The 52,541-nt window shown below is 63.6% G+C and carries 50 protein-coding genes, 1 tRNA gene and 1 pseudogene; 24 read left to right on the top strand and 28 right to left on the bottom strand.

The genetic code is table 11. From position 1 onward, the window contains the following. Positions 1-537: 537 nt before the first annotated feature. Complete coding sequence (locus AC1DZU_RS32170) at positions 538-2,505, top strand: M23 family metallopeptidase (RefSeq protein WP_477291026.1); 1,968 nt, start codon at positions 538-540, stop codon at positions 2,503-2,505. 11 nt (positions 2,506-2,516) lie between these two features. On the opposite strand, the gene AC1DZU_RS32165 is transcribed toward AC1DZU_RS32170, so the two are convergent. Further along, positions 2,517-4,076 carry an MFS transporter gene (locus AC1DZU_RS32165; RefSeq protein WP_477291024.1) on the bottom strand — a complete coding sequence of 520 codons (1,560 nt, stop codon included), beginning with the start codon at positions 4,074-4,076 and terminating at the stop codon, positions 2,517-2,519. A 163-nt stretch (positions 4,077-4,239) separates the two neighbouring features. On the opposite strand from AC1DZU_RS32165, the gene AC1DZU_RS32160 reads away from it, so the two are divergent. Continuing rightward, positions 4,240-4,872 (top strand): TMEM175 family protein, encoded by a 633-nt coding sequence (locus AC1DZU_RS32160; RefSeq protein ID WP_477291022.1) that lies wholly within the window; start codon positions 4,240-4,242, stop codon positions 4,870-4,872. A 25-nt stretch (positions 4,873-4,897) separates the two neighbouring features. Here the strand turns inward: AC1DZU_RS32160 and AC1DZU_RS32155 are convergent, their stop codons facing one another. The 8 genes from AC1DZU_RS32155 to AC1DZU_RS32120 form a co-directional block, all read right to left on the bottom strand. Further along, complete coding sequence (locus AC1DZU_RS32155) at positions 4,898-6,373, bottom strand: L,D-transpeptidase family protein (RefSeq protein WP_477291033.1); 1,476 nt, start codon at positions 6,371-6,373, stop codon at positions 4,898-4,900. A 151-nt stretch (positions 6,374-6,524) separates the two neighbouring features. Continuing rightward, entirely contained in the window at positions 6,525-6,890 is a 366-nt protein-coding gene (locus AC1DZU_RS32150) for an MmcQ/YjbR family DNA-binding protein (protein WP_477291020.1), read from the bottom strand. 59 nt (positions 6,891-6,949) lie between these two features. Further along, entirely contained in the window at positions 6,950-9,556 is a 2,607-nt protein-coding gene (gene clpB, locus AC1DZU_RS32145; protein ID WP_477291018.1) for an ATP-dependent chaperone ClpB, read from the bottom strand. Between the two features lie 221 nt (positions 9,557-9,777). Next, positions 9,778-10,743 carry a DUF4167 domain-containing protein gene (locus tag AC1DZU_RS32140; RefSeq protein ID WP_477291016.1) on the bottom strand — a complete coding sequence of 322 codons (966 nt, stop codon included), beginning with the start codon at positions 10,741-10,743 and terminating at the stop codon, positions 9,778-9,780. A 303-nt stretch (positions 10,744-11,046) separates the two neighbouring features. Beyond that, positions 11,047-11,925: a peptide chain release factor N(5)-glutamine methyltransferase gene (prmC, locus tag AC1DZU_RS32135; protein WP_477291014.1), complete on the bottom strand. Its 879-nt coding sequence runs from the start codon at positions 11,923-11,925 to the stop codon at positions 11,047-11,049. After that, positions 11,918-12,997, bottom strand: a complete 1,080-nt coding sequence (prfA, locus tag AC1DZU_RS32130) for a peptide chain release factor 1 (RefSeq protein WP_477291012.1) — start codon at positions 12,995-12,997, stop codon at positions 11,918-11,920. The genes prmC and prfA overlap by 8 nt, the downstream gene beginning before the upstream one ends. A gap of 10 nt (positions 12,998-13,007) precedes the next feature. Next, complete coding sequence (ptsP, locus tag AC1DZU_RS32125) at positions 13,008-15,278, bottom strand: phosphoenolpyruvate--protein phosphotransferase (protein WP_477291031.1); 2,271 nt, start codon at positions 15,276-15,278, stop codon at positions 13,008-13,010. An 83-nt stretch (positions 15,279-15,361) separates the two neighbouring features. Further along, positions 15,362-16,615, bottom strand: a complete 1,254-nt coding sequence (locus AC1DZU_RS32120; RefSeq protein ID WP_095084820.1) for an aspartate kinase — start codon at positions 16,613-16,615, stop codon at positions 15,362-15,364. 232 nt (positions 16,616-16,847) lie between these two features. On the opposite strand from AC1DZU_RS32120, the gene AC1DZU_RS32115 reads away from it, so the two are divergent. Together AC1DZU_RS32115 and AC1DZU_RS32110 are read left to right on the top strand one after the other, a co-directional pair. Next, the gene (locus AC1DZU_RS32115) at positions 16,848-18,716 is read left to right on the top strand and encodes a CHASE3 domain-containing protein (protein WP_477291010.1); all 1,869 of its coding nucleotides are present in this window, start codon (positions 16,848-16,850) and stop codon (positions 18,714-18,716) included. 108 nt (positions 18,717-18,824) lie between these two features. Further along, the gene (locus AC1DZU_RS32110) at positions 18,825-19,121 is read left to right on the top strand and encodes an antibiotic biosynthesis monooxygenase family protein (protein ID WP_095084822.1); all 297 of its coding nucleotides are present in this window, start codon (positions 18,825-18,827) and stop codon (positions 19,119-19,121) included. Here AC1DZU_RS32110 and AC1DZU_RS32105 read toward each other — a convergent pair. After that, positions 19,118-21,349, bottom strand: coding sequence for a diguanylate cyclase (locus AC1DZU_RS32105; protein WP_477291008.1), 2,232 nt, complete (start codon positions 21,347-21,349; stop codon positions 19,118-19,120). The genes AC1DZU_RS32110 and AC1DZU_RS32105 overlap by 4 nt on opposite strands. A gap of 145 nt (positions 21,350-21,494) precedes the next feature. After that, positions 21,495-22,064 (bottom strand): putative glycolipid-binding domain-containing protein, encoded by a 570-nt coding sequence (locus AC1DZU_RS32100; RefSeq protein ID WP_477291006.1) that lies wholly within the window; start codon positions 22,062-22,064, stop codon positions 21,495-21,497. A 184-nt stretch (positions 22,065-22,248) separates the two neighbouring features. On the opposite strand from AC1DZU_RS32100, the gene ubiG reads away from it, so the two are divergent. Continuing rightward, positions 22,249-22,998, top strand: a complete 750-nt coding sequence (gene ubiG / locus AC1DZU_RS32095) for a bifunctional 2-polyprenyl-6-hydroxyphenol methylase/3-demethylubiquinol 3-O-methyltransferase UbiG (RefSeq protein ID WP_184876309.1) — start codon at positions 22,249-22,251, stop codon at positions 22,996-22,998. Between the two features lie 171 nt (positions 22,999-23,169). Here the strand turns inward: ubiG and AC1DZU_RS32090 are convergent, their stop codons facing one another. Further along, positions 23,170-23,685: a flavin reductase family protein gene (locus tag AC1DZU_RS32090; protein ID WP_095085012.1), complete on the bottom strand. Its 516-nt coding sequence runs from the start codon at positions 23,683-23,685 to the stop codon at positions 23,170-23,172. A gap of 154 nt (positions 23,686-23,839) precedes the next feature. Next, positions 23,840-24,730 carry a DMT family transporter gene (locus AC1DZU_RS32085; protein ID WP_477291029.1) on the bottom strand — a complete coding sequence of 297 codons (891 nt, stop codon included), beginning with the start codon at positions 24,728-24,730 and terminating at the stop codon, positions 23,840-23,842. A gap of 97 nt (positions 24,731-24,827) precedes the next feature. Here AC1DZU_RS32085 and AC1DZU_RS32080 point away from each other — a divergent pair, with 97 nt between their 5' ends. Then, positions 24,828-25,313: a MarR family winged helix-turn-helix transcriptional regulator gene (locus AC1DZU_RS32080; protein ID WP_477291003.1), complete on the top strand. Its 486-nt coding sequence runs from the start codon at positions 24,828-24,830 to the stop codon at positions 25,311-25,313. A gap of 4 nt (positions 25,314-25,317) precedes the next feature. Here the strand turns inward: AC1DZU_RS32080 and AC1DZU_RS32075 are convergent, their stop codons facing one another. From AC1DZU_RS32075 to AC1DZU_RS32060, 4 genes are read right to left on the bottom strand one after another with little or no spacing between them, the layout of a single operon-like run. Continuing rightward, positions 25,318-25,743: a DUF1178 family protein gene (locus tag AC1DZU_RS32075; RefSeq protein WP_477291001.1), complete on the bottom strand. Its 426-nt coding sequence runs from the start codon at positions 25,741-25,743 to the stop codon at positions 25,318-25,320. Next, entirely contained in the window at positions 25,740-26,606 is an 867-nt protein-coding gene (locus AC1DZU_RS32070; RefSeq protein ID WP_477290999.1) for a carbon-nitrogen hydrolase family protein, read from the bottom strand. The genes AC1DZU_RS32075 and AC1DZU_RS32070 overlap by 4 nt, the downstream gene beginning before the upstream one ends. 11 nt (positions 26,607-26,617) lie before the next feature. Beyond that, entirely contained in the window at positions 26,618-26,887 is a 270-nt protein-coding gene (grxC, locus tag AC1DZU_RS32065; RefSeq protein WP_095084828.1) for a glutaredoxin 3, read from the bottom strand. Positions 26,888-26,914: 27 nt separating this feature from the next. Beyond that, positions 26,915-27,715, bottom strand: coding sequence for a ComF family protein (locus AC1DZU_RS32060; RefSeq protein WP_477290997.1), 801 nt, complete (start codon positions 27,713-27,715; stop codon positions 26,915-26,917). A gap of 64 nt (positions 27,716-27,779) precedes the next feature. Between AC1DZU_RS32060 and AC1DZU_RS32055 the strand changes: the two genes are divergently transcribed. Further along, positions 27,780-28,652 (top strand): methyltransferase domain-containing protein, encoded by an 873-nt coding sequence (locus AC1DZU_RS32055; protein WP_477290995.1) that lies wholly within the window; start codon positions 27,780-27,782, stop codon positions 28,650-28,652. A 27-nt stretch (positions 28,653-28,679) separates the two neighbouring features. Here the strand turns inward: AC1DZU_RS32055 and AC1DZU_RS32050 are convergent, their stop codons facing one another. From AC1DZU_RS32050 to argJ, 5 genes are all read right to left on the bottom strand, one after another. After that, on the bottom strand, positions 28,680-28,859 hold the full coding sequence (locus AC1DZU_RS32050; protein ID WP_477290993.1) for a Flp family type IVb pilin: 180 nt from the start codon (positions 28,857-28,859) through the stop codon (positions 28,680-28,682). Positions 28,860-28,968: 109 nt separating this feature from the next. Beyond that, the gene (locus AC1DZU_RS32045; protein WP_477290991.1) at positions 28,969-29,286 is read right to left on the bottom strand and encodes a hypothetical protein; all 318 of its coding nucleotides are present in this window, start codon (positions 29,284-29,286) and stop codon (positions 28,969-28,971) included. 128 nt (positions 29,287-29,414) lie between these two features. Next, positions 29,415-29,837, bottom strand: coding sequence for an 8-oxo-dGTP diphosphatase MutT (mutT, locus tag AC1DZU_RS32040; RefSeq protein WP_477290989.1), 423 nt, complete (start codon positions 29,835-29,837; stop codon positions 29,415-29,417). 8 nt (positions 29,838-29,845) lie between these two features. After that, positions 29,846-30,598: a GNAT family N-acetyltransferase gene (locus AC1DZU_RS32035; protein WP_184876291.1), complete on the bottom strand. Its 753-nt coding sequence runs from the start codon at positions 30,596-30,598 to the stop codon at positions 29,846-29,848. 29 nt (positions 30,599-30,627) lie between these two features. Then, on the bottom strand, positions 30,628-31,869 hold the full coding sequence (gene argJ / locus AC1DZU_RS32030) for a bifunctional glutamate N-acetyltransferase/amino-acid acetyltransferase ArgJ (protein ID WP_477290987.1): 1,242 nt from the start codon (positions 31,867-31,869) through the stop codon (positions 30,628-30,630). Between the two features lie 165 nt (positions 31,870-32,034). Here argJ and AC1DZU_RS32025 point away from each other — a divergent pair, with 165 nt between their 5' ends. Both AC1DZU_RS32025 and AC1DZU_RS32020 read left to right on the top strand, forming a co-directional pair. Next, positions 32,035-33,264 (top strand): caspase family protein, encoded by a 1,230-nt coding sequence (locus AC1DZU_RS32025; RefSeq protein ID WP_477290985.1) that lies wholly within the window; start codon positions 32,035-32,037, stop codon positions 33,262-33,264. Between the two features lie 332 nt (positions 33,265-33,596). Next, positions 33,597-34,196: a TetR/AcrR family transcriptional regulator gene (locus AC1DZU_RS32020; protein ID WP_477290983.1), complete on the top strand. Its 600-nt coding sequence runs from the start codon at positions 33,597-33,599 to the stop codon at positions 34,194-34,196. A gap of 91 nt (positions 34,197-34,287) precedes the next feature. On the opposite strand, the gene AC1DZU_RS32015 is transcribed toward AC1DZU_RS32020, so the two are convergent. After that, complete coding sequence (locus tag AC1DZU_RS32015) at positions 34,288-35,208, bottom strand: peptidylprolyl isomerase (RefSeq protein WP_477290981.1); 921 nt, start codon at positions 35,206-35,208, stop codon at positions 34,288-34,290. Between the two features lie 262 nt (positions 35,209-35,470). On the opposite strand from AC1DZU_RS32015, the gene secA reads away from it, so the two are divergent. From secA to AC1DZU_RS31995, 4 genes are all read left to right on the top strand, one after another. After that, the gene (gene secA / locus AC1DZU_RS32010; RefSeq protein ID WP_477290979.1) at positions 35,471-38,203 is read left to right on the top strand and encodes a preprotein translocase subunit SecA; all 2,733 of its coding nucleotides are present in this window, start codon (positions 35,471-35,473) and stop codon (positions 38,201-38,203) included. Between the two features lie 124 nt (positions 38,204-38,327). Further along, positions 38,328-39,728, top strand: coding sequence for an oligosaccharide flippase family protein (locus AC1DZU_RS32005; protein ID WP_477290977.1), 1,401 nt, complete (start codon positions 38,328-38,330; stop codon positions 39,726-39,728). Continuing rightward, positions 39,728-41,008 carry a GNAT family N-acetyltransferase gene (locus AC1DZU_RS32000; protein WP_477290975.1) on the top strand — a complete coding sequence of 427 codons (1,281 nt, stop codon included), beginning with the start codon at positions 39,728-39,730 and terminating at the stop codon, positions 41,006-41,008. The genes AC1DZU_RS32005 and AC1DZU_RS32000 overlap by 1 nt, the downstream gene beginning before the upstream one ends. A 494-nt stretch (positions 41,009-41,502) precedes the next feature. Then, positions 41,503-41,781: a KOW domain-containing RNA-binding protein gene (locus AC1DZU_RS31995; protein WP_245331098.1), complete on the top strand. Its 279-nt coding sequence runs from the start codon at positions 41,503-41,505 to the stop codon at positions 41,779-41,781. A 216-nt stretch (positions 41,782-41,997) separates the two neighbouring features. Here the strand turns inward: AC1DZU_RS31995 and AC1DZU_RS31990 are convergent, their stop codons facing one another. After that, positions 41,998-42,234, bottom strand: a complete 237-nt coding sequence (locus tag AC1DZU_RS31990) for a hypothetical protein (protein WP_477290973.1) — start codon at positions 42,232-42,234, stop codon at positions 41,998-42,000. Between the two features lie 386 nt (positions 42,235-42,620). On the opposite strand from AC1DZU_RS31990, the gene AC1DZU_RS31985 reads away from it, so the two are divergent. Then, a complete protein-coding gene (locus AC1DZU_RS31985) occupies positions 42,621-42,827 on the top strand; it encodes a hypothetical protein (RefSeq protein WP_143748743.1) in 207 nt (68 codons plus the stop codon). 348 nt (positions 42,828-43,175) lie between these two features. Here the strand turns inward: AC1DZU_RS31985 and AC1DZU_RS31980 are convergent. Continuing rightward, positions 43,176-43,260 (bottom strand) — tRNA-Leu (locus AC1DZU_RS31980). Between the two features lie 294 nt (positions 43,261-43,554). Between AC1DZU_RS31980 and AC1DZU_RS31975 the strand changes: the two genes are divergently transcribed. Both AC1DZU_RS31975 and AC1DZU_RS31970 read left to right on the top strand, forming a co-directional pair. Next, on the top strand, positions 43,555-44,139 hold the full coding sequence (locus AC1DZU_RS31975) for a YqaA family protein (RefSeq protein WP_477290970.1): 585 nt from the start codon (positions 43,555-43,557) through the stop codon (positions 44,137-44,139). Positions 44,140-44,221: 82 nt separating this feature from the next. Then, positions 44,222-44,740 (top strand): disulfide bond formation protein B, encoded by a 519-nt coding sequence (locus AC1DZU_RS31970; protein ID WP_477290968.1) that lies wholly within the window; start codon positions 44,222-44,224, stop codon positions 44,738-44,740. Positions 44,741-45,092: 352 nt separating this feature from the next. On the opposite strand, the gene AC1DZU_RS31965 is transcribed toward AC1DZU_RS31970, so the two are convergent. Next, positions 45,093-45,650, bottom strand: coding sequence for an HNH endonuclease (locus AC1DZU_RS31965; RefSeq protein WP_006328497.1), 558 nt, complete (start codon positions 45,648-45,650; stop codon positions 45,093-45,095). Positions 45,651-45,777: 127 nt separating this feature from the next. Then, positions 45,778-46,419: a DNA-3-methyladenine glycosylase family protein gene (locus tag AC1DZU_RS31960; RefSeq protein ID WP_477290966.1), complete on the bottom strand. Its 642-nt coding sequence runs from the start codon at positions 46,417-46,419 to the stop codon at positions 45,778-45,780. A gap of 72 nt (positions 46,420-46,491) precedes the next feature. On the opposite strand from AC1DZU_RS31960, the gene gluQRS reads away from it, so the two are divergent. From gluQRS to AC1DZU_RS31945, 3 genes are all read left to right on the top strand, one after another. Next, positions 46,492-47,367, top strand: coding sequence for a tRNA glutamyl-Q(34) synthetase GluQRS (gluQRS, locus tag AC1DZU_RS31955; RefSeq protein WP_477290964.1), 876 nt, complete (start codon positions 46,492-46,494; stop codon positions 47,365-47,367). Positions 47,368-47,507: 140 nt separating this feature from the next. Beyond that, positions 47,508-47,726, top strand: a complete 219-nt coding sequence (locus AC1DZU_RS31950) for a hypothetical protein (protein WP_477290962.1) — start codon at positions 47,508-47,510, stop codon at positions 47,724-47,726. Positions 47,727-47,881: 155 nt separating this feature from the next. Further along, positions 47,882-48,796, top strand: coding sequence for a DMT family transporter (locus tag AC1DZU_RS31945; protein WP_477290960.1), 915 nt, complete (start codon positions 47,882-47,884; stop codon positions 48,794-48,796). Here AC1DZU_RS31945 and AC1DZU_RS31940 read toward each other — a convergent pair. Then, positions 48,766-49,617, bottom strand: a complete 852-nt coding sequence (locus AC1DZU_RS31940; protein WP_184876259.1) for a YihY/virulence factor BrkB family protein — start codon at positions 49,615-49,617, stop codon at positions 48,766-48,768. The two genes, AC1DZU_RS31945 and AC1DZU_RS31940, sit on opposite strands and share 31 nt — an antisense overlap. A 58-nt stretch (positions 49,618-49,675) precedes the next feature. Between AC1DZU_RS31940 and AC1DZU_RS31935 the strand changes: the two genes are divergently transcribed. From AC1DZU_RS31935 to AC1DZU_RS31915, 5 genes and pseudogenes are all read left to right on the top strand, one after another. Continuing rightward, positions 49,676-50,542, top strand: a complete 867-nt coding sequence (locus AC1DZU_RS31935) for an SDR family oxidoreductase (RefSeq protein ID WP_477290958.1) — start codon at positions 49,676-49,678, stop codon at positions 50,540-50,542. A 23-nt stretch (positions 50,543-50,565) separates the two neighbouring features. Continuing rightward, on the top strand, positions 50,566-50,757 hold the full coding sequence (locus AC1DZU_RS31930; RefSeq protein ID WP_477290956.1) for a twin transmembrane helix small protein: 192 nt from the start codon (positions 50,566-50,568) through the stop codon (positions 50,755-50,757). Positions 50,758-50,776: 19 nt separating this feature from the next. Continuing rightward, positions 50,777-51,358: a cob(I)yrinic acid a,c-diamide adenosyltransferase gene (locus AC1DZU_RS31925; protein ID WP_477290954.1), complete on the top strand. Its 582-nt coding sequence runs from the start codon at positions 50,777-50,779 to the stop codon at positions 51,356-51,358. A gap of 33 nt (positions 51,359-51,391) precedes the next feature. Then, the gene (locus AC1DZU_RS31920) at positions 51,392-52,192 is read left to right on the top strand and encodes a rhomboid family intramembrane serine protease (RefSeq protein WP_477290952.1); all 801 of its coding nucleotides are present in this window, start codon (positions 51,392-51,394) and stop codon (positions 52,190-52,192) included. A gap of 180 nt (positions 52,193-52,372) precedes the next feature. Then, positions 52,373-52,541, top strand: a pseudogene (locus AC1DZU_RS31915) (electron transfer flavoprotein subunit beta/FixA family protein); the annotation flags it as partial.

Genomic DNA, 52,541 nt, shown 5'->3' with positions numbered 1-52,541 from the left:
GGCTCCGGGGCCGTCCGAGTGTCGCTTACGCGGCTCTCTTGAATCTCACAACGGGCAGGCTTAGAAGCAAACTTCTTCGTCGCCAGCGGCGTGCCGCCCTCGTTGGTGAGGCGTATATAGTCGCCACCATCAACAAGTGTCAACAGCCATCTCAAAGTTTTTGAACTTTTTGCGACAGAAATCTCGGACCCGGTCTGTTGATAGCCGGCTGCCCTTGGGGAACAGCGACAACGCCGGGTGGCGACCACGAAGGAGCCCTATTGCCGCCGCATTGCCGTTCGACACCAAAGCCAACGAAAGCGGCACCGCGCCGACGGCGCAGCGCCTCTTTCAAAAGCCTCATACAGGGGTGCGCGATGAGCCTTGCAGAGAAGGTGAACCGCCCCTCTTTATAGAGCGCTCTATACAAGAGAAGTGCGCGAGGGGAATTCGGCCGGGGCGCAGGCTTCGTTGACTTCACCGGCCATGACAGGCAAATGTCACGGCCATAACAAAAGCGACAAGCCGTTCCGCCCGGGGAAGAAGCAGCCTTTCTGGATGCCAGACACGGAAGATGTCATAGCCGAACTCGGCAACGAGCCGCCGCTTATCGCGGACGGCCGCAGCGGCCCGCCCGACCGGCGCGAGGTTTCCGCACGCTGGCTATCAGGCACCTTCCTCACCGGCGTGACATCGAGCGTGCTGATGGGCGTGGCACTGTTCGCTGCCCTTGACGGACGTCAGCAGTTGGCGACGCCACCCGAGATTGCGGAACTGATCAATCTTGCCGGCAATGGCGATTCCGGCGAGGTGGCCAAGACGACAAGGCTGGTGGCGCCGCGTCAGATCGCCAAGGCCAAGGACCGCCGTCGGATGGAAGTGTCGATGGTGACCAAGGTCGGCGACCGTGACGTCATCCACACCATGCCTTTCGTGCAGATCAAGATGGCGCTTGCCGCCGGCCACACCACCAGCCGCCCCTACCCGCCTTTCGACCCGATGCAGGTGTTCGGCAACGACGGCGACGACAGTGCTGCGCAGCCGGCGACAGCCTCGGCCGCTTCCGGCCAGATCTACGGCGCCAAGGTCGAAAGCGAGATGAGCCTGAAGACCGTCGATTTCCCGATCGAGACGGCTGCCTTCGACGAAAAGAGCGACCTCTCTGCCGACGAGGTGGAAAAGGTGGTGCGCGAAGCCGGCACCGACCTCAGCGATGGGGCCGTCCAGGTCGCTTCACTGCACTATGTCGACCCGCAGCGATTCGGCGACGCCTTTGCCGAGAGCATGGCCGGCTCCTATGACGTCAAGATCGTGCCGGAGAACGTCTCGGTGGCGCCACGCGCCGCCGCCGACGATCAGGCGCCGGCTTTCGCCGAGGAAATCATTCCCTTCACCAAGGATCTCGACATTACCGAGGCCTTTGCAGATTCGGGCTATACGGGAGAAGACGCCACCGGCATGGCCGAAGCGATCGCCAAGCTGTTGAACGCGACGGCGCTCAAGGCCGGAACCGTGCTGCGTGTCGGTCTCGAGGTGCATGGCGACGCCGCCAAGGTCGTGCGCACCAGCGTCTACGACCGAACGCAGCACATCGTCACCATCGCGCTCGACGATCGCGGCCAGTATGTGCCGGCGCAGGAGCCGGATCCGAACCCCGAATTGCTGACGGCGTTCGACGACTCACCGCCCGTGGTGGTGCGCGGAAATTTGCCGAACATCTATGACGGCATCTACCGCGCCGCTTATTCCTATGGCATGTCGAAAAAGATGACCCAGCAACTGGTCAAGCTGCTGGCATCCGGCGTCGACTTCCAGTCGCGACTCAATCCGGCGGATCGCCTCGAAGTCTTGTTCTCGCAGCCGGACGGCGACGACCAAGCGTCCGACGAGTCCGAACTGCTTTATGTCTCATCGACCTTCGGCGGGCAAACGCGCAACTTCTACCGGTTTCAGATGCAGGACGGTAGCGCGGACTATTTCGACGAGGACGGCAGCAGCGCCGAGCAGTTCCTACTGCGCAACCCACTGCCAAACGGGAGATTTACCTCCGGGTTTGGTGCGCGCAGGCATCCTATCCTCGGCTATGTCCGCATGCACACAGGTACGGACTGGGCCGCCCCGATCGGATCGCCGATCATCGCCGCCGGCAATGGCGTCGTCGAGAAGGCGGGCTGGGCCGGCGGCTATGGCAAACAGATCATCATTCGTCATGCCAATGGCTACGAGACGTCCTACAATCACCAGAGCGCCTTTGCCAAAGGCATCGAAGAAGGCGTGCGCGTTCGCCAGGGCCAGGTCATTGGTTATCTCGGCCAGACCGGCCTCTCCACCGGTCCGCATCTCCATTACGAGCTGATCGTCAACGGCACCAAAGTCGATTCGATGCGTGTCCGGCTGCCGGTCGGCAAAGTGCTGAAGGGCGATGATCTCGTCGCCTTCAAGCGCGAACGCGAGCGCATCGACGACCTGCTGAAGCAGGAAGACAGTGATTCGCTGAAGGTTGCGAGCGCCAAGATCGACGGCTGATTCGCTGATTTTCAGCCTTTCGGATTTTCCACACGCCACGGCCATGGCAGCCGCTGACCGGAAATGGTCGTCCACGCGATCACTGCCGAAAGCAGGCAGAGCAGTGCCGTCACCGAAGAGACGGCGGAAAACGCCGCGTCGCCGGCGGCGAGCCTTGCCGCGTCGACTGCCGGCGCCAGCCCAATCGTCGCCGGTTCGCCAAAGCCTGGCACTCCGGGCGTCGCATTCCCATCGAGTGCTTTCGCGTAGACCCAAGCCGCAAGCGAGCCCATCGCTGCCACCGCGATCAGGCCGCCGATGCGCGAGACGGCATTGTTTATCCCGGAGGCAGCACCGGTATCCTTGTCTTCCACGGCCGTCATGATCGCGGTTGACAGTGGCGACACGACCAGCGCCATACCGAGCCCCATCAGCCCCATCAGCGGAAATGTTCCCGTCCAGAAATTGTGGATGCCAGCATGGGCGAGCAAGGCAAGTCCGGCAAAGGCGAAAGCCACGACAAGGCTGCCGAAGGCGATCGGAAGGCGCGGCCCGATCCGGTCGGACAACTGGCCGACGGGCCTCGACAAAAGTGCCATCGATGCCGACAGCGGCAGGAAGATGAAGCCGACCTCGGCCGTGCTCAGTCCCCAGCCGGCGATCAGCAGCATCGGCAGATAGAAGAGATTGGCCGACAGCGCGAAATAGAGGAAGAACGTCGCGGCATTGGCGCCGGCGAAAGCACCGACGCGAAACAGCGACAGATCGATCATCGGCTCGCGCTGCTTAAGTTCGAAGGCGATGAAGACAGCCAGCAGCACGGAACCGGCCGCAATGCTCGGCCCCGACAGATGGCCCTCGCCGCTAGCGCTCATCGAGGTCAGCCCATAGGCGAGCGCGCCGAAGGCCAATGTCGCGAGCGCGGCACCGCCGAGATCCAGGCTGCGTTTTTCCGTCGGCGCATCGGCCGGGATCTTGGCCAGCAGTAGATAGATAGAGATCAGGCCGAGCGGCAGGTTGACCGCGAAGATCGCCCGCCAGATGCCGTCACCGAATGCCGACAGCACGAAACCACCGAGCACCGGGCCAAGTGCCGTGGTCAGCGCCGAAGCCGCGGCCCAGATGCCTATGGCGCGGCCGCGCTCTTTTTTCGGATAGGCCTTGGCGATGATGGCCAGGCTGCCCGGCACCATGATCGCCGCACCAATGCCCTGCAGCGCGCGAAATGCGATCAGCACCACCGCATTCGGCGCCAGCGCACAGGCAAGCGAGGCGACAATGAACAGCGCAATGCCTGCCACGAAGGCGCGGCGCAGACCGAATCGATCGCCGGCGGCACCCCCGGCAAGGATCAGTGCCGAGAGCGTCAACGCATAGGCATTGGAAATCCACTGCGCCTGCGCCAGGCTGGCGCCAAGGTTGACGCGGATCGCCGGCATGGCGATGGCCAGGATCGAACCGTCGATGAAACCGAGCGCCGAGGCCAGGATCGCCGCAATCAGCACGAATCGCCGTTGCGACGGCGGACAGAACGTGCCGTTCGTCACCGGACTGGTCAGAGGAACGGCGGCGGCTTCGCTTGGTGAATGCATGGAACCTTGCTTAGACCGCAGGCGTGTTGGCAACAACCGGCCAGTGGCTTGCTGTCCTTGAAACCAGCCACATGGCCAGGATCGCACCTGCGTGGGTGCACACGGCGGCAGCCATGCTAGGTTCTGGCTAGCTTTCTGGAAAGTTGCAGGCGGGGAGAAGTCGATGAAGCGGCCACTTGAAGCATCGGCGGAGGGACGCGGCCGTATCGTCGGCATCACCGACGGCGTGTTCGCCATCGCACTCACCCTGATCGTCCTCGAAATCAGGGTGCCGGCGCACGAGGCGATCCATTCGGAGCGCGATCTGCTTGCCGCGATCGCGGCACTGGCGCCGCGCTTCCTGACCTATGCCTTGAGCTTCCTGACGCTGACCATCTTCTGGTTCGGTCAGCAGGCGCAGCATGGGCTGATCGCAAAATCCGACCGGCGGCTTGCAACGCTGAACCTCTGCTTTCTCGCCTTCATTGCCCTGCTGCCTTTCTCGACCGATCTTTTGGCCGACTTCCTCGAGTTCAGAACCGCGATGCTGGTCTACTGGCTCAACCTGCTGATGCTCGGCGTCACGCTGTTCGCCAGCTGGCGTTATGCCGAGAAAAACGGCCTCCTGGCGGAGGGTGTCGATGCGGAAGCCAAACGCACAGTCTATCTGCGCATCGTCAAGGCGCAGATCCTGTGGGCGATCGGCGCGGCACTGTGCCTGATCACGCCGTTGCTCAGCGTCGGATTTATCCTGGTGGTCCAGCTGGTCTATGCGATAACCCCGGGCGCGAAGTGGGTGCGCAGGATCATCGGCTGAGCGTTTCAGAAGCGCTGCTTCAGCTTCAGTCGACGAACTCCACCGTCACGCCCGGCGAGACCAGCTTGGCCAGTTCCCGCGCATCCCAGTTGGTCAGGCGCACGCAGCCATGGCTTTCTGTCTTGCCGATCTTCGACGGATCCGGCGTGCCGTGGATACCGTAGGTCGGCTTGTCCAGAGCGATCCACACCGAGCCGACCGGACCGTTCGGACCTGGCGGAATCGTCAGGACCTTGTCGTTTTGGCCCTGCTTGAAATTGATGCTGGGGTTGTAGGTGTAGTTCGGATCGAGGGCGACGCGCGATACAGCGTGTATGCCGGACGGTGACGGCGTATCCGCCGAGCCGATGGTTGCGGGATAGGCCGCCACCAGCTTGCCGCCCGCATCATAGGCGAAGACTTCTTTCCTGCCCTTGTCGGCGACGATACGGGCAACCGGCGTCGAGACCAGTTTGCCGAAATTGGCGACCTTGATGGTCGTGCCGGGACGATTGAAGTTGGCGTCCGGGTTGAGCGCCTTGAGGTAGTTCTCGTCCATGTGGAAGCGCTCCGCGAGCGCCTCGGTCACCGACGTATAGCCCATGCGGTCGAGCTGCGCCTTCTGGCTGTAGTCTTCCGGGATCGAGGCGACATAGGGACCGGCCGCATCCTCCGGTGTAATGGTGTAATTGGCGAAGGCATCGCCGCCGGACTGCGCAAGAGCTGCCTGGATGCCGACCGCATCGGTCGATCGCAGATTGCTGCCGGTGATCTGGTTGTAGGCGGCGAGCGCCTTGTCGACATTCGAACCGAAACGCCCATCGATGACGCCAGGCGAAGCACCACCCCGGTCGAGCAGCACCTGCAGCGCCGCGACATCCTGACGTGCTCCCAGCGAAAGCGCCGGTTCGACCGTCGTCTTGCCGCCAGCGGTTGGCGGCAGTCCCGCCTGGTCGGAGGGAGACGCCGGCTGGGCAGGGTCTATCGAGGCCTCGTTCAGCGGCTGGCGTTTGATGGTGCCCGGCTCTCCCGACTGCGGCGCATCGGGATAATTGTTGTCGTAGCTGCCATCGTTCTGCGGTGGCGGCGGATAGGCTTCCACGGAATTGTCGCTGTCAGGATCGTATTCGTCCGCCGGCGGCGGGATGACCCGACCTTCTTCTTCCAGCTGTTTGCGGCGGAACCGCGCCATGTCTTGCGGATCATCGAGATAGTAGCGGTCATTGTCATCGGGGACGCGGCCAAGCTCGCGCAGCCGTGTCTCGCGGCGCAGCGCGCGCCGGTCGAGCCGCGTCTGCGGCGGCTGGATAGCGATGACCTTGCCGGTATCGGCATCGACGATGACGCGGTTGCCCCTGGCGTCGTAATAGATGTCGAGATTGCCGTCCTGGGCGACGAGGATGCCACCATCGTCGGCAGCGCGGGCAATCCGTGGTGCGCTGTCCTGCGTCGGCGCGCCGAGCGCGCCAGAAGACAAAAGCCCGCCGGCAAGTACCGAAAGGGTGAAGATCGTGCGCAGCATGGTGGCCAAACTCTCCGGTCCGTAATTGCCGCCGCCCGGCAGTGTCCCTGTACGGCGAACCCCTTCGCCAGCAAACCAGTTCACCACCATATGGTTCCAATATGAACCGGGCATGAAGATGGCGGTTTCCCGGCGCCTCGATGAATATCAGCTAGCTTGCGGCAAGTCCCAGCTCCCTGCGCGCCTGCTTCGTCAGCTTCAGGGCAACAAGGCGATGGCTCTCGCGCAGATAGTCCTTCAGCGCGTCATCATCCATGCTCTGGCTTGTCTGACGCTGGATCCATTTCATGCCGCGCGAAGCAAGATAGGGTGCCGGACGCAAGCCCGGCTGCTCCTTGAGCACGTCATAGGCGATGTCGGAACATTTGAAGGTGACGAAGAGCTGCTGGCCCCGGTCCCGGCCGCCGATCGCAAAGACCTTGGCCCCGACCTTCCAGACATGAGCGCCGCCCCATTGGACGACGTGGTTTGTCGAAGGCAGCGAAGCGCAGAAGCTGTTGTAGTCGTCCAGCGTCATCCGCGCCCCGCTTTGTATGAAAAAAGGCCGCGCGTCCATGCTGGACGCGCGGCGTTGGATCAGGCTGCCGCCTCGGCCGCCACAATCGTCGGCTTCGAGCGGAAGTTCAGCCGGTCGGAACCAGCGGTCACCTTGACGGTCGAGCCGTCGAGGATGTCGCCGAGCAGGATCTTCTCCGCCAGCGGGTCCTGCAGTTCCTTCTGCATCACCCGCTTCAGCGGCCGCGCGCCGTAGGCCGGGTCGTAACCCTTGGCCGCCAGCCAGTCGATCGCCTCCTGGTCGAGCGAAAGAGTGATCTTGCGATCGGTCAGCAGGCTCTCCAGCCGCTTGAGCTGTATCTCGACGATGCGGCCCATATCCTGCCGGCGCAGCCGGTGGAACAGGATCACCTCGTCGACGCGGTTGAGGAACTCCGGCCGGAACGAGGCCTTGACCACATTCATCACCTCGTCGCGGACCTGATCGACATCCTGGTCCTCGCCGAGATTGACGAGATACTCCGCGCCAAGGTTCGACGTCATGATGATCAGAGTGTTGCGGAAGTCGACGGTGCGGCCCTGGCCGTCGGTCAGGCGGCCGTCATCGAGCACCTGCAACAGCACGTTGAACACGTCCGGATGCGCCTTCTCGATCTCGTCGAACAGCACGACCTGATAGGGCCTGCGCCGCACCGCTTCGGTCAGGGCACCGCCCTCCTCATAACCGACATAGCCGGGAGGTGCACCGATCAGCCGGGCGACCGAGTGCTTCTCCATGAACTCCGACATGTCGATGCGCACCATGGCGCTCTCGTCGTCGAACAGGAAACTGGCAAGCGCCTTGGTCAGTTCGGTCTTGCCGACGCCCGTCGGCCCGAGGAACATGAACGAGCCGATCGGCCGGTTCGGATCCTGCAGGCCCGCGCGGGCGCGCCGCACCGCCTTGGAAACGGCTTGCACTGCCTCGCCCTGGCCGACGACGCGCTTGCCGATCTCGTCTTCCATGCGCAACAGCTTGTCGCGCTCGCCCTGCAGCATCTTGTCGACCGGAATGCCGGTCCAGCGCGAGACGATATGGGCGACGTGGTCGGAGGTGACCACCTCTTCGACCATGCCGACCTTGCCGTCCTGGGCTTCGGCTTCCTTCAGCTTCTTTTCCAGTTCCGGGATCTTGCCATAGGCAAGCTCGCCGGCGCGCTGGAACTCACCCTTGCGCTGGGCAATGGCAAGCTCATTGCGTGCCTCGTCGAGCTGCTTCTTCAGATCGGCGGCAAGCCCGAGTTTCTGCTTCTCGGCCTGCCACTTGGTGGTGATCTCGGTGGATTCCTCCTCGAGCCCGGCGAGTTCCTTTTCCAGCCGGGCGAGCCGATCCTTCGACGCATCGTCCGTCTCGACCTTCAGCGCCTCGCGCTCGATCTTGAGCTGCATGATGCGGCGATCGATCTCGTCGAGTGCCTCGGGCTTGGAATCGACCTGCATGCGCAGCCGCGAAGCGGCTTCGTCGACAAGGTCGATCGCCTTGTCCGGCAGGAAGCGGTCGGCGATGTAGCGGTTGGACAGTGTCGCCGCCGCAACCAGCGCCGAATCCGAGATGCGCACCTTGTGGTGCTGCTCGTATTTTTCCTTCAGGCCGCGCAGGATCGAGACGGTGTCTTCCACAGTCGGCTCATCGACGAACACCGGCTGGAAGCGGCGGGCAAGAGCCGCATCCTTCTCGACATGCTTGCGATATTCATCAAGCGTGGTGGCGCCAACGCAGTGCAATTCACCGCGCGCCAATGCCGGCTTCAACAGGTTCGACGCATCCATGGCGCCATCCGCCTTGCCGGCGCCGACCAGCGTGTGCATCTCGTCGATGAACAGGATGATGTTGCCGTCGGCCGAGGTGACTTCGGACAGCACGGCCTTCAGCCGTTCCTCGAACTCGCCGCGGTATTTGGCGCCGGCAATCAGCGCGCCCATGTCGAGCGCCATCAATTGCTTGTCCTTCAACGATTCAGGCACGTCGCCATTGACGATGCGCAGCGCCAGGCCTTCGGCGATCGCCGTCTTGCCGACGCCCGGCTCGCCGATCAGCACCGGATTGTTCTTAGTGCGGCGCGACAGCACCTGGATGGTGCGGCGGATCTCGTCGTCACGGCCGATGACCGGATCGAGCTTGCCGGCGCGAGCATCCGCGGTCAGGTCACGTGCGTATTTCTTCAACGCGTCGTAGCCCTGTTCGGCGCTCGCCGAATCGGCGGTGCGGCCTTTGCGGACATCGTTGATGACCTGGTTGAGCGCCTGCGCGGTGACCCCGGCCTTGGCCAGGATGTCGGCGGTCTTGGCCGATTTCTCCATGGCGAGCGCCTGCAAGAGCCGTTCGACGGTGACAAAGCTGTCGCCAGCCTTCTTGGCCAGCTCTTCGGCGGTCGAAAACACCTTGGCCAGCGGCTGCGCCAGATAGAGCTGGCCGTTGCCGCCTTCGACCTTGGGCATCGCTTCGAGCGCCGTTTCGACGCCAAGCTTGACGTCGCGAACGTTGCCGCCGGCGCGTTCGATCAGCGACGCGGCCAGCCCCTCGTCGTCGTCGACGAGCACTTTCAGGATGTGTTCGGGTGTGAACTGCTGGTGGTTGCGGGAGAGCGCCATGGTCTGCGCGGACTGGATGAAGCCGCGCACGCGCTCCGAGTATTTCTCAAGGTTCATATCTGTCTCCTTCCATCACCGGCCCGCTTTGCGGCACCGGATCCGATTGCGGTGACGGACCCGCCCATTCGAGCCGGGTCCAGTTCAGCCGAGATATGGTGCATAGGCCATGCTGTCTCAAGACGCCTTGATGTCGGTCAACGCACAATATTCCATCGCGGCACAAAACGAAAACGGCGGAGATTTCTCTCCGCCGTCCGATATCCTGAAATGTCGTTCGATCAGTTGTCGATGTCGACTTTGACCGGTTCGGCATTGCCGCCGTCGGCCGGGGCCACAGCCACCTCGCCGGCATCGGCCCCGGAATTCGCATTGTCGCTGCCGCTGTCCACCTGATCGGCACTGACGCGCGGACGGCGCGGGCGCCTCGGGCGACGGGCAGCAACGCTCTCGGCGGCTGCCTCATTGAGTTCGGCCTGAGCGGCAAGACCTGCCGGCGACAGGTTCTCGAACAGCGGAGCCGGCTCGGTTGTCGCAACGGATTCGCTGGCTTCGGTCGGCGAAGCGGTTTCGGCCTGGATCGGGGCCTCGTTGCGCTGAGGCTGGCCGCCTTGCTCGGCGGACGAGCCATAGTCGCGCTGCCCATTCTGGCCGTAGCCGCCATTGGGGCGACGATCGCGATGGCGCCCACTATTGTTGTCGCGGCCGCCATTGTTGCGCCCGCCATTGTCACGCCCGCTATTGCCATCACGATTGTCGCGGCCGTTTTCCCGGTTGAGCGCGACCTCGGCCGGCATGCCTTCGATGACCGGCTGCGGCCCGGCGCCATGGTTGATCACCGGCACCTGGGTTTCGGAAATAGTGTTGCCGCTGTTGCCGGCATTGTCGAACTCGTCGCGATCCTCGTCGCCGTCATCGTCGAAATCATCGCGATTCTGTTGCGTGTTCTGGATCGGCATCTGAGCCTGTGCGGCTGCGATGATGCGATTGTAGTGCTCGGCGTGCTGGAGATAGTTCTCCGCCATGACCCGGTCGCCGGAGCTGTGCGCATCGCGGGCCAAGGTGGCGTATTTTTCGGCGATCTGCTGAGCCGAACCGCGGATCTTCACGTCCGGGCCGTTGCTCTCGTAGTTGCGCGTCAGGGGATTTGGTCCCTTGCGGTTGTTGTTGTTATTGTTGTTATTGCCGCCGCCGCCGCCATTGTTGTTGCGACCGCGCATGCGCCTGTTCTGCTGTTGTGGCCTCATCAAACTCTCTTCATTTTGAAATTTTCGAAAACTCTTCACGAACGGAGGCGCTCATGCAGCCAGCCGCTTCGTTTCTTCACCGGCGTTCGCCCGCATCAATTGCGTTGGCGCCACGTGCCATCCTGTTCCGGTTACATCACTTGCCGGACGATTCCCGCACGAAGCTTGGGCATCGTTTGCGCAAGAAGGCAGCTATTTCCAAGGAAAACCGAATCGCTAAGAGCACTGCCTGCTTCGTCTCATCCGGTTAAGGCGACCCTAGCCGCATTCCCCGGCATTGCCAAGCGCTTTTTTTGCACTGCGTCAAGGCTTTGTCCTTTTAAAGACAAGAACCCTGTCGTTTCCACCAAGATCCTGAAATGCACCGCCCGGCAGGTAGCCGGCTGCGACGAATATTTCCAAGACCTCGTTGTGCTGCGTGTGGCCGATCTCGACCGCAATCCTGCTTTCAGCTTCCAAAAACCCTGCCGCTTCCGCGGCGATGATCCTGTAGGGGCTCAGACCGTCCGCGCCACCATCCAAGGCCAGGTGCGGATCGAAATTGCGGACTTCGTCCTGCAGATTTCCAATGTCTTCAGAGCGTATATAGGGAGGGTTTGCGGCAATTACATGGTACCGGCCGGAAACTTTTTCGAACCAGTCCGACTGGAGCGCCGTGAACCGACCTGCAAGGTCCAGTTGCCGGGCATTGCGGGTCGCCGTCGCCAGCGCGCCCGCGGACATATCGACCCCGGTGGCGATCGCGGCCGGGACGGCGCTGAGCAGCGCCAACGCAATGGCGCCGGTGCCGGTGCCAAGATCGAGGATGCGGCATTCGCCTTCCCGCACTGCCACTGCCCTGACGAAAGGCAGCATCGCCTCGACCAGCGTTTCGGTATCCGGTCGCGGCTCCAGCGTTTCCGGCGACAACGACAGGCGTAAACCATAAAACTCGCGATAGCCGAGGATGCGATGCACCGGCTCGCCGCCGGCGCGCCGTCTCAAGGCATCACCAATTGCCGCAATGGCGTTTCCGTCGATCTTGAGTGTGGGATCGGCAATCGCCTGCGTGCGCGTCGTGCCGGAAAAATGTTCGACGATCAGCCTCGCATCGAGCGCCGGATTGTCGACGGCTGCAGCCGCAAGCCGAGCCTGCGCCTGCCGCAGCAGCGGCCCCAGCGCCTCGGGCAGTCGATCAGCCATCGATGCCGATGTCGGCAAGCAGCTTCGACTGGTGATCGGCGATCAGCGCGTCGATCACTTCGTCGAGTTCGCCCATCATCACGCGGTCGAGCTTGTAGAGCGTCAGGTTGATGCGATGGTCGGTGACGCGGCCTTGCGGGAAATTATAGGTACGGATGCGCTCGGAGCGGTCGCCGGAGCCGACCTGGGACTTGCGTGATTCGGAGCGTTCCTCATCCGCCTTGCTGCGCTCCAGGTCATAGAGGCGGGCGCGCAGGATCTGCATGGCCTTCGCCCTGTTCTGATGCTGCGACTTTTCCGCCTGCACCACCATGATGCCGGTCGGCAGATGGGTGATGCGCACAGCCGAATCGGTGGTGTTGACGTGCTGGCCGCCCGAGCCTGAGGCGCGCATGGTGTCGATGCGGATGTCCTCGGCCCTGATGTCGATGTCGACCTCTTCGGCTTCCGGCAGCACGGCGACGGTAGCGGCCGAAGTGTGGATTCGCCCGCTCGCCTCGGTCGCCGGCACGCGTTGCACGCGGTGCACGCCGGATTCGAATTTCAAATGCGCAAAGACGCCCTTGCCGGAGATCGTGGCGATGATTTCCTTGTAGCCGCCGGCATCGCCATCGCTGGCCGACACCGTCTCGAAACGCCAGCCGCGTTCGGCGGCGTAGCGCTCATACATGCGAAACAGGTCGCCGGCGAAAAGCGCGGCCTCGTCACCGCCGGTGCCGGCGCGGATTTCGAGAATGGCGTTCTTGTCGTCGGCGGCATCCTTGGGCATCAGCAGGATCTGGATGTCCTTCTGCAGCACCTCGATGCGCTCCTCGACCTCCGGCAGGTCGGCCTCCGCCAGCGCCCGCATTTCGGCATCGGTACCCTTGTCGGCAAGCATGGCTTCAAGATCGGCCTGCTCATGCTCGGCCGAGCGCAGCGCCCTGACCTTGGCCACCATGTCCTGAATCTCGGCGTATTCCGACGCCATCCGCACATAGGCATCCGGCGCCGGGCCAGCCGACATCTGCGCTTCGAGCATCTCGAAACGCTTGACGACTTGATCCATACGATCGCGGGGCAAATTGACCATGATGTGGATGCTACAATGGGATCGAACGGTCGTCGGCAAAGGCCTGCAGCAGCGCCCGCATCGGCAGCCCCTGCGCCGGCGCCATCAGATTGTCGTCGAAGAATGCCTCCAACTCATCCAGCGGCAGTTCCGTCAGCATCGCCTTGACCGGGCCGATCGAGGCCGGCGACATCGAGATCGAGCGGAAGCCGAGACCGATCAGCGCCATCGCCGAGATCGGCTTGCCGGCGAGTTCGCCGCACAGGGTTACCGGTGTGTGGTTGCGGATGCCGGCATCGGCGATCTGCTTCAGGACGCGCAGGAACGGCGCCGACAGCGTATCGAACCGGTTGGCCAATTGCGTGTTGCCGCGGTCGACGGCCATGACGAACTGGAACAGATCGTTCGAACCGACCGAGACGAAGTCGACCGCTTTCATCAATTCGTCGAGTTGGAACAGCAGCGACGGCACTTCCAGCATCGCGCCCAGCTTGAGGCTGGTCGGCAAATGATGGGCAAAACGCGACAGATGCCGCACCTCGCGGTCGATGATCTCGCGCGCCTGGGCGATCTCGCCAAGCTCGGTCACCATCGGCAGCATCAGCTTCAATTCACGTCCGCCGCTGGCCTTGAGCAGAGCGCGGATCTGGGTGCGCAGCAGGCCCGGCCGGTCGAGCGTCAGTCGGATAGCCCGCCATCCGAGCGCCGGGTTCTCCTCCTGGATCGCACCCTTGAAATAGGGCAGCACCTTGTCACCGCCGATGTCGATGGTGCGGAAGGTCACCGGCTTGCCGCGCGCCGCTTCGAGCACGTCGCGGTAAAGCTTTTCCTGGGCCTCGGCGCGGGGAAATGTCGAGGCGACCATGAACTGCAGTTCGGTGCGGAACAGGCCGATGCCGGCCGCACCTGCCTCGGCAAGCTGCGGCAGGTCGACGGCAAGTCCCGCATTCATCAGCAAATCGACCTGGACACCGTCCCTCGTCGTCGACGGCTTCTTGCGCAGCTCGCGATAGACCTCTTGCCGGCGCGCCCGGAAACGCACCTTTTCGGCATAGGCGGCTTCGAGGTCGGGCTGCGGCCGCAAATGGATCACGCCCTCTTCGCCGTCGACAATGATGGCATCGCCGTTTTCCGCCATGGAAACGGCGCCCTTCATCTGGCCGGCGACAGGAATGCCCATGGCGCGCGCGACGATGACGACGTGGCTGGTGGCAGCACCATCCTCGAGCACCAGCCCGCGCATCTTGTCGCGGGGATAGTCGAGCAGCTCGGCGGCTCCCATCGAGCGAGCGACGATGATGGCGTCCTTCGGCAGCGACGCCGCGACATCTTCCGGCCCACGCCCCATCAGTTGGCGCAGCAGCCGGTTGGCGAGGTCGTCGAAATCGCTCATCCGCTCGCGCAAATAGGGATCGGTCATGTGCAGCATGCGGGCACGCATGTCGCTCTGCACCTTTTCCACCGCCGCTTCCGCCGTCAGGCCGTTGCGGATCGCCTCTTCCAGCCGGCGCACCCAGCCGCGGTCGTTGGCGAACATGCGATAGGCTTCCAGGACCTGGCGATGCTCGCCCTCGAAGGCGACGTCGCGGCGTTCCAGCATGTCGTCGATGGAGAGCCGGAGTGAGCCGAGTGAGGTCTCGAGCCGGCGGACCTCTTCCTCGCTGTCCTCGTTGAACAAATTCGTGACGACGATGCGCGGCTCGTGCAGCACGACATGGCCAAGCCCGACGCCGTCGTTGAAGGACAGGCCGGTGAAACTGACCGGACGACGCAGGTCGAGTTCGAGGCCGGGCCGGGTCAACCGCGCCAGATCGCCGGTGGCGATCATCTCGGCGATGACCATGGCCGTGGTTTCCAGCGCCTCGACCTCGTCGTCGCGGTAGTGGCGCATCGTCTTGTTCTGCACCACCAGCACGCCCAGCGTGCGCCCTGCCCGCAGCACCGGCACGCCAAGGAAGGAATTGTAGATCTCTTCCCCGGTCTCCGGCAGGTAGGCAAAGGCCGGGTGTTCCTGGGCGTTGGAAAGGTTGAGCGGCCGCGCGCTGGCCGCGATCGTGCCGACCAGGCCTTGCCCCAGCCGTAGCTGCGCCAGGTGGACGGCGTTCGGGTTCAAACCTTCGGTGGCGTAGAGTTCGAGCACCGAATCGGCGCGCAACACGTAGAGCGAGCAGACCTCGGCGACCATGTTGGAGGCGATGTCGCGCACGATCCGGTCAAGCCGCTCCTGCGGCTCCAGCGGCTCCTGCATGAGCTCGCGGAGCCGTTTCAGCAAAACGCGCGGGCCACTGGCCTGATCACGCATCGCGGCTTCTTCTCCAATGGGCATTTTGCCCGCCTCAGTTTCCACTGCGACCGGCGCACACGCAACAACTCAAATCGTTCTCGCTACTGCTTATCCAGACCGTAGACGGAATGCAAAGTACGAACCGCAAGTTCGGTGTACGGACCGTCGATCAGTATCGAAATCTTGATCTCGGAGGTCGTGATGGCGCGAATATTGATCGAACGGTCGGCCAGCGCCTTGAAAGCTGTGGCGGCGACGCCGGCATGGCTCCTCATGCCGATGCCGATGACCGAAACCTTCGACATGCCGGCTTCCGATTGCACGACATCGTAGCCGATCGAGGCTTTCAGGCGCTCGAGCACCGCCAGCGCCTTGTCGACATCGCCTGACGGCACGGTGAAGGTCATGTCGGTGAACTTGCCGTCCTCGGAAATGTTCTGGACGATCATGTCGACATTGATGTTGGCCTCGGCCAGCGGCCCGAAGATGCCGGCGGCGACGCCCGGCCGGTCGCCGACACGGCGCAGCGAAATCTGCGCTTCGTCCTTGGCATAGGCAATTCCGGTGACGACCTGCTGTTCCACGATCTCTTCCTCGTCGCAAATGAGCGTTCCGGGCGGATTGAGCAAATCCCCCATTCCGGGCGCATCGGGATCGTCGAAGGACGACCGCACGAAGGTACGCACCCTGTGCACCATGGCAAGCTCGACCGAACGCACCTGCAGAACCTTGGCGCCTAGCGAGGCCATTTCAAGCATTTCCTCGAACGAGATCTTGGCCAGCCGCCGCGCCTTCGGCTCGATGCGCGGATCGGTGGTGTAGACCCCGTCGACGTCGGTGTAGATGTCGCAACGATCGGCCTTGACCGCCGCAGCGATCGCCACCGCGCTGGTGTCGGAACCGCCGCGGCCGAGCGTGGCGATGCGATTGTCCGGGCCGATGCCCTGGAAGCCGGCGACCACCGCGACCTGGCCCTCGCCGAAACGCTTGATCAGGAAGGCGCCGTCGATGTCGAGGATGCGCGCCGCGCCGTGCGCATTGTCGGTCTTGATCGGGATCTGCCAGCCCTGCCAGGAACGGGCGTGCACGCCCATGTTCTGCAGTGTGATCGCCAGAAGGCCGGCGGTGACCTGTTCGCCGGAAGCGACGACTGCGTCATATTCGCGTGCGTCGTGCATCGGCGAGGCTTCGCGCGTCCATTGGACCAGTTCATTGGTCTTGCCGGCCATCGCCGAGACGACCACCGCCACCTCATGGCCGGCGTCGACCTCGCGTTTGACGTGACGCGCCACATTGCGAATGCGGGCGATGTCGGCGACGGAGGTTCCGCCGAATTTCATCACGATGCGCGCCATGGAAGCGAAATGCCTTTGACTGATACCGGACCCAGCCCAAAAGCGGGATCCCGAAAAGCGGAAGGCCAGCTGATGCCGGCCGCTGAATGCACGGCCTCCTTAGCCAAATGATGAAGCTTTCGCAAGGCTGGCGGCGGATTGCCGACCTCAAGAACATGGCATATTGCGTTCCGGTCCGCCGCCGCTTACGAAATGCTGCCCGCGGGAATTCCCATTTGGTTCGGCATAACAGATGATTGCTCGTCTTCGACGCGCCACCCGATGGCAATCGCTTCCGCTTTTCATCGGCTTCGCGATGCTGGCGCTGATCGTCGGCACGCGCGCCGTGCTGGTCGAGAGCCAGCGGGCCAATCGTGCCGCCGCGCGTGAGACGATCGAATATCAGGAACTGCTTTCCGGGCTGCTTTCACTGGCGCAGGATGCCGAGAGCGGCCAGCGCGGCTATCTGCTGACCGGCGAGAAATCCTACCTCGAACCTTATCGGAAGGCGGTCGAGGCAATCCCGGGGCAACTCGCCCGCATCGACACCATGACGGCCTCGGACGACCAGCTCGCCCCGCAGGTCAGTCACATCAAGGACGCGCTTTCGCAAAAGCAGGCGGAGCTGTCAGAAACGATCGCCCTCTACGACAAGGGTGACGCCGCGAAGGCGCTGGAGATGGTCCGCAGCGGCCAGGGCAAGGCCGCCATGGACGAGATCCGGGCCAGCATGGACACGATCCGGCGCATCGACGCCGCCGCCGTCGCCGAGCGTGACGAGCACACGGACCAGGTCGAGACCTGGCTGCGCATCGGCTCGCTGGCGGCACTGCTGGCGATCTTTCTGCTCGGCACCTTCACAATCCGCGAATCCCGACGCCGCTTCCGCGAAGTGGCCGTCGCCCAGGATGAGCTGACGCGCAAGAACATCGCGCTCGGCAATGAGATCCAGACACGCGAAAAAGCTGAATCCCAGATCCGCCAGATGCAGAAGATGGAGGCGGTCGGTCAGCTGACAGGCGGTATCGCCCACGACTTCAACAACATGTTGGCGGTGATCATCAGCGCCATGAACCTCGCCCAGCGCAAGCTGGAGCGCGGCGAGCACGACATCGCAAAATTCATCGAAGCGGCGATCGACGCGGCAAACCGGGCGGCAAATCTGACGGCCAGGCTGCTCGCCTTCTCGCGCCAGCAGCCGCTGGCGCCGCAGATCGTCGATACCAACCGCCTGCTGACTGGAATGTCCGACCTGCTTCGGCGGGCGCTCGGCGAAACTATCCGCATCGAAACCGTGCTGGCGGGAGGCTTGTGGAAGACCCATGCCGACCCGAGCCAGATCGAGAACGCCATTCTCAACCTTGCCGTCAACGCGCGCGACGCCATGGGCGACGACGGCAAGCTGACCATCGAGACCGCCAACAGCCACCTCGACGACAGCTACGCCGCCACCCATGCCGAGGTCAAAGCCGGCCAGTATGTGATGGTCGCCGTCAGCGACACCGGTTCGGGCATGGTGCCCGACACCATGGCCAAGGCGTTCGAGCCCTTTTTCACCACCAAGCCGGTCAACAAGGGCACGGGCCTGGGGCTGAGCCAAGTGTACGGCTTCGTCAAACAGTCCGGCGGCCACGTCAAGATCTATTCCGAGCCCGGCGAAGGCACGACCATCAAGATCTATTTGCCGCGATTCTTCGGACAGGAGGAGGTTGCCATCTCCACGGGGCGGGGCGACAACCCCACGGCTCCGGTCACCGAAACCATCCTTGTCGTCGAGGACGATGCACGCGTGCGTGCCTCAACCACGGATGCCCTGCGCGAACTCGGCTACAGCGTCATCCATGTCGGCAGCGGCCAGGCAGCGCTGCAGGCGCTCGCCGAAAACCCCGGCATCGCCCTTCTGTTCACCGATATCGTCATGCCGGTGATGAACGGCCGCAAGCTTGCGGAGGAAGCGGTCGCCCGCATGCCGCAGCTGAAGGTGATCTTTACCACCGGCTTCACCAGGAACGCCGTGGTCCACAACGGCGTGCTCGACCATGACGTGCACTTCCTGGCCAAGCCGTTCACCATCGAGCAGCTGGCGGCGAAACTGCGCGACGTGCTGGACGCAAAAGCATAGCTGGCGCGCTTTCCGGCGGATGCCTGCACCAACACCGCGGGCCCAATGTTCGGCTATTTAATACAGCACGCCGCCTTGCGGACGCGTGCGTCAAGTTGAGAAGATACCATGACCGAAACGCTGGAAATCGTCAATTTTCGCCTCAAGCCCGGGACCGAAGCAGGCTTTACCGCCGGCAACCGCGTGGTCAGCGACTGGCTGGCACGGCAACCGGGTTTCGTAAGCCGATGCCTGGCCCGACGGGATGATGGCGGCTGGGTCGATGTGGTGCGCTGGCGGAGCCGCGAGCAGGCTCTTGGCGCGGCCGGACGGATCATGGCCGAGATCGGCGATTGCGAAGCCATGCGCGCCATCGATCCCGCCAGCGTCGACATGGGACATGCCGAACTCGTTCTGTCGAATTAACCCACGCTTTGGCTGGCAGTGGAAAGGTCCCATTGCGGATCGGGCCTGCCCAATCCGGCAACGACGCGGTCGCGGCCGTCCGCCTTTGCCTGATAAAGCGAACGATCCGCGGCGTTGACGATTTCGACCCATGACGCGCCGAGTTCCGGGAAGGCGGACACGCCGAACGAGGCGGTGATGGTTCCGAGCGTGCGGCCGCGATGCGTCAGATGCAGTTGCTTGATCGCCTTGCGCACCGCCTCGGCGCGCTCGGCGGCATCAGCGAGCGATGTTCCCGGCATCATCAGGGCGAATTCCTCGCCGCCATAGCGTGACACCACGTCACTGTCCCGGGCGTGGTCGAGCAGCGTGGCGGCGACCTGCTTGAGGACGAGATCGCCGGCTTCATGGCCGAACGTGTCGTTGAACTGCTTGAAGTGATCGACATCTAGCATGATCATCGCCAGGGGCTGTTCGGCGCGCTCCACGCGCCTCAATTCGCGACTGCTTGTTTCCTCGAGATAGCGGCGGTTGTAGAGCCCGGTGTTGGGATCACGGATCGATTGTTGCCGTAGCGTTTCGCGCAGGCGCAAATTGGCCAGCGCCAACGCCAGCGTATCGACGACGCCGCGCAGGATCTGCTGCCGCTCGGTCAGCCAATCCGGCTTGTCGGCCGCGTCTGGTTCGCACAGATGCACGATGCCAAGCGTCTCTCCCTGTGCCGCCAGAGGCATGCAGACATAGCCGCGGCCGCCATTCTCGGTGATGTGGTTGCAGCGCGGCGTCAGCATGCCGGGGCCGGCAACATGCTCCTGGCCGCGCCGCAGCGCCCAGCAATCTTCCGGCGCAAATTGGCCAACGCTCGAACGGACCGCGCCCCAATGCGCCATCTCTTCGACCAGATTGCGCGAGGCGCTGGTCAGATGAACGGTTCCGCTCAATCCGCCAAAGAAGTCGGGCATGGCCGAGCCGACGACGGAAAACGCCTCCTGGAAGGTGACGCAGGCCTGAAGCAACTCGCCGAGTTTAACCAGGCGGGTCGTTGCCTGGGACGTCTCCTTCAGTTCGCGGTTCAGCGTCGACAGTTCCTCGGCGCGATCGCTGACCGCCCGCTCGGCGCTGCGCAACTCGCCGATGTCGCTCAACGTCAGCACGATGCCGCCATCGGCGCGATTGAGCGGATTGCAGCTCGCAATCACCGGCAGATACGATCCATCAGGCTTTGCCAGCCGCACCTCGGCCTGATGCCGGCGGCCCGTGGTCAGCGCCAGTTCGATCGGGGATGTACCCTGCGCCAGCCTGTTTCCCGACAATCCCCTTATGTCGAGGACCGACGGCCAGTCCTGCCCCTCGATCTTGTCGTTGCGCAAGCCGATGATATCGGCGGCTGCCGGATTGACGGAGACCATCCGGCCCTTGCCGTCGATGACAGCAATGCCCTCGGCGACGGTACGGACGATATCCTCGATATAGGCCTTCTGCTCGACGAGTTGCCCACGCGAGGCTTCGAGCTCGGATGCCATGCGGTCGAACCCTTGCGCCAACAGGCCGAACTCGTCGTTAGAGGTACGGCCGATGCGCGCCCCGGCGTCGCCGCGCGCCAGCGATTCAATGCCGCGGTTGAGGCCGGAAAGGCCGGCGCCAAAGCCGCGCAGCAAAAGGAAAGCCGAGAGCGTCGATATCAGCACGGCGGCCGCGGTGCTCAGGCCGACAAGCCAGAGCATGTTGTTGGTGCGCTGTTGGGCGGCGCGCAGCAGTGGCGTGTACTCGAACAGAACCGCGCCGACGTTCTTGCCCGGGGCATCCTTGATCGGTACCGCGACAAGGTTGATTGCTTCTGACAGGTCGGCGCTGCTTTCGACGAAGTCGCGCGGCGCGCCGTCATCGAGCGTATGGCCGACTTCGTTGTCGGGATCGTGGCCGTACTTTGTGCCGACATTCTGTTCTTCACCCGGAACGTCGGCGAGGATGATCTTGCCGCGATCGACCACGACGAGGTCGCGTTTCGAGCCGCTGTGCTGCGAAGTCACGAATTCACGCAGCGCCTCGGGTCTCTCGAACAACGGACGTGGCGTATCGGCAGCCTTGAAGGCAATCGCCGCCGCCAGTTGCCGTGCAACGCTTGTCGCCTCAGCCAGTGCGGAGGATCTGGTCAGGGACATCTGGGAGACTATTGCAATGCCGCCCACCAGGCCGATCAAGGCTGCTGCGCTCAGCAAAGTAGCGATAATCTGGGTCTTGATCCGCACCAAGGCATCCGATTCTAGGAAAGGCAATCTATATGCCGAATCCCGGTCGTGCGTCAGGAAACCGCCAACCTCGTAAATTTCATGTTAAGGAAGCCTGATCAACCGCCATCTCTGGACAGATCAGCCTGCCCCCAGGGATGCTCGGTCAGTCTGGCTGTGCGATGGCTCTCCACAGGCCGAGATAATCGACAACGAAGCCGTGCAGCGACACGTCGAGAACCTCGTCATAGCCGAAGATGGGCGCGGCATAGGCATAGCGCACCGTGTCGAGACGCCGGTAGGTCTGATCGAGGCGGACCAGCTTGAGTTCGGGGAAGGTCAGGTAGGCGGCCGGGGCGGGCGTCGCCTCCCCGACGCCGAGGTTGAACCGACGGATCGCCAGCAGATTCGATGCCGGCGTGAAGCCAAGATCGACGTCGACGAGGCCGGCGACGCCCTGTTGGGCTTCGCCGTTGAGCATCCACTGGCCGCTGGACTCTCGTTCGATCGCGTAGTGCAGCTCACCCGTGCCGGAAAAGCCGTCGACCCGCGCTGATCGAGTGCGCCAGCCGGCATCGCAAATCACCTCATAGGCAAGGCAGCATGGCTGGCCGTCCTGGACGAAGATGGCCTGTCCTTTGAGGCTGCGCCCGCCGTCGGTCGGCGAAAGCAGGCAGGCGTCGTGGCCTTCCACGTCCAGCCGCCGCCAAAGGATGGAAGCCGTCATTGGTGTCATCGTCCACTCCCTCGACGTTAAAACGATGCCCTCTCCTTCGCCTGCCTGGCCAATTGTGTTTCACCCGCGGCACCCGGCAACTGACATGCCCTGACAGAATGCGTCGCCCTGGCGGCAGGGGAAAATTGTTGCCTTGACATTCGCCGCCCCACGCCCGACTTCCTAGCGCTTGAGGAGACAACCGATGCCAGAGCCCCGACGATCGACGATCGATGCCGGAGAAGTGGAACGCTTTTCCGCTCTTGCCGCCGAATGGTGGAATCCGAACGGCAAGTTTCGCCCGCTGCACAAGTTCAATCCGGTCCGGCTCTCCTATATCCGCGACCAGATAGCGACGCGCTTTGGCCGTGACCCACGCGCGGCACGGCCTTTCGAGGGCCTGCGCATCCTCGACATTGGCTGCGGCGGTGGCCTTTTGTGCGAGCCGATGGCGCGGCTTGGCGCCGAGGTTGTCGGAGCGGATGCCTCCGAAACGAACATCGAAGTGGCGAAGCTGCACGCGGCCGAGGGCAATGTGAGCGTCGACTATCGCGCCACGACGGCCGAGGATCTGGCCGATGCCGGTGAGAAATTCGACGTCATCCTCAACATGGAAGTGGTCGAGCACGTCGCCGACATCGACCTGTTCGTCGGCAAATGCGGCGAAATGGTTCGGCCGGGCGGCATCATGTTCGTGGCCACCATCAACCGCACCCTGAAGGCGCTCGGACTGGCCATCATCGGCGCCGAATATGTGCTGCGCTGGCTGCCGCGCGGCACCCACCAATTCGGCAAGCTGGTGCGCCCGGAAGAACTCGAAAAGGCGCTTGGCGGAGCCGGCCTGAGCATCATCGACCGCACCGGCGTTACCTACAATCCGCTCGCCGACCGCTGGGCCCGCTCCAAGGACATGGACGTCAACTATATGGTGCTGGCGGAAAAAGGCTCGGTCTGAACGGTCGCCCTTTTCCTGGAATTGCTCTGGGGTGTGTTGAGATTCAGGTCAGGCCGAGTCGAAAATGGTGGCGTCCGAGAACCGGAGCGCAGCGTACTTTTGGGTACGTGAGCACCGGAAGCGCAGGAAGCTACCGTTTTCAGGCTGGCATCACCTGAATATCAACACATCCTAGGCGTCGAGCGGCCTGTAGCCGCCCCGCCAGTAGATCAGCGCCTGCCCGGCATCGCGGGTGCGCACGGCCTCGACCGTTCCGATGACGATGGAATGCGTGCCGCGATCGATCATCTCGTCGAGGCTGCAGTCGAAGGCAGCCACCGCGTCCGAAAGCAATGAAGCTCCGGTCTTCAGCGTCATCCATTCGGCGCCCTCGTAGCGGTCCTTGCCCTTGATGCCGCCAAAGCCGGAGAACCGCTCGGCGACGCGCTGATGCTGGGGCCCAAGCGAATTGACGCCGAAATGGCGGTAGCGTTCGATCAACGGCCAGGTCGACGACGACCGGTTGACGCAGGCGATCACCTTGGGAGGCTCGGCCGACAGCGAGACGACCGAAATGACCACCAGGCCGGAGCGATCCTCGCCGACACCTGCAGTGATGACGCTGACATTGCCGACGATCAGCCGCATCGCGGCTCGAAAATCCGCGACGCCGACAGGAGTTCCCTCCGGAACCTTTGGTTCAGTCATGGCTGGCTCCTCGATGTCCCGGAAGCGGAAACGGCTTTCGGAAAAGACCACGCTCAAACAAGAAGATAAAGCGAATCCAGAGACAAATTCAGGTGAGCCCGCTCCCGGCAGCCATGGCCGCCGGCGTGATGCAGATGCCACTCGGCCTAGCCGGTTACACTTTCTGGCTTTGTGCCTTGGTGGTGATGAAGACGCCGGCCGTGATGATGACAGCGCCAGCCCAGGTCAGCAGCTGATAATGTTCGCCGAGGAAGACCGTGCCGGCAAACAGCCCGACCGCCGCCGCCACATAGCCGATCTGGCTGAGATAGACGGGGCCGCCGACCGACTGCAGCCGGAAGAAGAAGGCAAACATCGCCGACGCCGACGCGGCCTGCGCGACGACGACCAGCGGCACGCCGCCAAGCGGGGCGAAGGCCCCGGCGCCGAACAGGGCGAGAATGCCAACAAACAGCATCGCCGCCGACGCCAGGTGGCTGCCAACGGCAAGCTCGATCGGGCCGGTGCCTTCCGGCCAGTCCACCGTACGGTAGATGTTGCCGGCGGCGAGGCTGACCGGGATGAGCAGGCCCATCACCACCCAGAACAAATCGGCCGGCTGGCCGGCCTCGCCGCGCGTGACCGCCACCATGACCGCGCCGACGAAGCCGACGGCGATGCCGACGATGCCCAGCATATTGGGACGCCGGACACGCAGCAGGATCGAAAACACCAGCGTGATGACAGGCGACAGCGTGAACATGATGCCGGTGTAGCCGGCGCCGAGATGCGGCATGGCCGAGAACATCATGAGGTTCGGGACGGCATAGGACACCGCCGCGGTGACGAAGAAATAGCGCAATTTGTGCGCGGTGAGCCGGATGCGCTGGCCGCGCAGCAGCAGGGCGAGCAGCAGCACGCCGCCAGCGCCGAGCGAGATGACGAAGGCCCAGACCATGGCCGAGACGCCGGACGCCGTGGCGATCTTTCCGAACGGCAGCGTCAGGCCGAGCAGGCCACCGGTGATCACCAGCAGGCCGAGCGCCGAATCCCAGAGAAATTTCATCATCGAGCCCCGTCGTGCGCGGCTCTTGGCCGGCATTGCATCTTGAGGTAAGATAATGGAAAGATTCTTAACGTCAAGATATATGATGGTGAGACAGTTGGACAGGGCAGCAAGAGCGATCGAGCAATGGAAGCGGGAGCGGCCCGATCTGGATGTCTCGCCGATGGCGGTGCTCGGGCGGCTGAACGAGGCCGCTTCGCTGATCGCCCGCGAACGCCTCGCTCCGCTCTTTGCCCGATACGGACTGCAGTCCGGGGAGTTCGACGTGCTGGCGACGCTGCGCCGCTCGGGATCACCCTACGCGCTGACGCCGACCGCTCTCTATGAAGCGACGATGGTGACGTCCGGCGCCATGACCAACCGGCTCGACCGGCTCGAAACGTCCGGATTGATCCTGCGCGGGCCGCACCCCAACGATCGGCGCGGCATTGTCGTGCGGCTGACCGAAAAGGGCCTCGCGCTGATCGACGAGGCTGTCAGCGCCCACGTTGCCAACGAGCACGAGATCCTCGCGAGCCTGACGCCGGCGGAGCGGGAAACGCTGTCTCGTCTGCTTGAGAAATTGATCGGCAGCGTGAGCTAGCAACTCAGTTGCGATCGTCCGGAAACACCGGGATCGGCATGAACTCGACGCCGTCCTCGGCCAGGCTCTTGGCCTCGTCCAGCGTCGCCTCGCCATAGATGCCGCGTGCATCGCTTTCGCCGAAATGGATCTTGCGCGCTTCCTCGGCGAACTTGTCGCCGACATAGTCGGCATTTTCGCGCACCTTTTCGGCCATCGCCTTCAGCTGCGCCAGGGCCTGCTTCTGCGCTTCGCCCATGGCGAACGCTATCGTCTCCTGCTTGCGCGCCGTGGAGACGGCCGGCGCCATCAGGGCTTTCTGCACCTTGTGCGAGCCGCAGCTCGGGCAATCGACGAAGCCGCGCTTCTTCTGCGTGTCGAAATCGTCGTTGCTACGAAACCAGCCCTCGAATTCGTGGTCATGCTCGCAAATCAGGGCAAAGCGGATCAAGAGGCCGCACCCCTGAGACGAGGCGCCTCGCCCACGCCTGCATTGACTGCGAAATCCCGCGCATTCTTGAGATTGGGGATCTTCTTGCGCGCCGCGGCCGACTGCGCCGGATCGATCTCGGCAACGATCACCGCCGGCTCGTCATGCGCGGTTTCGGCGATGATGCGGCCCCACGGGTCGACGATCAGCGAATGGCCATAGGTCTCGCGGCCGTCCTCGTGCAGGCCGCCTTGCGCGGCGGCGACGACATAGGCGCCGTTTTCGATGGCGCGTGCCCTGAGCAGCACATGCCAGTGCGCCTCGCCCGTCTGGCGGGTGAAGGCGGCGGGCACGGAAAGCAGGTCGGCGCCGGCCAGCGCCTCGGCGCGGAACAATTGCGGAAAGCGCAGATCGTAGCAGACGGCGAACCCCAGTTTCGCTCCCGCGATCTCGGTCACGACAGCCTCGGTGCCCGGCTCGTAGGCGGCGGATTCGCGCCAGCTCTCGCCATTGTCGAGATCGACGTCGAACATGTGGATCTTGTCATAGGTGGCAAGCATGGCGCCGTCCGGGCCGAACAGCAGCGCCCGGTTGGCGAGCTTGCCGTCGGCGCGCAGGATGGCGGTCGAGCCAATATGCAGGAAGACGCCAAGCTCGCTCGCCAGTTTGCGCGCGGTCGCGACGACGATGTCCTTGTCCTCGGAGGTGAAGGAGGCGGCACGCGCCTCCTTGTCGCGGATCAGCGCCCCGGTCATTTCCGGCGTCTGGATATAGGTCGCACCTTGGCCGGCGGCTTCACGCACCAGCCGTTCGAGATCGACAGCGTTGCGCTCGGGGCTCTCGCCTGAACGCATCTGGATCGCAGCGGCCTTGAAAACAGTCATCGCCATATCCCTCAAATCGTTGCGCCGTTGGCCAGCATTTTGTCGAGCCGGCCTTCGGCCTCCAGCTCGTGCAGGTCGTCGCAGCCGCCGACATGCGTATCGCCGATGAAAATCTGCGGAAAGGTCGCGCGGCCGTGAGCGCGGGAAATCATCTCCTGGCGCAGTTCGGGCGAGAAGGAGGCGTCGTGCTCGGTAAAGGCGACGCCCTTGCGCTCGAGCAGCCGCTTGGCTGCCGTGCAATAGCCGCACATCATGCGGGTGTAGATGGTGACATCGACCATGACGAATTTCCGCTGTTCGTTGCCGACTTATATAGTCGCGGACTCGTCCGCCCGAAAGTCCCCCGGCAACACACGCGCAAAGGTCAGCACGTCGACGGCACCGGCGCCACCTCTTTTCAGCGCCTTGGTTGCCGCACGAACAGTGGCGCCTGTGGTGTAGACGTCGTCGATCAGAAGCACCCTGCGGCCGGCAATTTCGATTTCCGCCTCGGCGGGCACCCGAAAGGCGGCCCGCACGTTTTCCTCACGCTCCTGCCTCTCCAGCCCTACCTGCTGGCGGGTGAGTTTGACGCGCCGCACTGCCGAAGGCGCGAAGGGCAATTGGCTCAGCACGGAGACCGCCCTCGCCAGCTCCGCCGACTGGTTGAAGCGCCGCCTGAAAAAGCGCCGCCAGTGCAGCGGCACCGGCACCACCACATCCGCCTCGGCGATGAGATCGGCGCCGGCGCGCACCATCCAGCGCGCCATCCATGGCGCTAGATCGGTGCGATCCTGGTATTTCAGCCCTTGCACCATCTGGCGGGCGACGCCGGAATAGGCGACGGCGGCCCGTGCCCGCTCGAAGGGCGGCGGATCGGCGATCGCCTCGGCGGACAGAAAGCCCTCGCCCATATGGTGGGTGAACGGCGTGCCCATCACCGGGCACCATGGCCGTTCCAGGAGCCGCAGCTTCGGCCAGCAGGCACCACACAGAACGCCGGGCTGCGAGACATGCCGTCGGCAGCCGGCGCAGACCGGCGGAAACAGGAGGCGCGCCGGCCAGCCGAGGGCCGATCGGGCCAGGCTCTTGATCTCGATGGGCTTGATCTTGGGCATCGGATCGGCCACGTGGTTGGTCCTGCGCGCCACTATATGAACTATCTCAGAGCGTGGACAAACAAGGATTTGCCCGTTGCGGCCGATAATGGATATTTCGCTTTGGCTGGCGCACAAGCGGCGCGCGCTTGCCCATCCCGTTGACGGCGCCGACTTCCTGATGCGCCGCACGGCCGAGGATCTTGCCGATCGGCTGGCTGCCGTCGAGCGGCGGTTCGGCAAGGCAGCGGTGCTGTTTTGCCAGACGGCGGCAGCAGCCGAAATGCTCGCCGAGAGCGGCAAGGTCGCCGACATTGTCCGCGTCGAGACGGACCCGGCTTTCCTGAATGGCGGTGCCGGCCTGGTCGCACCACTCGAAACCATGCCGTTCGAACCGGAAAGCCTCGATCTGGCGGTCTCCCTTCTGTCGCTGCAGGCGATGAACGACATCCCCGGCATGCTGATCCAGATTCGCCGCGCGCTGCGGCCAGACGGGCTTTTCCTCGGCGCCTTTGCCGGCGCCGGCACGCTGTTCGAGTTGCGCGAAAGCCTGCTTGCGGCCGAGACCGAGCTCTATGGCGGCGCCAGCCCGCGTGTCATCCCGTTCACCGACGTGCGCGATGCCGGTGCGCTTCTGCAGCGTGCCGGTCTCGCGCTGCCGGTCGCCGACGTCGAGACGGTGACGGTGCGCTATGCCAGCCTGTTCGGCCTGATGGAGGATCTGCGGGCCATGGGCGAAACCAGTGCGCTCACCGATCGCAGCCGGCGGCCGGGCTCGCGCAAGCTGTTTGCCCGCGCGGCGGAAATCTACGCCGAGCGGTTTTCCGATCCCGATGGTCGCGTGAGGGCAAGTTTCTCGATCGTCTGGATGTCCGGCTGGGCGCCCGACGCATCGCAGCAAAAACCGCTGAAGCCGGGGTCGGCCAAGGTCTCGCTGAAGACGATACTGGAGGCTCCCGACGGGCAGTGATCCGGTCCGCAGGCGCGGACGGCCACCTCAGGGCCCGAGGGCGTTGACAAGCCTGCTGCTGCTGTCGCTGAACAGCCAGGTGATCGCGTTGAAGACCTGGCTGATGCCGCCAATGATGGTCAACGACAGCACACCGATGATCAGGGCATATTCGACAGCCGTGGCGCCGGTCTCGTCCTTCAGAAAACGCAGCAGCACTGCTTTCATGACCTCAACCCCTCTGGCCAGAACCTTACCGCCGATCTGTTAAGAAAGGTTAACGGCAAAGGCTTAACAGGCGGTGAAACCGCCGCCCTTGTCGAATCTCTTAACCATGTCAGCAGTCGCCGCTGCTTCTGCCATTGGACCTGATGATGCAGACCGAACTGGGCTGCGGCTGCAGCACGCTGCGGCGCACCGTATAGGTTTCACGATGGCTGACCGAGCCGGTGGCCGTCATGTCGAGCCCGCTGGCAAAATCATCGCGGGCCGACAGCGAGCGTGTCTGGCCGTCGAGGAAAGGCGCGGCGATCAGCGCCAGCGCCACCGCGGCCGAACCGAACAGTAGCGTGATGCGCAATATGCCCATGCCCGCGTCGGCGGCGCGAAAGCCGCGCTCGGGCCGGATCGAGTCCCAATCCCTGTCTAGGCTCATTCTATCGCTCCCCAGCGAATCGGCGGCGCGGCCACGAACCGACCATGCTTCACTTTTTCACGGTGGGATAAATCTTCCATTAACGCTGACTGATACGGCGCTTCGACCCGGCAGGCGGGAGGGCGTCCCTAGAGAAGATCGATGAGGAACGGGATCAGCGGCGCATCGGCCGGCGGCATCGGATAGTCGCGCATCTGCTTTGGCCGCACCCATTTCAGCGCCTGCCCCTCCCTGGGCTGGGCGATGCCGCGGAAGCGGCGGCAGATGAACAGCGGCATCAACAGGTGGAAATCATCATAGGAATGACTGGCGAAGGTGAGCGGCGCCAGGCAGGGGATGTCGGTCTCGATGCCGATTTCCTCGTGCAGTTCGCGGATGATGCATTGTTCCGGCGTCTCGCCGGGCTCGACCTTGCCACCCGGAAATTCCCACAGGCCGGCAAGTTGCTTGCCCTCGGGGCGCCGTGCCAGCAGCACCCTTCCATCGGCATCGACCAGCGCGCAGGCGGCGACCAGCAGCAGGCGCTTGCCGGCGAGCGTCACATCACTCATGCCCAACTTCACTCATGAACAGGCGGCCGGCGATAGTGGTAGCGATAGACCTCGTCGAAGCCGAGCGAACGATAGAGCGCCAGCGCCGGCACATTGCCGGCCTCGACCTGCAGCCAGGCGTCGCGGGCGCCACGCAGCCGCGCCCATTTCAGCGCCGACAGGATCAGGTTGCGGCCGTGGCCCTTGTTGCGCGCCGACTTGTCGGTGGCGATCTCGAACAGGCCGGCAAGATCGCCGTCGTGCACGCAGATCAGCGTCGCCAGCGGCTCGGCTCCGTCTTCGAGCGCGAACAGCCCGGCCTCGGGCTGGATGGCGCCGATGATCTCCGACAGGCCGGGTCGCAGCGAAACGTCCGAACCGCTGACCTTGAGCGACGCGCCGATGAAGCGGCTGATGTCCTTCAGCGGGATCTGGTCCATGGCGGCATCGAGTTGCGCGTCGGCCAGCGGCAGCCGCATCACCAGCGACTCGTCGAATCGGCTCCAGCCCTCGCGGTCGAGATGACTGGCGAGATCGGGACCCGACAGCGGCGACATGCGGAACGTCAGCGGCCTGCCATAGGCGTCGAAACGGCGGCTGGCCCGGCCGATCCGGTCGGCAATGTGCTGGGTGTCGCCCGGATCGAGAGGATTGACCGAATTCAACCGCTTGGCCGGATGGCCGGCGGTCAGCCGTACAACCCAGGTGCCGTCATAGTGGACCGCCGCTGCCGGCCAGGCGCGGAAGCCGGCCGCCTCGTAGCGGCGCACGATCGCCAGCATGCTTGCAGGATGCCTGGAAGCCAAAGCCATCAGCTCCGGTAATCGCCATTGATGGCGACATATTCCTTGGTGAGATCGCAGGTCCACACCGTCGCCTTGCCGCGGCCGATGCCGATGTCGGCGCGGATGCGGATGTCGTCGCGCCTCATGTAGGCCGAAGTAGCTTCCTCGGAATAGCCGGGGTCGCGCTCGCCCTCATGCGCCAGCCGGTTGTCACCGAACCAGATCGACAGCCGGTCGCGGTCGGCGGGCTCGCCGGCCTTGCCGACCGCCATGACGACACGGCCCCAATTTGCGTCCTCGCCGGCGACCGCCGTCTTGACCAGCGGCGAATTGGCGATCGACAGCGCGATGCGCTTGGCCGAGCGCGCCGATTTGGCGCCGGTGACGGTGACTTCGACCTGCTTGCGGGCGCCCTCGCCGTCGCGCACCACCTGCAGCGCCAGCGATTTCAGCACCTTGCCGAGCGCCCGGCGGAACGCGCCAAGGCGCGCATCCTTTGCGTCGGTTATCTCTGGCGCACCGCGCTTTGCGGCCTTGCCGGTGGCGAAGATCAGCAGCGTGTCGCTGGTCGAGGTGTCGCTGTCGACAGTGACCGCGTTGAAGGTCTTGGCGGTGCCGCGCGACAGCAGGTCCTGCAGGACGGGGGCAGCGATCGGTGCGTCGGTGGCGATGAAGGACAGCATCGTCGCCATGTCGGGCGCGATCATGCCGGCGCCCTTCGATATGCCGTTGATGGTGACATCGGTGTCGCCGAGCTTGACGGTTGCGGTCGCGACTTTCGGATAGGTATCCGTGGTCATGATCGCCTTCGCCGCTTCGGTCCACAAATCAGGCTTGCCGTTGCTGACCAGCCCGGCCAGCAGATGGCTGAACTTGCCGGTGTCGAGCGGCTCGCCGATGACGCCGGTCGAGGCCAGGAAAACCTCGCTGGCCTTGCAGCCGGCCGCCTTGGCCGCGGCTTCGCCCGTCAGCGCGGTGGACTCGCGGCCCTTCTTGCCGGTGAAGGCGTTGGCGTTGCCGGAGTTGACGACCAGCACCCGCGCCTTGCCGGCGCCGAGATTCTGCCGGCAGAAATCGACCGGCGCGGAGGGGCATTTCGATTTCGTGAACACGCCGGCGACAGCGGTGCCTTCATCGAACACCATGGTCAGCAGATCGGTGCGGTTCTTGTATTTTATCCCCGCCTCGGCGGTGGCTATGCGCACCCCCTCGATGGCCGGCATCTTGGGGTATTTCTTCGGCGCAAGCGGCGAAATCGTCGTGGACATGGGGACCTCGGGCGGGAAAATCGCAAGGGAAGGCCGGTTTGCCCGATACGACGCGCGGGCGCAAGGGCGTTTTCGCATGTCACCTGGGCGGAAACCCGATCGGAATTAAGCCTGCATTTCAAATCCGTTGGCATCGTCGTCGCCGATTGCGTTATGATCTCCCCAATGGGCAGGCTTGCGATCCTCGCATGGGCGTTTCTGGGACTTTTGCTGCTGAGCGCCGATGCCCAGCCGCAGCGCCGCGTGGCGTTGGTCATCGGCAACGGCACCTATGCCGAAGCCGGCACGCTGGCCAACCCGGTCAACGACGCGCTCGACATCGCCGACAAGCTGCGCTCCATCGGCTTCGAGGTCATCGAAGGCAATGATCTCGGCAAGCGCGAACTGGAACGCAGCATCGGCGCGTTCTCCGATGCCCTCGAAGGCGCCGGCGTCGGGCTTTTCTACTATGCCGGCCACGGCTTGCAGGTCGAGGGGCGCAATTACATCGTGCCGGTCGACGCCAGACTCGACATGCCGGTCAAGCTGCAGCTCGAGGCCGTGCCGATCGATGAAGTCCTCGACATCATGGAACAACAGACCAAGGTCAGCCTGGTGTTTCTCGATGCCTGCCGCAACAACCCGTTTGCCCGCAGCCTGAGCCGCACCGCCACCACCCGCTCCGCGACGGCGCTGGCCGGGCTGGCGCAGTTCGATTCGACGCGCGGCTCGTTCATCGCTTTCTCGACAGCACCTGGTGCGGTCGCCATGGACGGAAGCGGGCGCAACTCGCCCTTCGCCGAAGCCTTGCTGCGGCACATCGCCGAGCCCGGCCAGAGCATCAACGACATGATGATCGCGGTGCGCCGCGACGTGGTGTCGCAAACGCGCGAGGCGCAGCGCCCCTGGGAGCAGGGATCGCTGCTCGAGCGCTTCGAATTCGTCCCGGGCGGACAACCCGCCCAGCCGCAGAAGCCGGCCGCGGCTCCGGCACCCCCCACGGAAGTTGCAGCACTTGAACGATCCGTCGGCGACGACAAGGGATCGATCGAGAAATTCCTGCGCCGCGACTATCTGGCGCCGGACACCAAGGCGATGAACGAGACCGTCAAGCGGCTCTACGGCCCCTCCGCCACCATTTTCGGCACGCGCTACGACGCCGACGCCATCGCCAGGGTCAAGGCCGACTGGTTCGCGCAGTGGGCCTCCTGGTCGCTCGGCCTGGAGCCCGGCAGCCTGGAGGTCAGCCCGCACGGCGAGGATCGCGCCGAGGCGGTCTTTGCGATGCGCTATGACTATCTGCCGAGGGACAAGTCGGCGGCGCGCCTGACCGGCAAGGCGCGTGTCACGCTTGGCCTGGTCAAGGCAGACGGCGGCTGGCGCATTGAGTCCGAGACATCACAAGCGATGCAATAGAGATCGGCGGCGGCCAATCCAGCGGTGTCGGCAGCTCTTTGTGCCGCTCGCGTTTCATGTCGATAGGAATTTTTTCCTGACCTGGTGAGGGCAACTATGCTACATATTTGTCGATGGTGCTGATTTGCGCCAGTGACCCGCCGCCCAGGCGGGTTTTTGCTTTTTGATGCTCCATCCAACCAACACGCCGGCGAAGGCTCCTATGGAACCCGTTAACCCGGGATCGTTGCCCCTGCCGCCGCCACTGCCTGTAGGAGCTTGAAAACGGGGCGTTTCGTTTGATCACCGGGTCGCGTATATTGCCGGCGAAATTGTTGGCGAGGACGACAGAAATGGGCGTAGACGTCGATCCGGCGCGCAAATCGATCGGTGCGCGGCGCAACCCCGACAGCGCCGACGCCATTCTCGAAGCCGCCGAGGCCGTGCTGGTGGAGGCCGGTTATGCCGGTTTCTCGATCGAGGCGGTGGCGCGGCGGGCTCGCGCCGGCAAGCCCACCATTTACCGCTGGTGGCCGAGCAAGGCCGCATTGCTGCTCGAAGTCTACCAGCGCCAGAAACGCGTCGATGTTCCCGATACCGGGCGGCTGGAGGAGGATCTCGTCGGCTTCCTGAAAAACCTGTTCGCCCACTGGCGCGAGACATCGTCTGGCAGCGTGTTCCGGTCGCTTATCGCCGAGGCACAGTCGGATGACGCGGCGTCCGCGGCACTTGCCGACTACGCACTGGGCCGAAGGTCGCATACCGGCCAGATCATCGAACGCGCCAAGGCAAGGGGCGAAATCGGCGTCGACATCGATTCAGCGCTGGTCGCCGACCTGATCGCCTCATTCGCCTGGAAGCATCTGTTGACCAACCAGCTCGACGAGGACGAAGCCACGATAAGCAAGACGGTCAGCTACGTGATGCGAGGCATAGCAGCGCCTGGAAAGTAAAAGCGGCCGGCGCCGGCCGATAAAAAAGGGCGCGGCAACCCTTGGCTGCCACGCCCTTCAAAAAATTTCTTCAGGCTTACTTCCTTCAGACTTACTTGGCGCTTTCCAGCGTATCGACCGCCTTCTTCAGCTTCTCATCCGGGATCTCGACCTTGGCGCCGCCGCGCAGCGACTTGACCAGCGCAAAATACTTGTCGCGGATGACCGCCTGCCTGGCCTGGTCCTTGACGTCGTCGAAGGCCGGCGGCTGCTTGGTGCGCTTGTCCTCGAGCTTGATGACATGCCAGCCGAACTGCGACTGCACCGGCTGCTCGGTGTATTTGCCGACCTCGAGCGCGAAAGCCGCCTTGTCGAACTCCGGCACCATCTGGCCGGGTCCGAACCAGCCGAGATCGCCGCCGCTGGTCTTGCCGGAGGGATCGCTGGTGTGCTCGTTGGCAAGCTTCTGGAAGTCGGCGCCGCCGTCGAGCTGCTTGATGATGGCCTCGGCCTCTTCCTTCGTCTTCACGAGGATGTGACGGGCATGCACCTCGTTGGTGGGCGGCGTGTTGGCGATCTCCTGGTCGTAGCGGGCGCGAACCTCGGCGTCGGTGACCTTGTCGACGACACCCTTCTCGACCATCTCGCCATGCAGCGCACGCTGCTGCAGGAAGGCCATGCGGCGCTGGAAGTCGGGATCCTTGTCGAGGCCGGTGGTGACCGCCTGGGCGGCCATGACGCGGATTTCGATGGCAGCCGAGAGGGCCGCGGCGCGGCGCTGCTCGGGCGGCAGCTGGGCGAACTGCTGCGACAGCTCGCCTTCGGCAAGCACCAGGTCGGCTTCGGTCAAGGGCTGGCCGTTGATCGTGGCGATCACGGTGTTCGGATCGACCGGTGCCGCGGCAGGGGCTGCCGCATCCGCCGGGGCGGCGGGAGCGGTCTGCTGGGCCATCAGCGGCGACAGCGAAAATGCCGACAGGCCGAAAGCCAGGCCAAGGCTGGCGAGCGACGCACGGCGGAACAACAAGGACATAAGATGACTCCGGTAAGGGATTATGAGGGCGGGAAGGTTTCCAGATCAGCCGGATTGTGGCGGAATTTGGCGCGACCGGCAGGGCCAGCGCGGCGTTGACATCAGTTGAGCCCCCTCTTATCTGTCCAACGACTTTGCGTCCAGAACCGTTTTCCGGGCGCTTTTTGTGTTTGCCCGTGTTCAGGCGGTGCGTTCACGTGGATTTGATGGGGCCAGCCGGCGCCCATCTCAAGATTGAGAATTCTATCGAAAGGACCATTGTATGGTCAGTCTCGGCGGTCTCGCCCGTAAGGTTTTCGGTTCCTCCAACGACCGCCGGGTCAAATCGACCCGGCCCCGTGTCGAGGCGATCAACGCCATGGAAAACGAGATGCGGGCACTCTCCGACGAGGAGCTGGTCGCCCGCACCGCGAAATTCCGCCAGGACATCGCCAACGGCGCCACACTCGATGACCTTCTGGTGCCTGCCTTTGCCACCGCCCGCGAGGCGGCACGCCGCGTGCTTGGCATGCGCCCCTTCGACGTCCAGCTGATCGGCGGCATGGTGCTGCACAATGGCGGCATTGCCGAGATGCGCACCGGCGAGGGCAAGACCCTGGTCGCGACGCTGCCGGTCTACCTCAACGCGCTCGCTGGCAACGGCGTCCACGTCGTCACCGTCAACGACTATCTCGCCAGCCGCGACTCCGAATGGATGGGTCGCGTCTACAAGTTCCTCGGCCTTTCGGTCGGCGTCATCGTCCACGGCCTGTCCGACGAGGAGCGCCGCGTCGCCTATGCCGCCGACGTCACCTACGCCACCAACAACGAGCTCGGCTTCGACTATCTGCGCGACAACATGAAATACGAGCGCGCCCAGATGGTGCAGCGCGGTCACAATTACGCGATCGTCGACGAAGTCGACTCCATCCTGGTCGACGAGGCGCGCACGCCGCTGATCATTTCCGGTCCGCTCGAGGACCGTTCGGAAATGTACAACACCATCGACACCTTCATCATCCAGCTGCAGCCGCAGGATTATGAGATCGACGAGAAGCAGAAGACCTCGATCTTCACCGAGGAAGGCACCGAGAAGCTGGAGAACCTGCTGCGCGATGCCGGCCTGCTCAAGGGCGAGTCGCTCTACGACGTCGAGAACGTCGCCATCGTCCACCATGTCAACAATGCGCTGAAGGCTCACCGGCTGTTCCAGAAGGACAAGGACTATATCGTCCGCAACGACGAGATCGTCATCATCGACGAGTTCACCGGCCGCATGATGCCGGGCCGCCGCTATTCGGAAGGCCTGCACCAGGCGCTCGAAGCCAAGGAGCATGTGGCGATCCAGCCGGAGAACCAGACGCTCGCCTCCGTCACCTTCCAGAACTATTTCCGCCTCTACAAGAAGCTCGCCGGCATGACCGGCACGGCGCTGACCGAGGCCGAGGAGTTCGGCAACATCTACAATCTCGATGTCACCGAGATCCCGACCAACCTGCCGGTCATCCGCAAGGATGAGGATGACGAGGTCTACCGGACGGTCGAGGAGAAATACAAGGCGATCCTCAAGGAGATCCGCGAAGCCAGCGCCAAGGGCCAGCCGACGCTGGTCGGCACCACCTCCATTGAAAAGTCCGAGCAGCTGGCCGAACGCCTGCGCAAGGAAGGCTTCAAGGATTTCGAGGTGCTGAACGCCCGCCACCACGAGCGCGAGGCGGCGATCGTCGCCCAGGCCGGCAAGCCGGGCGCCATCACCATCGCCACCAACATGGCCGGCCGCGGCACCGACATCCAGCTCGGCGGCAATGCCGAGATGCGCATCGCCGACGAGTTGGGCGACATGCCTGAAGGCCCCGAGCGCGAGGCCAAGGAAAAGGCCATCCGCGACGACATCGCCAAACTGAAGGAAAAGGCGCTGGCCGCCGGCGGCCTCTACGTGCTCGCCACCGAACGCCACGAATCGCGCCGCATCGACAACCAGCTCAGAGGCCGTTCCGGCCGCCAGGGCGACCCCGGCCGCTCGAAATTCTTCCTGTCGCTGCAGGACGATCTGATGCGCATCTTCGGTTCCGAGCGCATGGACGGCATGCTGCAGAAGCTCGGCCTCAAGGAAGACGAGGCGATCATCCATCCATGGATCAACAAGGCGCTGGAAAAGGCGCAGAAGAAGGTCGAGGCGCGCAACTTCGACATCCGCAAGAACCTGCTGAAATACGACGACGTCTCCAACGACCAGCGCAAGGTGGTGTTCGAGCAGCGCATCGAGCTGATGGACGGCGAAGGCCTCTCGGAAACCATTGCCGAGATGCGCGAGGGCGTCATCGACGAGATCGTCGCCAAGGCCATTCCCGAAAACGCCTATGCCGAGCAGTGGGATGTTGCCGGGCTGAAGGCCGAGGTCGCCGAATTCCTTAATCTCGACCTGCCGGTCGAGGAGTGGGCCAAGGAAGAGGGCATCGCCGAGGACGACATCCGCGAGCGCATCACGCAGGCCGCCGACGCCGCCGCCAAGGAGCGCTCCGAGCGCTTCGGCCCCGAGGTGATGAACTATGTCGAGCGCTCGGTGGTGCTGCAGACGCTCGACCATCTGTGGCGCGAGCACATCGTCAATCTCGACCATCTGCGTTCGGTCGTCGGCTTCCGCGGCTACGCCCAGCGCGATCCGCTGCAGGAGTACAAGGGCGAGGCATTCGAGCTGTTCCAGGCTATGCTCGGCAATCTGCGCCAGGCCGTCACCGCGCAACTGATGCGCGTCGAACTGGTGCGCCAGGCCGCCGAAGCACCGCCGCCCGAAGCGCCCGACATGTTCGGCATGCATATCGACGGCACCACCGGCGAGAATGATTTCGACGGCGGCGAAACCGCCCTCCTGGTCCGTCCGGAGACGACCGCCATTGTCGCTCCCGAGAACCGCGACCCGAACAACCAGGCGACCTGGGGCAAGGTCGGCCGCAACGAAGCCTGCCCCTGCGGCTCCGGCAAGAAATACAAGCACTGCCACGGGGCTTTTGCGTAAGCGCGCCCTCTCCCCTTCTTCCCGTCTCTATACGGGGAGAAGGACAAGCTCACCCAACCGTTTCTTAATGTGTCTTTGCTACACAACAGCCTGAAAAAGAGGCGGAAAACGGAGAGTAATCGGGGTGCGCTTTTCCGCGGCCACGACAGCCGGGCGGTTCTTGCCGCAGCGTTTGGCGCTGCGCATCGGGCCGTTGCTTGGCCGCATTGATGCCGTGCTGTTCACCGCCGACGAACGCGGCGAGGCCGGCCGCATGTCGGTCATCGCTTTCTCCATCCGCATCATCAGCGCCGTCATCGCCTTCGTCAGCCAGGTGCTGATGGCACGCTGGATGGGCTCGTTCGAATACGGCATCTTCGTCCTTGTCTGGGTGACGATGGTCATCGTCGGCAACCTCGCCTGCCTCGGCTTCCACACCTCGGTCATCCGCTTCATTCCCGAATACCGCGAGCGCGGCATGCTGGCCGAATTGCGCGGCATCGTGCTTGCCAGCCGGCTGTTCGTGCTGATCGCCTCCACGCTCATCGCCGGGCTTGGCGCGCTCGGCGTCTGGCTGGCCGCGCCATTGATCGAAAACTACTACGTGGTGCCGTTCATCCTCGGCGTCATCTGCCTGCCGATGATCGCCATGTCCGATTTGCTGCAAGGGCTGGCGCGCGCCAATTCATGGGCGCTGTTCGCGCTGTCGCCGACCTATCTGGTACGCCCGGTGCTGATCCTGCTGTTCATGGCGCTGATGCTGGCCGCCGGTTATGCGCCCGACGCCAGGACCGCCATCTTCGCTTCGATCGCCGCCACCTACGTCACCACGCTCGGTCAACTCATCGGCGTTACCCAGCGCATGGAAAAGCGGATCCCGGCCGGACCGATGAAGGTCCATTTCGCGCAATGGTTCATCGTGTCGCTGCCGATCTTCCTGGTTGAAAGCTTCTTCTTCCTGCTCACCAACGCCGACGTGCTGATGGTCGGCGCCTATATGGATCCCAACGACGTCGCCGTCTATTTCGCCACCGTCAAGACGCTGGCGCTGGTGCATTTCGTCTATTTCGCCGTCAAGGCCGGCGTTGCCCAGCGCTACGCGCAGTTCACCCATGGCGAGCCGCAAAAGCTCGCCGCCTTCGCCCGCGAGACGGTGTCGTGGACGTTCTGGCCCTCGCTGCTGATGGCAATGCTGGTGCTGGCGCTAGGTGAGCCGATGCTGGTGCTGTTCGGCCCTGAATTCAGCAATGGCTATCCGCTGTTGTTCCTGCTGGTTTTCGGCGTTGTGGCGCGGGCCGCCGTCGGTCCGTGCGAAAGCCTGCTGACGATGAGCGGCAACCAGAACATCTGCGCCGCCGTCTATGCCATGACGCTGGCCTTCAACATCGGCCTCAACGTGATGCTGATCCCGCATTTCGGCCTGTGGGGCGCGGCCATGGCCACGGCATTTGCCATGATCTTCGAAGCCTGTGCGCTATCCTTCACCGTATGGCGCAAGCTCGGCATCGTCATGCTTATCTTCGTGCCTGCGAAAGGAGCCGCGTGATGGCCGCCATCCCGTTGCTTGAGGAAACCAGCGGCGGCACGGCCGGCGCCATGGTGTCCGGCCTTGCAGGGCTGACCCGCGACCCCGACCCCGCCCATATCGAGATCCTCGCCAACAACCGGCCAGAGCGCAAGCTCGCCATCTACCCGGCATCGGCCGGCTTCGACCTGGTCGAGGAACTGGATTATCTCTGCACCCGCACCGTCGAGCCGAACGTCTTCTTCAACCCGCGTTTCCTGGCGCCGGCCATGCCCCGGCTGGAGGATCGCGAGGTGCGGCTGGCGGTGATCCGCGACGGCGACGAATACCGCAACCGGCTGCGCCTTCTGGTGCCGTTCTCGGTGGAACGACCGGGGATGCCGCTCGGCGTTCCGGTCATGCGCACATGGTCGAGCCCGTTCGGTCCACTAGGCACGCCGCTGGTCGACCGTGACGACCCGGTGGGCGTCGTCGAGGATTTTTTCTCGATGCTGTCGCGCCCACACCTGAAGCTGCCGAAAGTCTTCGTCCTGCCTGACATCCGGCTTGATGGCCCGGTGGCGAGCCTGTTTGCCACCGTGGCCGAGACGCGCGGCCTGATGCTGGTCACCACCGGCCAGAGCCAGCGCCCCGCGCTGGAGAGCCAAGCCGACGGGGACGAGTATCTGAAGGCCTCGCTGCGCGCGCATCATTTTCGCGAGTTCCGCCGGCTGAAGCGGCGCCTCGGCGACCTCGGCAAACTGGAGCATGTCGTGGCGCGCGGCCCTGAAGAGATCCGCCACGCCATCGAAAGCTTCCTGACGCTGGAAGCGGCCGGCTGGAAAGGCCGAGAACGCACCGCCATGGCGATCGACCGCTACCGCGCCGCCTTCGCCCGCGAGGCCGTGCATCGGCTGGCCGAACAGGACATGTGCCGCATCCATTCGCTGACGCTGGACGGTCGCACCATTGCTTGCCTGATCGTGTATGTCGAAGCCGGCGTCGCCTACACCTGGAAGACCGCCTATGACGAGACGCTGGCTGCCTATTCGCCCGGCACATTGCTGATGATCGAGGTGACCAGGCAGCACCTCGACGATCCCAACATCATGATGACCGATTCCTGCGCCATGCCCGACCATCCGGTGATGAGCCGGCTATGGACCGAGCGCAAGCCGATGGGCACGCTGGTGATCGGCCTAACGCCGGACGCCGACCGACTCACCCGCCAAGCCGCCTCGCAACTGCACCTCTACCGCGAGACCCGCAACATGGCCCGCCTGCTGCGCCTCCGGATGAAGAGCTTGCTGGGACGGCGGTAGGGCGTAGGGGTGCCGTGCCGCCTAGTCTAAGCGTCAAGTGCCCAGGAGGCCAACCCTGTTTTGAAAGCTAATGTGATCGACCTCTCCGCGAAAACAGTTCGGCAGTGATTTCGTCTCTGTCCCCATTATGCCTAGCAATCAAAGCCAGCGCTTCCTGGCGGCCAATGTTCCCGAGCTTCATGAGGTACGGAACCTCAAACGTTCTCTTGTTGAGGCGCCATTCTGGCACACGCCGTTTTCCTGCTTTTCGCGCTGTTGTTCCATCTTGACGCATCACCTTTCACTCCTCTCCCCGACATGATGATGCCGTCGCATATTCCGCGCCACGTCCCGCTTCGGAGGTAAGGCAACGTGTGGTCGCAATGACATTCTACCGCCAATAGGCGTAGTTGCGCAGTTGCTAATATACCCATAAATTAATCAGTGCGGCAGTAACAAACCCACCGGAGTGGCCGGTACGCTGCATGACTTTGGCAATTGGCATTGGAGATCTGGTGGGAGTCACGGCCACTGTGCGCAGGCGGATTGACGATGAGCGCGTCAGCGTGTCGGTCCCGAACTATGATTGCCCGCAATCGATCCGAAGCTATGATTTTGCGCATTCGATCCGCACCGAGGTGCAGCGGGGAGATCAGATCGAGCTTGTTGGCGAGGTCACCCGGATCGATGGCGAGACGGTGACAATCGACCTGGGGCCGCTGGTGACGGTCGAAATCGATATGGTCAGGCTCATCGAGAGATACCGGCCAAAGCAGCGCAGGACGCCACTCTGAGGCCCATTCTTTCTACGGATTCCTCAATCGATCCGCAACGCCAGCATCGTGATGCACGATGGGCCTGATCCTGCTTCGACCTCGTACGCACGGCTATGGGTTTGAGCGATCCTTCGCCAAAGCGTTGAAAAGCAACGTGCACGCCACCAGCGATACGAGCCCGCCTAACAGGTCGTCCCCCGTCAGGCCGAAAAACGCCAACGCTGCCACTGCTGTTCACCCAGGCGCGAATTGATCAGCCTTCCTGTCCATCACCAGGGCTACACCGCGAGCCGCGGCTATCTTTGCGATAAGAGCCTCTAAATCGGCATCCGATCGCATCGATCCGGTTTTCTGTCGGAGCAGGGAAACCGCCAGTGTGACAGAAAGGGGAAACTTCCCCTTCGCCTCGCTCATAATTTCGTCGGCCGCCGCCGCAACGTTACAGAGCTCTGGTGCAACTTTGATCCTCATGGCCAGCCACCTCCATACAAAGGTCGCGCGCCATAAACTCTCGAACCCAATCCAAGTTCCAACCAAACCGAGCTGGCTGGTGTCGCGCCTCGGAGCGGCAGCGGGCCAGTCATTGATGCTGGGGATCAAAACCAGCATAGGGCAACGAGCGGCTGCGCTGTTGATTGCGGACCGATTATTTTAGAGAAATTGAATATTCGAATAAACGGCCTATAATTTGCCAGCCGGCAAACCCACCCTCTTTGCCGGTAAGGCCCGGCGGTCAAACCCCGAGCCACCGCTATGGCCGCCGGACCGCCGGAAGACGGTCGGCAACGCTACGACGTTGTGCCGGGGTGAGGCAGGCACGAATCGGTGGCGACGCCCAGCCAAGGGAGGTCATTCGCATGCACACGGCAGCACTGCAGCTTCGATCGCTCCGAGAAGCTTTATTGCCAATGATGGGGTTTACCGCCTGGCACGAAAGCGTCAGCGAAGAAGGCACGCCCATTTGGACACGTTACATCGCGAAAACGGACTCATGGGAGGTCCGTCCGATGACGCCTGAAGAGGAGGCCAAGGCTTTCTGGTGGTATTGTCCACCATTTATTTGAACCCGTCCGAGGCGCCGCAGCCACTGTCTGGCCTCAAAGCCCGCGCCACGGAGGGACCGCTGGCGCGGGCCGGCCGATGTGCCCACCAGCCTGCGACGGAGCCAAGCAGCGGCGTCCGAAGCATGAACTCAACAATTCAAGCCCGCTAATGTTCCAGCCTCTTTTGTGGGGTTCGATCCAACCAGGTATCTGCCAACGCAAAAGGCCGCCACCTTGCGGCAGCGGGCCAAGTCATGGGCGACCGGCGCGCAAAACGAAATCGTCAAGGTGACCTCGGCCATGTTCGGCTGGGCTGTGGACAGCGCCGTTGGCGAAATAACTGACAAAATCAGCGCCTGAAAAATGGGGTGGTGCCCCTAGCCGGGATCGAACCAGCACTCCTTGCGGAACTCGATTTTGAGTCGAGCGCGTCTACCAATTCCGCCATAGGGGCTCAGGCCGGGCGGCCTGGATGGGCGCGGACTATACGGTCGGAGGCCTGTTCGTCAACTGGCCAATTGTCGATGGCCCGGATGCGACCAAACTTCACCTTTCGATTTCGTGACGGCGCTGCCATTGTGCAGCGCGGAAAATCTTTCTAGACAGGCGGCGCATCAAAGTGCGGCGCGTCTGACGGGATGGATGGCGCGCGCTTGTTTGGGTCTTTGTTTTGTGCATGCCCGTTGGTTGTGCATGCCGATGTCCCGAAACCGCTGCGCATTTTTGGGCGACACGCATAGGAGTGCCAATGCTTCGCGGACTTTACGACTGGACCTTGTCGCTGGCGGCAAGGAAATCCGCGGAATGGTGGCTTGCCATCATCGCCTTCATTGAAAGCTCGTTCTTTTTCGTGCCGGCCGATGTGCTCTATCTGCCGATGGCGTTGGCACGCCCCGACCGCGCCTACCGCTATGCGCTGACCGCCACGGCCGCCTCGGTGCTGGGCGGCATCGCCGGCTGGATGATCGGCTACTTCGCCTACGACGCCGTCGCCCGTCCGATCCTGGAGCATTTCGGCGGCCTGTCGACCTTCGAGCGCTGGCAGAATTCTGGCACCGGCCTGATGCTGGTGCTGCTCGTTACGTCCGGTCTCGCGCACCTGCCGCCGATCAAGGTCGTCACCATCCTTGCCGGCGCCCTGCACGTCAATTTGCTGATCTTCATCATCTCGGCCATCGTCGCGCGCGGCGCGCGCTTCCTGCTGCTGGCCTGGCTGCTGCGCCGCTATGGCGAGCCGATCCGCGAATTCATCGAAAAGCGTCTCGGACTGATCGCCGGCGCCGGCGCAGCTGCCCTGATTTTGCTCTATATCCTCGTCAAATACGCGTTCTAGTCCTGTCGCCCAAAAGTGCCCGGCGCTGTTGGGACAAGGACAGGGACAAAGAGCGCGGCGAACTCAACGGACGAAGAACACGATGACAGCGACCATGAATGCCGACACCGGACGCCAGCGGACGCGCACCGCCTTGTTTCTCGCCGTCGCGATGGCCGCTACCGTGGGCTCGGCGCTGGGCTTCCAGTATCTCGGCGGCTACATCCCCTGCCACCTCTGCCTTGAACAGCGCACCCCCTACTACATCGGCGCGCCGCTAATGCTGCTGGCGGTGATTGCATCGATGCTGCGCGCGCCAGCCTGGCTGACGCGCGGCCTGCTGGCCATAGGCGGCCTGCTGATGCTCTACGGCCTCTATCTCGGTGTCTATCACTCCGGCGTCGAATGGCAGTGGTGGGCCGGCCCGACCGATTGCACCGCCGGCGCCGGACCGGTGGACACCGGCGGCAAGGGCGTGCTCGACGCGCTCGACAAATTCGTGCCGCCTTCCTGCGACAAGGCGGCGCTGCGCATCCTCGGCCTGTCGCTGGCCGGCTGGAACGCCATTGCCAGCCTTGTCCTGGCCGCCGTCGCCTTCCGCGGCGCCCTCACCCCCGACTGAGCAAATTCGTTTGGCCGGCGCGGCGCAGAGTTCGCGCAAAAATTCGGCAGGCTGAGTTGGATGGCGCGGCTTTCGACGTCCGAGCCAGATCGACCCCCACTCCGTCTCGGCTTCTCCGAGCCACCTCTCCCCCGATCGACGGGGTAGAGGAAGGGCGCGAGGCTATTGTTGCCAGCGCCCCTCCAACAGGCTCCCTTAGTGGGGGAAGACGGTCCTTACCCGCGAAGCCGCTGATAAGTGAGCGCGACCGAGCTGGTTCGATATCGAGGAGTGTCAGGTCTGCTAGGCATGCGAGCATCGGAAGCGCAGACAATTGCTCCAGACGGCCAGCCTCCCGAATTCTCGGACGATCTCAAGGTTCAAGTTCGACATCCCAGTAGAGATAATCCATCCAGCTTTCATGCAGATGGTTGGGCGGGAACAGGCGGCCGTTGTTGTGCAAATCATGCACCGTCGGCTGGAAAGGTTTCTGCAGCGGCCACATCTTGGCATGCGCCGGCATCATGCCGCCCTTCCTGAGATTGCAGGGCGAGCAGGCGGCAACGACATTTTCCCACGTCGTCGCGCCACCGCGATGGCGGGGGATGACGTGATCGAAGGTCAGGTCCTCCGGCGTGCCGCAATACTGGCATTGGAAGCGGTCGCGCAGGAAGACGTTGAATCGGGTGAAGGCCGGGTGCCTGGACGGCTTCACATAGGCCTTCAGGCTGACGACGCTCGGCAGCTTCATCGAGAAGGTCGGCGAGGAGACGGCGTGCTCGTATTCGGCGACGATGTTCACCCGGTCGAGGAACACCGCCTTGATGGCATCCTGCCAGGACCAGAGCGACAGAGGGTAATAGCTGAGCGGACGGTAATCCGCATTCAGCACCAGTGCTGGAAGCCCATCCGGAGATACGGCGACCGTCACGTGTTTACCTCCTTGGTTCTAGACCCGAACGGCGCGGATACTGTAAGCCTGACATGACAGGGATGTGAAGCGGATTGTCGCGTCGCTGAAGCGCCAAAAATGCGTGATTTTCATGCCTTTTTGCGGATTAAGCCGGCGGCGCGGCGTCCCGCCCTCCGGTTTCGCGATAATAGGACCAGAAAAGCCGCGATGCGACACCTCGCCACGGGCTCCATGATTCGGCCAGCGCGATCAGTATTTTCTCCGGCGGACGCGGCTCGATGCCGAGCGCGTGACCGACCGCGCTCTGCAAGGCGACGTCGCGCGCCGGAAAAATGTCGGGGTGGCCGGCGGCGAACAAAAGATACACTTCCGCCGTCCATGGACCGATGCCGGACACCGCCGTCATCGTCGCGATCGCCTCCTGGGCATCGAGCGAACAGAGGTGATGGAGGTCGAGCCCATCGGCCACCGCCTGGGCAATGGCGATCAGCCCACGCTGCTTCGGCCGCGACAGGCCGGCCTCGCGAAACATGTCTTCGCCGGCGGCAAGAATCGCCTGCGGCGTCAGCGGATCGACCAGTTTGACCAGCCGGCCGAAGATCGCATCGGCGCTGGCGCGGGACACTTGCTGCGAGACGATGATCGAAGCCAGACTCCGGAAACCTGGCTCCGAAAGACGCAGCGGCACCTCGCCGGCCATGCCGCGCACCTTTTCCAGGCGCGGGTCGATCACGCAAAGCGCGTCGAGCCCCCGGGCAATGTCGTCTGATGTGGCGATGCGCTGCATGTTTCTTGTTCCTTGACTCTCGACAAGGTAGCAATTGGCGAAGCGCCGCAAAACCTGATTGCCGCCGGACAAATGACACTCCTGACATTCCGCTTCGCCCCCAGCCCCAATGGCGATCTGCATCTCGGTCACGCCTATTCGGCGCTGCTCAATCAGAAATTGACTGACGCCACCGGCGGCCGCCTGCTGCTGCGTATCGAGGATATCGACACGACGCGCTGCACGCCGCAATTCGAGGCAGGCGTGCTTGCCGATCTGAAGTGGCTGGGGCTTGGCTGGGAACAGCCGGTGCGCCGCCAGTCCGAGCATTTCGCTGAATACGAGACGACGCTTGACTGGCTCATTCGGGACGAACTCGTCTATCCCGCCTTCATGAGCCGTGGCGAGATCCGGGCCTTCATCACCGACAGCGAAGAGCGCGGACGCGACTGGCCTCGCGATCCCGACGGCGTGCCGCTCTACCCCGGCGCCGACAAGGCGCTGCCGGTGAAGGAACGCAAGCGACGGATCGCCGAGAACGCGCCCTTCGCCTGGCGGCTGGATATCGACGCCGCCCTGGCGCGTGCCGGCAAGGACCTCGCATGGGCCGAATTCAGCGACGAGACGCTCGTCGCGACACGCGCGATCGAAGCCCGGCCGCAGGACTGGGGCGACGTGATCGTGGCGCGCCGCGACATCCCGACCAGCTACCACCTCGCCGTCGTCATGGACGATGCCCTGCAAGGTGTCAGCCATGTCGTGCGCGGCCAGGATCTGTTCTCCGCCACCGGCGTGCAGCGCCTGCTGCAGGAACTCCTCGGACTGCCGCAACCGGCCTACTTCCATCATCGCCTTATCCTAGGGCCGGATGGACGGAAGCTGTCCAAGAGCCTCGGCGATACCGGCCTTGCCGCGTTGCGCAATGCCGGCGCATCGGTGGACGACGTCAGGCGGATGGTCGGGCTTTGAGCCTGGCGAGGCCAGAGAAGCCGCGTGGCGAATTCGGGTCACGTCGGTTTGAAATTTGTCCCGTCGTCAACCGCCATCAACCGACTGTCGCGTGACGGTCGAAACTTCTGTATGCTTGGCGCCAAGCGGTGGAGGCTTCCATGAAGCGACATCTGACTGACGAAGAAAAGGCGCGCGTTCGCGACAGGCTGACGGCAATCGAGGGCGCCAGGTACCCGGACCATATCGTTTCGGTCATGGTGAGCAACGAGTCCGACGACAACGGCGATCCGGTATGGTCGGTAGTCAAGTCGTTTGACGACAGGGAAGCTGTCTATGGGCACAGCCCGCTCATCAAGTGGCCGGGGTGCAGCTGGTAGCAAAAATTCAGTCCCCGAAATCTTAAACAGGGCCGAATTCGCCGTCGGTTGAATTCCAGTGATGTATGGATCAATCGTTTCGTTTTGCGCGTCGGCTTGAACCGCATTAGAGCAGCGCCACGATCAACTCTCCCCAGCGCGGCGGTCTCCCGAACATGCACAACATCAAGCGGTTCATTCCCGCCACCTTCGTTGTCCTGTGGGCAACCGGCTTCATCGGCGCGCGCTACGCCATGCCGTGGGCCGAGCCGTTCACCTTTCTTGCCGGGCGTTTCGTGCTGGCTGCGATCCTGCTCGCCGTCCTGATGCTCGTGCTGGGATCGAAGAGAGCCACCCGCACTGAAGCGCTGCACGCCACCGGCGCCGGCATCCTGATGCATGGCGTCTATCTCGGCGCCGTCTTCTGGGCCATCCACAGGGGCATGCCGGCCGGATTTTCGGCCCTCATCGTCGGCCTGCAGCCCCTGATCACCGCCGTGCTTGCCGGCAAGTTTCTCGGCGAGGCGATCCTGCCGCGTCACTGGGCCGGGCTTGGCATCGGCCTCATCGGCATCGTCATCGTGCTGTGGCCGAAACTGGGCGCGCTCGGCGGCGGCGTGACGGCGGCGACGCTGACCGCCTCGCTGGTCTCGGTGCTCGGCATGAGCGCCGGCACCATCTGGCAGAAGCGTTTTGCCTCCGGCGGCGACCTCGTCGCGGCGACCATGTGGCAATATGTCGGGGGCGCCTCTTTGATGATCCTGGCTTCGCTCGCCTTCGAGACACGCACCGTCGTCATCAACGGCGAATTGATTTTCGCCATGGCATGGCTGGTGCTGGTGCTGTCGCTCGGCGCCATCTTCCTGCTGATGGTGATGATCCGCGACGGCGAGATGTCGAAAGTGGCCTCGCTGTTCTACCTGGTGCCGGCGGTGACGGCCATCATCGCCTGGGCCCTGTTCGACGAGCAACTCAACGCGCTGCAGATTGTCGGCATGGCGATCACGACATTCGGCGTCGGCCTGGCAACGGCTCGACCGGCCAAGCCTCGGCCTGTCAATCAACCGACCCGGGCGCGCGCCTCCAGATAGCGGCTGATCGCGGCATTGAGTTCGCCGCCGAGGATGAAGATCGCCGAGAGCATATAGAGGAAGACCACCGCGATCATGATCGAGGCGAGGCCGGCATAGGTCGTCACATAAGACGAGAAGTGATCGAGATAGGTGGCGAAGACGGTCGAACCGACGAGCCATGCCGCCAGCGTGAAGATGATGCCCGGTACGATCGAGACCAGGCGGCGCCTGCCCGCCGGCAGCCAGAAATGCACGGCAAACAATCCGCCGACAATGACCGCCGAGGCGATGACATACCGCCACAGCGTGATCGTGCCCATATAGGGCTTGATCCCTTCGATATGGGCTTCGGCGAGCCGCGCCAGCAGTGGCGCGAACACCAGGAGCACGCTGATCGCCAGGAAACCGGCCGTCGCGATCAGAACGAAGATGATGCTCTGCACCCGGCGGTAGATGATGCCGCGCGTTTCCGAGACGCGATAGGCGCGGTTGAGCGATGTGCGCAACGCCTCGATGCCGTTCGAGGCAAAGTAGGCGGCAAGCAAAACGCCGTAGGTCAACAGGTCGGTGCGCCTGACGGTCAGCACATTGAGCACCTCGCGCGCGATCGGCTTGGCGATCTGCTCGGGCCAGGTGTCGAAGACCAGATGCACGGCCGTATCTGAGAATGCCTGCGCACCGAGGAAGCTCGCCAGCGTCGTGGCGAAAATCAGGAATGGAAACAGCGCCATCAGCGAGGTGATCGCCAGATGGCTGGCCATCGCCCAGCCGTCATCGGTGTTGAAATGGCCGAGCGCGTCGTAGAGCACGCGGCGCAGGGCGACAATATTCCGCAGCAAGAACCCGCGCTCCCTTCGATTGTCTCGACGCCGCGAATATGGGAAGGGATTGCGGCAAATGGCAACCCTTGGCGAAACCACGAACAGTCAGGCGCAAGCGATGCGCTCGATCATCGTCACCGGCGCCTCGTCGGGAATAGGCGCCCACTGCGCCCGCGCGTTGAAGGCGGAAGGCTGGCGGGTGTTTGCGACGGCACGCAAGCCGGAGGACATCGCCGCACTCGAAGCGGACGGCATCGAGGCCTTCTATCTCGACTACACTGAAGCCGCATCCATTGAAGCGCTGGTGGCATCAGTTCTGGATCGCACAGGCGGCCGGCTCGACGCCTTGTTCAACAATGGCGCCTACGCGCAACCCGGCGCCGTCGAGGACCTGCCGGTGGCCGCGCTCAAGCAGCAATTCGAGGCGAATTTCTTCGGCTGGCACGAGCTGACCCGGAGGCTGGTGCCGGTGATGCGCCGCCAGGGGCAAGGCCGCATCGTCCACTGCTCGTCGATCCTCGGCCTCGCGCCGGTGCGCTTTCGCGGCGCCTATTCGGCTTCGAAACACGCGCTGGAGGGTCTGATGCTGTGCCTGCATCAGGAACTTCGAGGCAGCGGCATCCATGTCTCGCTGATCGAACCCGGGCCGGTAACGTCGAAGATCGCCAGCAATGCGCTGCCATGGTTCCTGCAGAACATCGATCACGAGAATTCGGTCCACCGCCTCGACTATGAGGCGCAACTGGCAAGGCTGCGGGCCGGCGGCAGCCAATCGGCACTGAAGCCGGGGCCGGAAGTGGTTCATGCGGCGCTGCGCCATGCGCTTCTGTCGCGGCGCCCGCGCCCGCACTATGTGGTAACAGTGCCGGCTAAGATCGGTGCGGCTCTCAAACGCATCCTGCCCGCATCGCTGCTCTACCGCTTCCTTGCTAAACGCGCTTGAACCAACCGAACTGGGAACACACCATGGCAACCGTCTTCAACATCCTCGCCATTCTGGCCATGGTCGCCGTGGTGATCGTGCTCGTTCGCGGCCTCGTCAACATGATGCGTGGCGGTTCCGGCGTCACCTCGAACAAGCTGATGCAGGCGCGTGTTCTGCTACAGGCCGTGGCGCTGGTGCTGATCCTGCTGGCGGTGTATTTCACCCGCAAGTAAGGGCCGTTCGGGAGGCGACGTGGTCAAGCTAAACAAGATCTACACCCGCACCGGCGATGATGGCACCACCGGCCTCGGCACCGGCGAACGGCGGCTGAAATCGGACCTGCGGGTAGACGCCTACGGTACGGTCGACGAAACCAATGCCTGCATCGGCATCGCCCGGGTTCACACGGCAGTCACCCACCCGGCGATCGACGCCATGCTTTCCCGCATCCAGAACGATCTCTTCGACCTCGGCGCCGATCTCGCCGTGCCCGACGACGGCAAGCCGCTCGGCTATGAGCCGCTACGCATCATCGCCACGCAAACCGACCGGGTCGAAAAGGATATCGACCTGCTCAACAAGGACCTTCAGCCGCTCAGGTCCTTCGTGCTGAACGGCGGCACGCCGGCCGCCGCCGCCCTGCATCTCGCCCGCACCGTGGCGCGGCGGGCCGAACGGCTGATGGTGGCCCTGGCCCAGGACCCGAGCGAGCACGTCAACCGCGATGGGCTGAAATACATCAACCGCGTCTCGGATTTCCTTTTTGTCGCCGCCCGGGCGGTCAATGACAACGGAAATGCCGACGTGCTATGGGTTCCCGGCAAGAACCGCTGAACTGTCCGAAAGCGCGAGGGGGCCAGGGGACCGATGTTCATCCCGCTCTACGACACCAACAGGCTGCGGCACATCCGGCTGCAATATGTGACGATCGGTTTGATCGTGGTCAACGCCCTGGTCTACTTCGCCACCGCGCTCGGCGGCGAGAATTTCTCCAATGCCGCCGTGCTTGGCCTTGGCTTCATCCCGGCCGTTGTCCATGACACCGCGGAGCTCGATCCTCGCTTTGTCGTCGTCCCCGAAAGTCTGAGCTACCTGACCTATTCCTTCCTGCATGCCGACATCTTCCACCTCGGCGGCAACATGCTGTTCCTGTGGGTGTTCGGCGACAATGTCGAGGACGCCCTCGGCCACGTCCGCTACCTCATCTTCTATCTGTTGTGCGCGATCGCCGGAGCCGCCTTCCAGGGCCTCATCGCCTGGGATTCGCAGGTGCCGCTGATCGGTGCGTCCGGCGCCATCGCCGGCGTGGTCGTCGCCTATCTGATCCTTTATCCGCGCGTGAAGGTATGGGTGCTGGCCTTTGCCCGCATCCCGCTGCGCATTCCGGCCTTCATCCCGCTGGTCCTGTGGGTGGCGTTCCAAGTGGTGATGTTTGCCGCCGGCGGCGAGGACCAGATTTCATGGGCCTGCCACATCGGCGGCATCATCGCCGGCGCCATTCTGGTGCTTGTCTTGCGCAGCCGCGGCGTGCCGCTGTTTGCCGGCCCCGACGAGGATGTCACTGTCGCTCCCGCTGACCAGCCTGCCGTTGCGGCCGAACCGGTGACCCCCGACCCGCCTGCCGCAACGCCGCGCTGGGGGCGAGGAAACGCTTCCAGTCCGGACTGAACCGATTTGAGCGGCTTGCAGCGTATTGACGTGCTGGGTTGCCGCAACTACGGAAACGTCTCCGTCGCAGCCTAAGGCGGTCAAAGACCAGAATTTCCATCCGGAATGTCGGCTTTCGACAACTCAGAAAGGGCGCAGGCTGTTATAGCGCGCCTAATTATCTTGAAGAGGTGACAGGCAATGAAGATCCTTGTGCCCGTAAAGCGGGTTGTGGATGCGAACGTCAAGGTTCGCGTGAAGGCTGATGGTTCGGCGGTGGAACTCGCCAACGTCAAGATGGCGATGAATCCGTTCGACGAGATCGCGGTTGAAGAGGCGATCCGGCTGAAGGAAGCCGGCAAGGCCGAGG

The organism is Mesorhizobium sp. P2_A12 (assembly GCF_056405075.1).
The sequence above is the reverse complement of the archived record's forward strand: the minus strand, read 5'-3'. Positions and strand labels throughout refer to the sequence as shown.

Excerpts from the sequence above, each read along its gene's own strand:
- AC1DZU_RS32170 (WP_477291026.1), top strand. The coding sequence starts at position 538 with ATGCCAGACACGGAAGATGTCATAGCCGAACTCGGCAACGAGCCGCCG.
- AC1DZU_RS32165 (WP_477291024.1), bottom strand. The coding sequence starts at position 4,076 with ATGCATTCACCAAGCGAAGCCGCCGCCGTTCCTCTGACCAGTCCGGTG.
- AC1DZU_RS32160 (WP_477291022.1), top strand. The coding sequence starts at position 4,240 with ATGAAGCGGCCACTTGAAGCATCGGCGGAGGGACGCGGCCGTATCGTC.
- AC1DZU_RS32155 (WP_477291033.1), bottom strand. The coding sequence starts at position 6,373 with ATGCTGCGCACGATCTTCACCCTTTCGGTACTTGCCGGCGGGCTTTTG.
- AC1DZU_RS32150 (WP_477291020.1), bottom strand. The coding sequence starts at position 6,890 with ATGACGCTGGACGACTACAACAGCTTCTGCGCTTCGCTGCCTTCGACA.
- clpB (WP_477291018.1), bottom strand. The coding sequence starts at position 9,556 with ATGAACCTTGAGAAATACTCGGAGCGCGTGCGCGGCTTCATCCAGTCC.
- AC1DZU_RS32140 (WP_477291016.1), bottom strand. The coding sequence starts at position 10,743 with ATGAGGCCACAACAGCAGAACAGGCGCATGCGCGGTCGCAACAACAAT.
- prmC (WP_477291014.1), bottom strand. The coding sequence starts at position 11,925 with ATGGCTGATCGACTGCCCGAGGCGCTGGGGCCGCTGCTGCGGCAGGCG.
- prfA (WP_477291012.1), bottom strand. The coding sequence starts at position 12,997 with ATGGTCAATTTGCCCCGCGATCGTATGGATCAAGTCGTCAAGCGTTTC.
- ptsP (WP_477291031.1), bottom strand. The coding sequence starts at position 15,278 with ATGCGTGATCAGGCCAGTGGCCCGCGCGTTTTGCTGAAACGGCTCCGC.
- AC1DZU_RS32120 (WP_095084820.1), bottom strand. The coding sequence starts at position 16,615 with ATGGCGCGCATCGTGATGAAATTCGGCGGAACCTCCGTCGCCGACATC.
- AC1DZU_RS32115 (WP_477291010.1), top strand. The coding sequence starts at position 16,848 with ATGATTGCTCGTCTTCGACGCGCCACCCGATGGCAATCGCTTCCGCTT.
- AC1DZU_RS32110 (WP_095084822.1), top strand. The coding sequence starts at position 18,825 with ATGACCGAAACGCTGGAAATCGTCAATTTTCGCCTCAAGCCCGGGACC.
- AC1DZU_RS32100 (WP_477291006.1), bottom strand. The coding sequence starts at position 22,064 with ATGACACCAATGACGGCTTCCATCCTTTGGCGGCGGCTGGACGTGGAA.
- ubiG (WP_184876309.1), top strand. The coding sequence starts at position 22,249 with ATGCCAGAGCCCCGACGATCGACGATCGATGCCGGAGAAGTGGAACGC.
- AC1DZU_RS32090 (WP_095085012.1), bottom strand. The coding sequence starts at position 23,685 with ATGACTGAACCAAAGGTTCCGGAGGGAACTCCTGTCGGCGTCGCGGAT.
- AC1DZU_RS32085 (WP_477291029.1), bottom strand. The coding sequence starts at position 24,730 with ATGAAATTTCTCTGGGATTCGGCGCTCGGCCTGCTGGTGATCACCGGT.
- AC1DZU_RS32070 (WP_477290999.1), bottom strand. The coding sequence starts at position 26,606 with ATGACTGTTTTCAAGGCCGCTGCGATCCAGATGCGTTCAGGCGAGAGC.
- grxC (WP_095084828.1), bottom strand. The coding sequence starts at position 26,887 with ATGGTCGATGTCACCATCTACACCCGCATGATGTGCGGCTATTGCACG.
- AC1DZU_RS32050 (WP_477290993.1), bottom strand. The coding sequence starts at position 28,859 with ATGAAAGCAGTGCTGCTGCGTTTTCTGAAGGACGAGACCGGCGCCACG.
- AC1DZU_RS32045 (WP_477290991.1), bottom strand. The coding sequence starts at position 29,286 with ATGAGCCTAGACAGGGATTGGGACTCGATCCGGCCCGAGCGCGGCTTT.
- mutT (WP_477290989.1), bottom strand. The coding sequence starts at position 29,837 with ATGAGTGATGTGACGCTCGCCGGCAAGCGCCTGCTGCTGGTCGCCGCC.
- AC1DZU_RS32035 (WP_184876291.1), bottom strand. The coding sequence starts at position 30,598 with ATGCTGGCGATCGTGCGCCGCTACGAGGCGGCCGGCTTCCGCGCCTGG.
- argJ (WP_477290987.1), bottom strand. The coding sequence starts at position 31,869 with ATGTCCACGACGATTTCGCCGCTTGCGCCGAAGAAATACCCCAAGATG.
- AC1DZU_RS32025 (WP_477290985.1), top strand. The coding sequence starts at position 32,035 with ATGGGCAGGCTTGCGATCCTCGCATGGGCGTTTCTGGGACTTTTGCTG.
- AC1DZU_RS32020 (WP_477290983.1), top strand. The coding sequence starts at position 33,597 with ATGGGCGTAGACGTCGATCCGGCGCGCAAATCGATCGGTGCGCGGCGC.
- AC1DZU_RS32015 (WP_477290981.1), bottom strand. The coding sequence starts at position 35,208 with ATGTCCTTGTTGTTCCGCCGTGCGTCGCTCGCCAGCCTTGGCCTGGCT.
- secA (WP_477290979.1), top strand. The coding sequence starts at position 35,471 with ATGGTCAGTCTCGGCGGTCTCGCCCGTAAGGTTTTCGGTTCCTCCAAC.
- AC1DZU_RS32000 (WP_477290975.1), top strand. The coding sequence starts at position 39,728 with ATGGCCGCCATCCCGTTGCTTGAGGAAACCAGCGGCGGCACGGCCGGC.
- AC1DZU_RS31990 (WP_477290973.1), bottom strand. The coding sequence starts at position 42,234 with ATGAGGATCAAAGTTGCACCAGAGCTCTGTAACGTTGCGGCGGCGGCC.
- AC1DZU_RS31985 (WP_143748743.1), top strand. The coding sequence starts at position 42,621 with ATGCACACGGCAGCACTGCAGCTTCGATCGCTCCGAGAAGCTTTATTG.
- AC1DZU_RS31975 (WP_477290970.1), top strand. The coding sequence starts at position 43,555 with ATGCTTCGCGGACTTTACGACTGGACCTTGTCGCTGGCGGCAAGGAAA.
- AC1DZU_RS31970 (WP_477290968.1), top strand. The coding sequence starts at position 44,222 with ATGACAGCGACCATGAATGCCGACACCGGACGCCAGCGGACGCGCACC.
- AC1DZU_RS31960 (WP_477290966.1), bottom strand. The coding sequence starts at position 46,419 with ATGCAGCGCATCGCCACATCAGACGACATTGCCCGGGGGCTCGACGCG.
- gluQRS (WP_477290964.1), top strand. The coding sequence starts at position 46,492 with ATGACACTCCTGACATTCCGCTTCGCCCCCAGCCCCAATGGCGATCTG.
- AC1DZU_RS31950 (WP_477290962.1), top strand. The coding sequence starts at position 47,508 with ATGAAGCGACATCTGACTGACGAAGAAAAGGCGCGCGTTCGCGACAGG.
- AC1DZU_RS31945 (WP_477290960.1), top strand. The coding sequence starts at position 47,882 with ATGCACAACATCAAGCGGTTCATTCCCGCCACCTTCGTTGTCCTGTGG.
- AC1DZU_RS31935 (WP_477290958.1), top strand. The coding sequence starts at position 49,676 with ATGGCAACCCTTGGCGAAACCACGAACAGTCAGGCGCAAGCGATGCGC.
- AC1DZU_RS31930 (WP_477290956.1), top strand. The coding sequence starts at position 50,566 with ATGGCAACCGTCTTCAACATCCTCGCCATTCTGGCCATGGTCGCCGTG.
- AC1DZU_RS31920 (WP_477290952.1), top strand. The coding sequence starts at position 51,392 with ATGTTCATCCCGCTCTACGACACCAACAGGCTGCGGCACATCCGGCTG.